Here is a 57,671-nt window from a genome sequence, read left to right as displayed (position 1 = left end):
GGGCCGGGGACGACCGCCAGCGGTGTGGTGGCCGGGCCGCTGTCGGCCGGGCCGGCGGTCCTGGCCGGCTTGACCAGCGGGCTTGCGCCGCTGGAGGAACGTTCCGGCAGCGCCGGGGGGAGCGCCTTGGGCAGATTGTCGGGTCGCTGCGAAGAATCGCGGGTGACGTCCATGCACGGATCCTCGGGGTCGGTGTGTCGCGCAACGGGCGGCCCGGATCTGACGGGCAGTGCCAGAGTCAGGCTAAGTTCATACGTCATCAAATGCGACATTTGAGGTAGTGCGTGTCGACATTTCCTGACGAATCGTCCGAGGCTGACCTGACGCGCAGGCACATGGTCGGATGGTCGGATTGGTTCAACCTCGTTGCGCGCCGGGCCTCCGCGCGACGAACCGTCGCGTGATCAGGCCGGCCGCGGTGAGCAGTAAGAGGACACCGGCGAGCCCGCCGCGCCAGCCGCCCGATCCCGTCCGGCCGGACGCGTGCGACGCCTCGACGGGCGGCTCGTCCACGGGCTCCTCCACCACGGGCGCCACTGGCGACACGGGCGGCGATACGGCGGGCGGTGCAGCCGGCGGTGCAGCCGGCTGCCGGGAGGCCTCGGTGGGCGCGTTCCCGGCGCCGGACTCCAGGGTGACGGCGGCGGCCGGGGCGGCGCCCGCGGCCGGACCCGCGCTCGGGCTCGGGTCCGGTGCCGCGCTCCGGCCCACCGCCGCACTCGGCGAGACGGACACCGCGAGCGCGGGCGCCGCCGGGGCGGGGACGGACGCCGGGGGCAGCGCCGGACGGGGGTCCGGCACGGCCGCCGGTGGCACGGCGATCGGCAGCAGCCCCGGCAGGCCGGGCCCGCGGACAGGACCGGACGGAACCGGCCGGCCGGACGGGGCGGCCTGTTCCGGCGGTACGGCCGCGGCCGACGACGCCACGGGCGCCGGTACCGGACTCGCCGGCCCCGTGGGCCTGGCGACCGGTACGGACGGGGCCGGTCGGCCGGGAACCGGCGGCCGGGACGGGGAGAGGGACGGCGAGGGCCACGCCGTCCAGGACGGCACCGCTGTCGGTACCGACGTGGGTGCCCACGTGGGCGACGACGTGGGCACCGACGGCGACGGCGACGTCGGCTGGGACGGCGTCGGCACCGCCGCACCCGTACTCGCGGTCGCAGTCGCAGTCGCCGTCGCAGTCGCAGTCGCAGTCGCAGTCGCAGTCGCGACCAGGATCGGGACCGCGTCGGCCGCCGTTCCGTTCCCCGCCAGGTCGGTCGCCGTGACGACCAGCCGCTGCTCGCCGTCCGCCAGATCGCGGTCGGCCGTGCAGGTCCAGCTGCCGTCGACGGCGGCGGTCGCCCCGCAGGCCACGACCGGCTCGCCGGAGCCCGGGGCCGAGCCGCCCGCCCGGGCGGTGACGACGACCCTGGCCCCCGCCTCCGCCCGCCCGGCGAGCTTCGGCCGGGCTACCCGTACGGTCTCGCCGGCGGCCGGCGCGGTGAGCACCGGGCGGTCCGGCGCAACAGTGTCGACGACCAGCTCGGCGACGCGCCCCGCCGTCCGGTTCCCGGCCTGGTCCGCGGCGGACGGGGTGAGCCGGTGCCGCCCGTCCGGCAGGTTCTCCACCGGGAGGCAGGACCAGCCACCGTCGGCCTGCACCGCCGTCGTGCACAGCTCGGTGTCCGCGTCGCCGGGCGCCCCGGCGGGCCGGTCGGCGACCGAGACGACGCTGCCCGGCTCCCCGGTGCGGGTCAGCTGGAGGCCCGGGTCGTTGGTGTACTCGGGGAGGGTGAGGACGGGCGCGCCGGGCGGCGCCGTCTTCACAGTGATCCGGACCGGCTCGCCGCGCAGCACCACGCCGCCGCGGGTGGTCTCGACCGGGGTGAGGCTGTGTGCGCCCGCGCTCAGCGCGCTGCCGGGCCTGCAGGACCAGTCGCCGCCCGGCCCCACCCGGGTGCCGCAGAGCACGGTGTCCCCGTCGCGGACCTCCACCGCCGCCCCGGCGACGGCACCCTCGCCGCGCATCCGCGGGCGCGCGTCGGAGACCACCGCGCCGTCGACCGGGTCGGCGATCTCAAGGCGGGCGGCGCCGACCGTCAGTCTGACCCGCTGGTCGGAGACCTGGCCGGAGTCGGCGTAGCCGTCGGCGCCCACCAGCTGGGTGGCGTCCCGGCCGAGCCGCAGCCGGGCCCAGGTCTCCCCCGAGGAGGCGTTGCCGGGGACGGTCCACTCCAGGACGGCGGTGCGCGCCCCGGCCGGGAGGTCGGTCTGCACCCGCTCGGTGGGGTCGAACCTCCCGTTGTGGTCGAAGTCGATCCAGCCGGCCAGGGTGGCGAGCGCGTCGCCGACCGCCACCGGGACGGTGAGCCGGTAGTAGCGGCCGATCGCGGCCTCGGCGGGAAAAGCGACGGCCGGATCGGCGCCCGGGTACTCGCCGCGCCCGGGCCGGCGCCGGGACGACGCCGGGTCGGACCAGACGCCGCGCAGGCCCGCGCCGTGGTCGAGCTGGACGAGCGGTTCCCCGGCCGCCCCCGGGGCGGTCGCGGCGGCCCGCCGGGCGGGCCGGCCCGGCGTGGTGGTGGCGTCCGTCCCCAGGAAGAGGTCGGAGACCAGGTGGGAGGCGTTGCCGTAGCCCTGCGGCGCGGTGCCGACGCCTTCGTCCAGGGTGACGGTGTACACCTGGGCCAGTGCCGCGGGGGCGGTGGTGCTGCCGGCCCGGGCGGTGGAGCGCTGCTCGACCCGGAAGACGGCGGTGCGGAAGGTGCCGGCCAGTTCCAGGCTGCCCTCGGCGGCGGATCCGGCCACGGCGTCGGTGCCGCCGTCGGCCCCGGCGGGCGCCAGGGTGCTGCCCCGCACCGTCCAGCCGGGCCAGCCGGTGCGGTCGACCAGGGTGGGCGAGCCCGGCGAGCCGTCGGTGAGGGTCAGCCGGGTCGCGGTGCTGGTGGTCCCGCCTTTCCCGGTGGCGATTCCGGCGAGTCCGCTGAGGTGCAGCCGGGGATTGCGGACCGGGCGCGAGAATGCGAGCCGGAGCGTTCCGACGGTGCGCCAGGAACCGTCCGTCCGCGGACGGTCCTCGGCGATTCGGAACGTCTGCGCGGGATCTCCGGGCCGCAGTCCGTCGGCATAGGGCGCGCCGGTTTTTCCCGCTCCGGAACGGTCGGCCAATTCGCCCGGCCCGGCGGTGACGGCCACTCCCGGGGCGGCGGAGAAGTCGAACTGTACGGAGAGCCCGGAGGGAAGGACCGCGCGCTGTTCTCCCGACCAGGCGTCCGGGGACTGCTGGGCTGCGGAGGGCGCCGGGTTCCCGGCGACGAGCAGTCCGGCGGCCAGTGCGGAGGAGGCCCCGGCCGACGCCAGTCGTAGGCGTCGCGCCCGGCGGGTGCGCCGGTCCGGGGCCGGGGCGGGCGGGGCTGCGATGCGGGGAAGCTGTCGGCCCATCCGGCTCTCCCTTCGGTGTCGGCTGCCAGGGTGGCCGGGCAGTCTGGGCACAAGATCTGACAAAACGGAATCATGATCCTGGGCCGGTAATACTGCGACACCTGCACTCTTGGCCGTGTCCTACCCGTTTGGCAGTCATCCGACCGGCAGGACAGGATGTACCCGAAAGGAATGCATTTCATCCATTAAGCGGGGTATCGGGCCGGAGCCCCAGAAGCCCAACCGGGCGCCGCCGTCCGGCAGCCGGCCCCGGTCCCCGGGCCGGGCGCACAGGACCCGGGCACCCGCGGGCCGGGCGCACACGACGAAGAAGCCCCCGGCCGGTGGCCGGGGGCTTCTCGATGGTGCGCTCAGCAGGATTCGAACCTGCAACCTCTTGATCCGTAGTCAAGTGCTCTATCCGTTGAGCTATGAGCGCAAGAACCGGGCGAACCCGATCTTGCGGGGATTGGTGCGCTCAGCAGGATTCGAACCTGCAACCTCTTGATCCGTAGTCAAGTGCTCTATCCGTTGAGCTATGAGCGCTCGCCCTGGTGAACGTGCCATCGGGGCGTTGCGGGGACAACATTACATGACCTGCGACGCGGGGCGAAATCGATTGATCCGGACGCCCCGCGGAGCCATGCGAAGAGCCCCGCCGACATGATCGTCGACGGGGCTCCCATGGGGCGGAGGCTGAGGGATTTGAACCCTCGATGGGCTTTAAGACCCAAACCGCATTAGCAGTGCGGCGCCATAGACCGGACTAGGCGAAGCCTCCCCACATGGACCGCGCCCGCATGGCGGACTCGTTCCGTGTGCCTGTGATGATGCCACAACCCGAGGGTCCGGCACCAACCGCCGCCAACGTTACTAGGCGGGTCGTCCCCGCCGCAAAGAAGAATGAGATACTGCCGTCTCCGGAGGAGCTGCCCTGAGCCGAGGAGACCTGTCGACGTGAGCAGCAGGCCGATCCGAGGCGCTGCTCGCCTCGCCGCCATACTCGACGCCCTGCCAGACGCGTTGCTGCTGGTGAACAGCAACGGCACCGTTGTCGACGCCAACAACGCGGCGGTCCACGCACTCCAGACCCCCGGCACCTCGCTGGTCGGCATGGGCGTGCTGGACCTCCTGCCCGAGTTCGACCCCAGCCGGATCCCCGGCTCGATGCGGCCGGCGCCCCGCGAGGACGACGCCCTCGACCGGCCGGTCCGGATGACCGCCCGCCGCACCGACGGCACGACCTTCCCGGTCGAGGTCTCCGGCAACGACTTCGCCGACGACGGCGCCGGGGACAGCCGCGGCTACGCGCTCACCCCGCTCGTCCCGTACGACCCGTACCGCGAGCGCTCCTCCGCGAGCGACCTGCTCCTGCTGCTGGTCCGCGACCTCTCCAGCCGCCTCGGCGTCGAGGCGGAGCTGCGCCGCCAGCACAAGCAGACCGAGATGATCCTGCGGGCCGCCGCCGAGGGCGTGCTCGGCGTGGACCTCGAAGGCCGCTGCGTCCTGGTCAACCCGGCCGCCGCGCACATCCTGGAGTACCGGGCGAGCGAGCTGGGCGGGCGCGAGCTGCACCCGCTGATCCAGCACTCCCGGGCCGACGGCACGCCGCTGACGCTGGAGGAGTCCGCACTGCTGGACACCCTGACCTCCGGGCGCAAGCACCGGGTGCGCGGCACCGTGCTGTGGCGCAAGGACGGCCGGCCGGTCACCGTCGACCTCACCACCGCCCCCGTCCGGGACGGCGACCAGCTGGTCGGCGCGGTGATGACCTTCACCGACCGCAGCCGTGAGCTGGCCCTGGTCGCCCGCAACGAGCACCTCACCGCCGTCCTGGAGGGCGAGCTGGGCGGCGCCCTGACCGCGCTGCACCGGCGGATCGACGCGCTGGCCACCGACCCGGCCGGCCAGCTCTGGCCCGAGGCCAACTGGACACTGCGCCGGCTCGCCGACGAGTGCCGCCGGTTCGGCAAGCTGATCGACGGCGTGCTCGCCCACCAGCGTTCCGAGGCCGGCGGCGACGGCGGGTCCGGCGCACCCGGCTCCGCCGAGGACGGCCGGGCCGGCGACGACAAGGGCGGGAAGAAGACCGCCGAGCGGGTGCCGGTCGCCCTGGACAAGGTCGTCCGGCGGGCCGTCGAGCAGGCGGGCGAGCTGGTCGGCGCGGGCCGGGTCCGGTTCTCCGTGCACGCGGCCGCCGTCGAGGTGATCGCCGACGAGCAGCGGCTCGCCCAGGCGCTGGCCCACCTGGTCGCCGACGTCAGCGGGGTCGGACTCTCGCTGGACGCCACCCCCGAGACCTCCTCCCCCGGCCTGGCCGCCCCCGGCGCGCCCGCGCTGCCCCCCGGCGGCGGAGACGCGCCCATGGTGGTGCTCGCGGCCGCCCAGCGCGGCGAGGTCGCCCGGGTGGAGATCCGCGGCCCCGGACGCGGCGGCAGCCCCGTCCACCTGCCGATAGCCCGGGCCGTGGTCGAGCGCCACGGCGGTGTGCTCCAGCCGCACGAGCTGCCCGGCAAGGCCGGCACCACCTATGTGGTCGAGCTGCCGCTGGACCCGGCCGCGGCCAAGGCCGCCGCCGAGCGCGCGGGCGCCGAGGGGCGCTCGGACCGCCCCAAGGAGAGCGACAGCGCCGTGCTGCCCGACCTGCCGGGCATCCCGCAGCTGCCCACCGCGCAGGGGGCCGAGGACGACGCCGAGGCGGCGCCCGGCGAGAAGGCGCCCCGCCCGGACCAGGGCCAGGGGAAGGGGAAGGACCGGGAGCAGAGCCCCGACGAGAAGTCCGCCGAGAAGTCCGCCGAGGAGCCCGCGGCCGAACGGCGCGGACGCCGTGGCCGGGCCGCGGCCGAGGAGGCCGCGCCCCCGGCCGTACCGGCCGACCCCGACCAGTGGCCGAACGCCCCGGCGCGGGTCGAGCGGGCCGTTCCCGAGCAGTGGAACGGCACCGGCAACGACCCCGCGTACGGCCGGCAGGGCCTGGGCGGCCCGGACACCGCGCAGCGCGACCCATGGGGCAAGGACGACGGCCGGGCCGGTACGGCGTACGCGGTGCCGGTCGGCGGCGAGCACCCGGGCGTCCGGGGCGGCCAGGCCGCGCCGACGGGCCCGCGCGGCCCGTTCGCGCTCGGGCCGGGCACCGGGTCCGCTCCGGAGCCCGCCACGAGCACGCCGGCGGGTGGGACCGAGACCCCCGCCGAGGCCTTCGGCGACCGCGGCGCGGCCGCCGGCCGGGAGGCCGGCCCGAGCACGGGCCGGCCGTCCGGTCAGGCCCCGGCCGAGCCGGAGTCCAAGCCCTCCGGGCGGCGCCGGGCGCTGCCCGCCAACGAGGAGTCCGCCGACGGATTCGCCCTGCCGGGCGTCCCCGACACCGGCTTCCCGGTCTACCCCGGTCTGGAGCACGCCCTCCCGGCCGGGCCCGCGCCCACGCCCGCACCGAGCGAACCGACCGGCGCCGCGCCGACCGGCCGTCGGCGCCGGCTGGCCGTCCCGCCCGGCCCGGGCCCGGACGCCCGGGTCACCTCCGGCACCTCCGGCACGTCCGCCGAGCTGGAGCCCGCCCGGCCCGCGCTGCCCGCCCCCGGCGGGAACGGCTCCGGTGGCGACGGCCCCGGCACGCCGGACCGGACCGACGGCCCGCGGCCGGTCGGCACCGGCCTCGCCGAGCTCGCGCCGCCGCGCCCGCTCGGCGCTCCGGGCGAGGCCGGCACGCCCGGCGGCCCGGGCGAGGCGTTCCCGCCGGCCGCGCTGCCCCCGGCCGCCCCGTCGTCCGCCGTCACACCGTCCGCCGGGCCGGTCCCGACCGGCGGCGCGCCGCAGCCGCCCGCCGCGCCGGAGGCCCGGACGACACCGCGTCCGATGGCCGAGCTGCCGGCCGCCGGCCAGGACTCGGTCGAGCACCCGTCGATGGCGACCCCCGCCGGGGACGGCGGCCCGCGCCGGCTGCTGGTCTGGCCCGAGCCCGACCCGGCCACCAAGCAGGCCCTCCAGGAACGCGGCTACCGCCCGGTGATCGTCCGCTCCCGCGAGGAGGTGGACGCCCAGGTCTCCGGCTTCCCCGCCGCGCTCTTCGTCGACCCGCTGACCGGCCCGATCACCCGGACCGCGCTGCAGTCGCTGCGCACCGCCGCGCTGAACAGCCGGGTCCCGGTGCTGGTCACCGCCGGCCTCGGCCAGGCCACCCGGGATGCCGCGTACGGCGCCGACCCGGCCGTCCTGCTGCGCGCCCTCGCCCCCCGCGACGGGGAGAACCACGCCCCGCGGGTCCTGCTGGTCGAGGGCGATCCGGACATCGCCGCCGCCATGATCAGCAGCCTGGAGCGGCGCGGCATGCACGTCGAGCACGCGGTGGACGAGAACGACGCCATCGCCCGGGCGAGCAGCGTCCAGCCGAACCTGGTGGTGATGGACCTGTTCCAGATCCGCCGCCGCCGAATCGGTCTGCTGGACTGGCTGCGCACCAACGACCGGCTGCACCGCACCCCGCTGGTGGTCTACACCTCGGTCGACCTCGACCCGCGTGAGCTGCCCCGGCTGCGCACCGGCGAGACGGTGCTGTTCCTCGCCGAGCGCTCGACCAGCGCGGACGTGCAGTCGCGGATCGTCGACCTGCTCGGACGGATCGGTGCCATGGGCGAGACGGGCGTCGCGGCCGCCGGCTGACCCGGACGACGCGAGAGGGCCGGCCACCCGCCGTGGGTGGCCGGCCCTCGTCGCGCCCCGGTCTACTCCTTGCCGAGGAGCGTGACGTCCAGTTCGTCGGCCGCGTAGCTGGCGCGGATCACCTTCTTGTCGAACTTGCCGACCGAGGTCTTCGGCACCGCGTCGACGATCACCCAGCGCTCCGGCAGCTGCCAGGAGGCGATCCGCCCGGCCAGGAAGGCGCGCAGTTCCTTCAGCCCGACCGTGGCGCCCGGGCGCAGCACGACGGTGGCCAGCGGGCGCTCGCCCCACTTCTCGTCCGGGACGGCGACCACCGCGGCCTCGGCGACCTGCGGGTGGGCCATCAGCTGGTTCTCCAGGTCCTGCGAGGAGATCCACTCGCCACCGGACTTGATCACGTCCTTGGCGCGGTCGGTGAGGGTGAGGTAGCCGTCGGCGGTGATGGTGCCGACGTCACCGGTGCGCAGCCAGCCGTCCTCGGAGAACTTGTCGTCCGGACGCTGCGGGTCGTGGCCCGCGCCGCCGTAGTACGCCCCGGCGATCCACGGTCCGCGCACCTCCAGCTCGCCGGCCGAGACGCCGTCGTGCGGCATCCGCTCGCCGCCCGGGCCGATCAGCCGGGCCTCGACGGAGGCCGGGAAGATGCCCTGGGTGACGCGGTACGGCCACTCCTCCTCCGGGGTGAGGCCCCCCGGAGGCTGGGCGAAGGAGCCGAGCGGCGAGGTCTCGGTCATGCCCCAGGCGTGCAGGACCCGGATGCCGTGGCGCTCCTCGAAGCCCCGCATCAGCGACGGCGGGCAGGCGCTGCCGCCGATGACCACCATGCGCAGGCTGGAGGTGTCGTGGTCGCCCGCGTCGAGCTCGTCCAGCAGACCGCTCCAGATGGTGGGCACGGCCGCGCTGACGGTGGGCCGCACCCGGGCGATCATCTCCGCCATCGGCTTCGGCTGGAGGAAACGGTCCGGCATGAGCAGGCCGGCGCCGGACATGAACGCGGCGTGCGGGATGCCCCAGGCGTTGACGTGGAACATCGGGACGACCGGCAGCGCGATGTCGCGCGGGGTGAAGGCGAAGTTGTCCCCGGTGTTGACCTGGAGACAGTGCAGGTAGACCGACCGGTGGCTGTAGAGCACGCCCTTCGGGTCCCCGGTGGTGCCGGAGGTGTAGCAGAGCACGGCGGCCTGGCGCTCGTCGATGTCGCTCTGCCAGGGGTACTCGGCGGGCCGGTCGGCGATCAGCTCCTCGTAGTCGTGCACGGTGCCCGCGAAGCCGTCCAGGACGGACCGGTCGCCGGGGCCGCTGACCACGATGTGCCGGAGCGTCGGGTCGAGGTCCGGGAGGACGGCGGCGAGCAGCGGGAGCACGCTGCCGTTGACGATGATCACGCGGTCGGCGGCGTGGTTGACGATGAACGACAACTGGTGTGCCGGCAGCCGCAGGTTGAGCGTGTGCAGCACCGCGCCCATCGCCGGCACCGCGAGGTAGGCCTCCAGGTGCTCGGCGTTGTTCCACATCAGCGTCGCGACCCGGTCGTCCCCGGTCACCCCGAGCTCGTCCCGCAGCGCGTGCGCGAGCCGGGCGGCCCGCGCCCCGACCTCGGCGTACGTCCGGACCACCGGCCCCGTGCCGTCCCAGGTGGTGACGGTCGACCGCCCGTGGATGGTGGCCCCGTGCTCGAGGATCCTGGCGACGGTGAGCGGTACGTCCTGCATCGTGCTGAACACGGGTCCTCCTTGACCGGGCGGCACTGCGGCTGCGACTGCGCGGCTACCGGGGGCTACTGGGCGGTAAGGCGCGCGGACGAGCCCGATTGTGCCTCTCGGCAGGGCGGATGTCAGTAGCCCGGGCCCGTTGCACGGATCACGGATTCGTCCCTGTTCCCGGCCCCGGGGATCAGCCCCGGGAGCGGGCGAGGGCCGCGAGGTCGTCGAAGGTGCGGAGGAGGACGGCGCGGCGTTCCTCCTTGTAGCCGGGTGACGGGTCCAGGTCGTCTATGGAGCGCTCCCAGACGGACAGGAAGGTCTCCTTCCAGGCCTCGACGACGTCGGCCGGGGGAAGTTCGGCACCGACGTAGTGCTGGGAGGCGATCAGGTGGAGCAGTTCGAGGTTGCAGGGGACGGCCACGCCCCAGTACTCGTCGGGCTCCAGCTCGACCTGGTCACCGGCCATGGCCTGCTCGATCTCGCCGATGAGGCGCGCGGTGACCCCGGAGAGGTGGTCGGCCGCCGTGTCGTTGTCGAAGTTGCCGCTGTCCCAGGTACCCATGTGGTCCTCCTCGGTTTCCGCTTCCCTGGACAGAGGTTGTAGCACTCACGGCTGACAATGGCGGTCGGCGCCGGTCCCGGACGGGCCCGCGCGCGATACTGCATGGCATGAGCGACAGCCACGACGACCGCCAGGTGAAGCGGGAGCCGGCCAGGTTCCGGGTGCCGTGTCCCAACTGTTCGAACGGGGTGCAGACCCGGGCCCGGATGGGGATCCGGGGAGACCGGACGGGGACCGGCCACATCCCGGAGACCTGCCGGGACTGTGCCGGACGGGGCTGGTCGCCGCTCGGGAGCGGCGAGTGGCGGCGGCGCCCGGCCGCAGGCTGAGCCCGGGTGGGCGCCGCCGGGCGGCTCGGCGGGGGGGCCGGGGAACCGCCCCGTCAGCCCGCGAGGGGGGTGTCGACGTGGTTGCGGTCGACGGTGAGCGTCGCGCCGCCGTAGGTCTCCTCGATGTTGCCGTGGTACTGGTGCACGCGCTGGTGGTCGGTCCAGAGTTCGGCGCCGAGGGGACCGCCCCCGACGGTGTCGGCGCGGTCGTCCCAGCGGGCGTACCAGAGCGAGTCGGGCAGCGGGGAGCTGCCGGCCCGCGCGGCGGCGGCGAGGTCGGCGATGCCTGAGTCGAGGCTGGAGTAGAAGCCGGAGCGGTAGCCGGCCGCGTGCAGGGTCTGGGTCCAGCCGAGGGTGAAGTCGACGACGGCCTGACCGCAGCCCGGGTCCCGCGCCGGGTACGCCTCGATGTCGAGGAAGACCGGGCTGCCCTCGCCCAGCCCGACGGTGCTCAGGCCGCGGACCGCCTCGGCCGCCTCGTCCCGGCCCTGCTGCACGGCCCGGTTCGGGTCGATCCGCCGGGGCTTGCGGCTGAGTCCGCTGCACGGCGCCTGCAGCCCCACGTGGACGGGGATGAACCGCCAGCCCATCGCCCGTACCTGGCGGACCCAGTCGGCGGTGAGCCTCGGCTGGTCGCAGCCGCGCTGGCCGCCGCTGGTGTAGATGCCGACCGCGCCGTACGGGGAGGTGCCCCGCCAGGCCCGGAGGGTGTCGAGCGGGGGTGCGGTGCAGGCGTCGAAGGCGGCGCCGGTGTAGAGGTCGCGGGCCCGGAGGGCGGGCGGGCCGGCCCAATCGGGCAGCACGGTGGCCCGGATCCGGGGGACGGCGGCGGCGGCCAGGACGGTCGTGTCGGCGTTCACGCCCGCTCCGTCGGTGGCGAGCAGCAGGGCGAGGGACACGACGACAAGGGCCGCGGAACGGAGATAGCGCACCCCGCCTTGATACTGACGGACCGTCGAACGGTTGCCACTGCCGCGCCGCCCGTGCCGCCGAAGCTCACCCTTTCGGGCGCACCCGTCCGTATCCGTCCGGATTCAGGTAACGAGCTTGCCCCTTCATCACTCCTTACGGCAAACTCGCCAGCATGCCCACGCCCAACCCCAGCGAAACCGTCGCCCCGACGCCGGCCGCCGCCGTCGCCGAGGCCCTTGCCATGCCGCCCGCCCCCAAGGGCGAGCCCGCCGGCGAGCGCGGTAGCTGGCGACGAGGCGGGGCGCCCGGCGCCGAACCGCCCCCAGGCACCCGACCCGGCCGGACCGACCGGCGGTTCTCGAAGCTGATGCGGCGCCCGGAGCGAATCCCGGCGCCGCTCTTCTGTCTGGCCGCGATGTTCCTGGTGCAGCTCGGCATCGCGCTGTCCAAGCCGCTGTTCGGCCCGCTCGGGGTCAGCGGTACGACCTTCCTGCGGCTGAGCTTCGCTGCGGTCATCCTGCTGATCGCCACCCGGCCCCGGCTGCGCGGGCGCCGTCCGCGCGACCTCGCGGCGGCCGGCCTGCTCGGGATGGCGTCCGCCGGGATGACGCTGCTCTTCGCCGGGGCGATCGACCGGCTGCCGATGGGCACCGCCGCGACCATCGAGTTCCTCGGCCCGCTCGCGGTCGCGCTGGTCTTCGCCCGCCGCGCCAGCCACCTGCTCTGGGCGCTGCTGGCAGCCGGCGGGGTGGTGCTGCTGACGCTGCTCGGCGAGGGCGACGGCGGCTCGTCGCTCGACCCGGTCGGCCTGCTGTACGCCTTCGGCGCGGCCGCCTGCTACGCCGCGTACATCCTGTTCACGGACAAGGTCGGCGCCGCGTTCCAGGGTTTCCAGGGCCTGGCGGTGTCGATGACGGTCGGCGCGCTGACGCTGGCACCGTTCGGACTCGGCCAGGCCTGGGACGGGCTGACCGCCCCCGGCGCCTCACCGCTGATGCTGCTGCTCGCGGTGGCCGGGGTGTCGCTGCTGCTGCCGGTGATCCCGTACGCGCTGGAGATGACGGCGCTGCGGCGGATGCCGCAACGGGTGTTCAGCGTGCTGGTGAGCCTGGAGCCGGCGGTCAGCGCCCTGGTCGGCCTCGTGGTGCTGGGCCAGTTGCTCGGCGCACCGCAGCTGGCCGGGATCGGGTGCGTGGTGGCCGCGAGTGTGGGCGCCACGCTGACTGGGCGGCGGTAGCGAACCAGTACCGGCCGGTGGTGAGCCCGGTCGGCCGGCGGGTTCGCGACTCGCCGCCGACCGGGTGTGTCCGGCCCCGGGGATCGGCGGAGAAGCCCTGGGGCCTGTCGTCGGACTCCGTCGTCCGCCCGGAGGGCGGGCGTGGCGGCGTTGGGGTGCGTGCATCGCAAGGCGGAGGAGGAAGCCACTGCGGTGGGGGTACCTCCCGGCCGAAGGCTGGGGGAGTGCGTGCCCTGGGGGCACCTCCCGGCCGAAGGCTGGGGGAGCGTCGACGCGCAGACGGGAGTCTGACGACAGGCCCTAAGGCCAGAGCAGGGTCCGCGACCACTCCGGGGTGCGGACCGGGCCGGTCCGCGTGTAGCGCAGCCGGACGTGACGGCGGTCGTTGTCGCCCTGCCAGAACTCCACTTCGTGCGCCCAGAGCGTGTAGACGGCGTGGCCGGCCGCGACGGTGTCCGGGGTGGCCTCCAGCCGGCGGCGGGCGACCGCGACCGCCTCGTCGTACTCGGCCGGGGAGGCCAGCGGCTCGCTCTGCCGGCCGACCAGCGCCCCGACCCGGGCGGCGGGCGAGCGGGTGGCGAACTCGGCCGCGGCGACCTGGTCGGCGGCCCGCTCGACGGTGCCGCGGACCCGGATCTGACGGCCCAGCGGCGGCCAGTACAGGGTGAGCGCGGCGGCCGGGTGGTCGGCGAGCTGGCGGCCCTTCGGACTGTCGGCGGCGGCCGAGAAGACCCAGCCGGTGCCGGAGGCGTCGACGTCCCGCAGGACCAGCACCCGGGCGTCCGGCAGGCCGTCGGCGTCGACCGTGGAGAGCGTGACCACCTGCGGGTCGAGCACACCGGCCGCGAGAGCGGTGGCGAGCCAGTCGACGAACAGCGGGCCGGGCTCCGCCGGGGCCGCCTCCGCGTCGAAGGACGGCAACGGGCGGGCCATCGGCGGACGGCCGAGCAGCAGCTCGGGTACGGACCTGGGCTCGGGCCTGGTCTCGGACCGGGGCGCGGACCCCGGGTCGGTTCCCGGGTTCGCCCCGGCTGCGGGCCTGGTCTCGCCCGGGCCGGTCAGGCCCTCCTCCTCCGCTGCCATCGTGCCTTCCCTCCGGTCGCCTCGGTCGCAGCCCCGGCCGGCCGGGCCGTCGGGGCCCGGGCGCGGGGTGCGCTGTCGGAGCGCAACCGTACCGCCGTGGGCTGACCGCTCGGGCGCGGGCCCTCGCTGTGCGCCCTGTGCGCCCCGTTGCCCGTGCGCCCGTGCGCCCGGGTTCTTGGCGACAGGCGGCCCCGGACGTGCTGGTGGGCGGTGCCGATGATCGGCACCGCCCGCCAGGCCGGTCGCGGTGACCCTTTCCGCTACCCGGTTCCGCGCGGTGACAGCCGCGCGTCGAGTTCCCTGGTCTTCCCTGGTCCGAGTTGTCTTCTCCGACTTCTGTGCGGCGGGCTCTCCGTCGAGTCCTCTGGTCGAGTTACTCCGCGTCGGGCCCTGGTTGGAATCCTGCTCCGGTCTTCTTCGCTTCTTCGCTTCTCCGCTTCTCCGCTGCGAGCCCGGCCACGGGTGCTCAGCTCACCTGTGGCCGCCCACGTCCGGCGCCCCCGCCGGACGTGACCTCGCTCGGATCAGTGGATTCGGTTGGAGACCGGAGCGAAGACGACGGTGGTGTTCTGGCCACCGTTGGAACCGTCATCGCGGATGCGAGCCATTGAGAGCCTCCCAAAAGCTGTACTTCGTGCGTTGTGTCGGAGTTCGTCGCCCAGACGAACTCCTGCGGGCTGCGACGTCGAGGAACAGACTTCCGCAACAAATCGACAAAGCACCACCTCAAGCCGGAATTTTCGCCCGTTTGCGTGATATCCCAACCTCTGATGAATAACGGGCGCACCCTCTGGACAACGCATCGATACAGCGCCGCTCACCTGGGGCTTTGCCCGGACGGTAGCCTCCTTCCGGGTGAACCGGCGCAGCGCCTGGACGCCGGGCGTCGATTCACCCGCCGCACACGGGTGCGGTCGACCTTCCATGTCGACATGTCAAGCCATTCTGCGACCATCCCAAAGTATTACTGGAGGCATCACAGGCAGAAGAGAGAAGGAAATGGGGAGAGGTGAAAATCAGACCGCCTTACCCGGGTTGAGAATCCCCAGCGGATCGAAGACCGCCTTCAACTGCCGCTGCAGTTCCAGCGCCACCGGCCCCAGCTCACGCGCCAGCCAGTCCCGCTTGAGCAGCCCCACCCCGTGCTCCCCGGTGATCGTGCCGCCCAGCTCCAGCCCCAGCGCCATGATCTCGTCGAAGGACCGCTGCGCCCGCGCCGACTCCTCGGGATCGGCGCCGTCGAAGATGACGATCGGATGTGTGTTGCCGTCCCCGGCGTGACTCACCACGCCGATCGTCAGCGCGTGCCGCTCGGCGATCGCGGCGACGCCGTTCAGCATCTCGGCCAGCCGGGAACGGGGCACCGCCACGTCGTCGATCATCGTGGTGCCCAGCCGGTCCAGCGCGGGCAGCGCCAGCCGCCGGGCCTCCAGCAGCAGCTCGGACTCCGCCTGGTCGTCGGCCGGCACCACCTCGGTCGCGCCTGCCGCCCGGCAGATCTCCCCCACCGCCGCCAGCTCGGCCACCTGGTCCGGCCCGTCGAAGGCCACCAGCAGCAGCGCCTGGGTCGACTCCGGCAGCCCCATCTGCCCCAGCTCGTTGACGGCCCGCACGGTGACCGCGTCCATCAGCTCCATCAGCGACGGGGTGAGGCCGCGCGCCATCACCTCGCAGACCGCCGCACCCGCCGTGTCCGCGCTCGGGAACTCCGCCGCCAGCGCCAACTGCGGTGCCGGCGCGGGCCGCAGGGCGACCACCGCCCTAACCACCACACCCAGCGTGCCCTCCGAGCCGACCAGCAACCGGGTCAGGTCGTAGCCCGCGACCCCCTTGGCGGTACGGCGGCCGGTGGACAGCAGCCGCCCGTCCGCCAGCACAACGTCCAGCCCGAGCACATACTCGCCGGTGACGCCGTACTTGACGCAGCAGAGCCCGCCCGCGCCGGTCCCGATGTTGCCGCCGATGGTGCAGGTCTCCCAGCTGGACGGGTCCGGCGGGTAGGACAGCCCCGACTCGGATGCCGCCCGGGAGAGTTCGGCGTTCACCACGCCCGGTTCGACCACCGCGATCCGGTTGACCGGGTCGATCTCCAGGATCCGGTTCATCTTCACCATCGACAGCACGATGCAGCCGTCCACGGCGTTGGCCGCGCCGGAGAGCCCGGTGCGGGCACCCTGCGGCACCACGGGGACACGCAGTTCGGTGGCGGTCCGCAGGATGTGCCGCACCTGCTCGACCGTCTCCGGGAAGGCCACCACGGCGGGGGTGCCGGCCACACAGAAGCCCGCCATGTCATGGCTGTAGGCGGCCATCACATCCGGGTCCACCGCCAGGGCGCCGGGCGGGAGCCCCTGCGCCAGCCGGTCCGTCAGATCACTCATCGCCGTCTCCGATCGCCGCCCGGTCGCGCCACCGCCGCACGCGCGGCACGCGCTCTTCCCGCGTGCTTCCCGCTCTGTCCGCACTCTGCCCGCCGACCGGTGGTCGGGCAAGTGCGCCGCTCGGACGTTTCAGAGCCGGACCGGCGGTGCGGCCCCCGGGGCCCCGAGCAGGGCCGGCCTGGACCCCGGCCGGCCGGAGCGGGTACGCGCCCCGGGGCACTGTCCTACGGGCGGCTTACCGGCTCCTGGAACTCCGTCACCCACGCCGCCGGGTCGTCCGGGCACTCCAGGTACAGCTCCCGGGCGTATCCGGCGGAGCGGTAGCCGTTCTCGTCGACGAAGCGGGCCAGCGCCTGGACGGAGCCCATGCTGTCGTCCATCGAACCGCGGTGCACGATGGTCGCCGCCTCCTCGATCACCGGCAGGTCGACCACCTCGAAGCCGCACTCCCCGGCGGGTGCCGGGGCCGCGCCGACCGGGACCGCCGCCCGGACCAGCACCGCGCCGTCCCCGTCCGGGGCGTCCTCGTAGCGGGCCACCGCCGGGCCGGCCCCCTCCACCCCGGCCTCCGCCATCCGCCGGCAGAGCTCCGTGAACAGCGGGCCGATCACCGGTCCGACGTCCTCCGGCTCATAGCTCGCGGCGACCGCCGTCAGTTCGGCCACCCGCACCGACGGCACCCGCTTCACCACGACATCGTGCGCGGACATGGTTCCCTCGCTCTCGATCGTCCGGAGCCTCGCCTCGACCCGGGTCAGCCGCTGGGCGTCCGCCGCCATCGCCGCGGCGAGTTCGGCCCGCCGCAGCCGCAGCATCCCGCGCAGCTCGGCCGCGTCCACCCGCTCGTCCAGGACGTCCCGCACCTGCTGCAGCGTGAAGCCGAGGTCCTTGAGCGCGATCACCCGGTTGAGCCGGGCGAGTTGGGCGGCCTCGTAGAAGCGGTAGCCGCTGGCCCGGTCGACCCGGGCCGGACGCAGCAGGCCGATCGCGTCGTAGTGGCGCAGCATGCGGACCGACACCCGGCCGTGCTTGGCGAAGTCTCCGATGTTGAACATGATGGCTCCCAGTGCAGACCCTCACACCGTGTCATGGTCAAGCACCGGCACCCATGGCCGGGCCGCCGTCCTCACCACCTCGGTCCATGCCGCCTCAGTCCGTGACGTCGAACCCGCGCCGCCGGCCGAGCACTTGGAGGCTGCGTTGACCGGGGATCCCGTTCGCGTCCGCGCCCGAGTAGCCGAGACTGCGCTGGAAGGCCGCGTACGCCTGCACCGTCCTGGTGCCGAGCGAGCCGTCCACCCAGCGCTGCTCCAGGTACCCCTCGTCGGCCAGCGCCTGTTCGACGATCCGCACCTCGGGTCCGTACGTCCGGTGGCCCTGTTCGGCGCCGGGGTCGGTCCGGGCGGCCGCGACGATGTGCGCCACCGAGACGCGCCGGGGCGAGGGCAGCGTGCCGAGCAGCCGGCGCAGCGAATCCTCGCCCGGCACGCCGTCCGCGGCGGCCCCCGTGTAGCCCAGACTGAGCTGGTAGTCCTGGTAGTTGAGGGTGTCGGCGTCCCGCCAGTCCTCGTCCGGACCGGCCGTGTAGTGCGAGCCGTGCCCGGACGCCACCAGCGCGTCGCCCACCTGCCGGACCTGCGGGCCGTGCGCGCCGTACCCGTACTCCAGGCCGTTGATGGTCACCCGGTAGCGGGCCGGCCCCGGCGTCGACCGGGACGGGGGCGGCGGAGCACCGCCCGCGCCGGCCACGATGCCCGGCAGGACGAGACCGTGGAACTGCTGCACCCGGGCATCGCCGGGGCAGGCGGTGCCGCCGTCCGACCACTCCGGGAAGAGCCGGTGAAAGCCGTAACCGGGGTCGTCGGCGGTGCGGCAGACCCGCAGCGGGATGCCGTGCCGCTGGTGCAGCCAGACCCCGACCGCGATGAACGTCCCGATCTGCGCGGCCGTCCACGGATCGGTGTGCTGGTCGTTGCTGGCCGACTCGATGCTCACCGCGCCGGTGCCGTCCGGCCGGTGGTTCGCGGCCATGTTGGCGTCGGCCCGGGTCTGGGTGCCGATGTACTGGGCGATGCCGCCGTCGTAGCCGACCCCGAAGTGCGACTCCAGGTTGGTCGAGTCCCGCCAGTACTCGTAGATGCGGCGCGGCGTCCAGGGCGCCGCCATGCTGTGAAAGATCACCTGCGTCGGCACGATCGCCGGCTGCGCGTCCGACTCGGGCTGAAGCTCCATCTTCTCAGCGCCGGGGTACCAGGCCATCCGTGTCTCCTCGCCGGGCCCACTCCCAGGGCAGTCCGCCCCTTACCCCCGGCACACGCCCCCTCGCCGCACCCACAAGGACGCCCCCACCCCAAACCCCCCGTTCAGGTGAACCCACCACCCCCGGCCCACGGTCGGCCCACCGCCTCCACCCCGGTGGAAAACGCGAAGGGCGGGTGTCGGCCTGGGGCCAACACCCGCCCTGAGCAGGCGGTTTCTCCTACCAGCGGAGAGCGTGGGATTCGAACCCACGGTGACGGGTCACGCCACGACAGTTTTCAAGACTGTTCCCTTAGGCCGCTCGGGCAGCTCTCCAGGCGGAGGTCAGCCTAACGGGTCCGGCGGGGTTCGGTGCACAGGGTTTCGGGGACGGGGTCAGTCGCCGACGCGCTCGGTGAGGGTGACCTTGGTGTTGAAGGTCTGGCCGTTGCGGGTGTACTCGACGTCGACGGTCTCGCCGGGCTTGTGCGTCCAGATCTTGCTGACCAGGGCGGGGCCGTTCTCGATCGGGCTGCCGCCGAGCTTGGTGATGACGTCGCCGGGCTTGAGGCCCGCCTTGTCGGCCGCGCCGCCGGGGGTGACGGCCGGGGTGCCCTGGATGTCGCGGGTCTGGATCTGTGCGCCGTCGCCCTTGTAGTCGTCGTTGCGGAGGACGTCGAGCTTGGCGTAGACGGGCTTGCCGGTCTTGATCAGGGTCTCGGCGACCCACTTGGCCTGGTTGATCGGGATGGCGAAGCCGAGGCCGATGCTGCCGGCCCGGCCGGTGCTGGAGGCGTTGGACTGGATCGCCGAGTTGATGCCGACCACCGCGCCGCTGGAGTCGAGCAGCGGGCCGCCGGAGTTGCCGGGGTTGATCGAGGCGTCGGTCTGCAGGGCGTTCATGTACGAGGACTGGGCGCCGGTCTCGTCGCCGGAGGCGACCGGGCGGTCCTTCGCGCTGATGATGCCGGTGGTGACGGTGGACTCCAGGCCGTACGGGGCACCGATGGCGATGGTGGAGTCGCCGACGTTGACCTTGTCGGAGTCGGCCAGCGGAAGCGGGGTCAGCTTGTCCCCCTTCGGGGGGTTGTCCAGCTTGACCACGGCCACGTCGTAGCCCTCGGCGCGGCCGAGCACGGAGGCGTTGTAGGAGCTGCCGTCGGCGAACTTGACGGTCAGTTTGCCGCCGTTGGAGGCGGGCGCCACCACGTGGTTGTTGGTGAGGATGTGGCCCTCGGTGTCGAAGACGAAGCCGGTGCCGGTGCCGGACTCGCCGTTGCCCTGCGCCTTGATGGTGACGACGCTGGGCAGCGCCTTCTGCGCGATGCCGGCGACGGAGCCGGGGGCGGGCTCGTTCTTCTCCGGGCTGTTGGCCTGCACGGTGGTGCTGCGGCGGTCGTTCGCGGAGCTGGCGCTGTTGTCGTTGCGGTCGGCGATGGTCACGCCGAGCGCGCCGCCGGCCACACCGGCGACCAGGGCGACGGCGGCGATCAGGGCGACCAGGCCGCCGCGCTTCTTGCGCGGACCGCCGGGGCCGGACGTACCGGGGTACTCGGGCGGGTAGCCGAGCGGGCCGCCGGGGTGGCCGGGACCGCCGGCGCCGCCGGCCGAGGAGTCGTGCGGGCCCCAGCCGCCGAGCGGCTGGCCCGCGCCGAAGGGGTGCTGCTGCGCGGGCGGGCCCGCCGGGGCGCCGTACGGGTCGTGGGCCGCGGCGGGCGGGGCACCGTACGGGTCGTGCGCCGCGGCGGCCGGGGCGCCCGTGGTGGCGTACGGGTTGACGGCGGGCGCGACGGGCGCCGTCGGCAGGGCCGGTGCCTCGGCGAGCGCCAGGGCGGGCGCGGCCGGCGGCCCCGCCGGGGCGGGCGGCACGACCGGCGGCGGGGCGTCGATGTACCCCGGGCCGGGGTGGCCGGCCTCGACCGGGGCGGGCGCGGACACGGGAGCGTCGGCAGCCGCGGCCGCGGCGGGTGCCTCGGCCGGCGCCGGGGCGCTGATCTTGCTGAACGCCAGCGTCGGCGTGGATCCGCCGGCCGCCGGAGCGGCGGGCGCGGCGGGCACCGCCGGTGCCACGTCGGTGGTGGTCCGGTCGGCGGGCGCCTGTGCGGGGGTGGCAGCGGCGGACGCGGACTGCTGCGCCGGACCGTCATGAGCGGGACCCACCACCCCCTGGCCGCCGGAGGGCTGTTCCCCCTGCGGCCCGGTGGACCCAACCTCGCGCTCGGTGCTCACGGACGACCTCCATAGCTGACAGGACCAAGAAGCATAGTTTTTCGCACACTCGATTCGATTGCCGTAAGGACCCTTCTGAAGAAGTCATAAGAATCCTTAGCCAGGCCCGACGGCCCCGTCCGGAAACCCGGCCGAACGCCCCCGAACCACCACCCCCACCGGCCGCTCGCCCACCGCCGCCGGATGTCCCTCGCGGCCGGGGCGCCCAGCGCCTGGCCTTGGCGTTCACCCCCGTGCCGGTTAGCCTGTCGCTCACAACTGACACGCGGGAGCTTGGACCTTCCCAGGCTGAGAGTGCGCTGGTCGACCGTACGCCACGACGTCCGTGGGCGGACCGTCGAGGGGGCGCTGACCGCCGGAACCTGTCCGGGTAATGCCGGCGTAGGGAGTATCGGCCATGCCGCCTGCTTCGCCATCCTCTTCTTCGGGCGCGCCCGCGTCCAAGGGTTTCTCCGAACCGTCCACGACCGTTCACTCCGACGCCGGTCCCCCCGCGCCCGGTTCCGCCGTGCCCGGCTCCCCCACCGCGACCGGCGCCGCCGCGGCCACCGCCGTCCTGGACCGGCCGGACCGGTCCGAGCGGGTCGAGGCGCCGCTCGTCCTGGACACCGAGCCGCCGCGCACGCTCCGCTTCCGCGACCACTTCGCGCTCTGGATGAACCTCGGCGTCAGCCTGATCGGCTTCACCACCGCCGCCACCGTGCTGGGCGCGCGGGGCAGCGAGCTCTCCCTGGCCGCCGCCGTGACCGCGATCGCGGCCGGGACCGTGGTCGGCACCGCGATGCTCGGTGTGGCCGCCCTGATCGGGGCCCGTACCGGCGCACCGGCGATGGCGAACCTGCGCGGGCTGTTCGGGACGAAGCTCTCGTACGTGCCGACGGTGCTGAACATCGTCCAGTGCGTCGGCTGGGGCGTGTACGAGCTGCTGGTGATCGCGATGGGCGCGCAGACCGTCGTCCACACCGAGGGCTACCGCTGGGCCTTCGTCCTGCTGGCGGGCGCGCTGACCACCGCGCTGACCATCTGGCCGCTGGGCTCGATCGCGGTGCTGCGGCGGTTCGTCGCCGGGGCGGTCGCGGTCGCGATGGTGTACTTCACCGTCCAGCTGGGCCGGCACGGCGTGCCGGACCCGGGCGCGGGCAACTGGCACGGCTTCCTGAAGGCCACCGACGCGATGATCGCGGTGTCGATCTCCTTCGTGCCGCTGGCCGCCGACTACACCCGGCACTCGCGCACCCCGCGCGCCGCGTTCTGGGGCAGCTTCTCCGGCTACACCGTCGCCCAGGTCTGGTGCTACGTGCTGGGCCTGATCGCGCTGCTGCAGTCCGGCGGCGACCCGGACCGGATCTTCGACTCCTTCCTGGGCGTCTGGGCCGGCTGGGCGTTCCTGCTGGTGCTGGTCCTGCGCGAGACGGACCAGTCCTTCGCCAACGTGTACTCGACCGCGATGTCCGTCCACAACCTGCTGCCCAGGGTGGACCGCCGGGTGCTGACCGGCGGGACCGGGCTGCTGATCACGGTGCTGGCTCTGCAGATCACCGAGTTCACCGACTCCTACTACGCCTTCCTGGGCCTGATCGGCTCGGTGTTCGTGCCGATGTTCGCGGTGCTGGCGGTCGACTACTTCCTCGGCGCCGGCCGGCGCGGCTGGAACCTCTCCGCCGACGCGCCGTCCCGCCGGCTGATGCTGCTGCCGTGGGCGCTGGGCTTCGTCGTCTACCAGCTGATCGCGCCGACCGCGATCGCCGGCTGGTGGACGGACTTCTGGACCTCCGTCCAGGAGGCGCTGCACTTCACCCCGCAGGAGTGGACCTCGGCCTCGCTGTTCGGCTTCCTGGTGCCGGCCCTGGCCACCTGGGCGCTCACCCCGCTGACCCGCCGGGACGCGCGGGACTGATCCGCCCCCCCACGCGAAGACGGCCCCTCAGGTTGGGGCCGTCTTCGTTTTCGCGTCACTTCCGCCGCCTATCGTGGGACGTGTGACCAGCCCCGACCTCCCCCCGGCGGCGGCGCGCACCGCGCCGTCCGTCCAGGTGATCGCCCACCGCGGATCCTCGTACGCACTGCCCGAGCACACGCTCGCCGCCTACCGGCGGGCGCTCACCGAGGGCGCCGACGCGGTCGAGTGCGATGTCCGGGTCACGGCCGACGGGCATCTGGTCTGTGTGCACGACCGCAGGATCGGCCGGGTCTCGGACGGCCGCGGCACGGTGTCCGCGATGACGCTGGCCGAGCTGGAGGCGCACGACTTCGGCGCCTGGAAGACGGGCGCACCGAGCGCGGACCCGGAGCTGCGGGGCGTTCTGCGGCTGGAGAGCCTGCTGGAGCTGGTCGCGGACTGCGGACGCCCGGTGGACCTGGCGATCGAGACCAAGCACCCGGTCCGTTTCCGGGGCCGGGTGGAGGCCGAGCTCCTGCGGATGCTGGACCGGTTCAAGATCACCGGAGACCCCGCGGACGGCCGCCCGCAGGCCCGGATCATGAGCTTCTCCGCGCTGGCGCTCGCCCGGGTGGCCGCCACCGCGCCGCAGTACCCGAGGGTGTTCCTGTTCGAGCGCGGCCTGCCGCTGCGGGGCCGGCTGCGCCCGGGCGCGACGCTGCCGGGCGGGGCCGGGATCGCCGGGCCCGGCATCGAGCTGGTGCGGGCCAGGCCGCGGCTGGTGACGCGACTGCGCGAGCTGGGCCACCAGGTGCACGTCTGGACCGTGGACGAGCCGGCCGACGTGGAGCTGTGCCTGGAGCTCGGGGTGTCGGCGATCATCACCAACCGCCCGGCCGAGGTCCTCGCCCAGCTCGGCCGGTGAACCAAACCTGCTGCCGACAATTTTTGCCGGAAATTATGCGTTTTCACGACGGAGGGTGAGCACGGAATCACCTGCCGCCCACCCTGGGTCGCGCGGTTTGAAATGTCCGCGCGGGATCGCCCCGCAGTCGTTTCCGACGCATTACCAAGGGGCATCCATCCCTCGGCATACGCTGAAGGAGGTCCGGGGGTGGCGTTGATGGTGGCGCGTGAAGTGCCGACTTCATCGACCATGGCAGTGCCGCACGGCCCAGCGAGTGTCGGGGTCGCACGGCGCCGACTGCGTCGAGATCTGGGCGACCGGGAGATACCCGAACCGGTCATTGATGATGCTGTTCTGATCCTTTCCGAACTGCTGAGTAATGCCTGTCGCTATGCGCGGCCGCTCGGGCCATTGCCCGCGCTCGGCCGCAGCGCCCGGGCGGAGGTCGTGGACCAGGTGCTCGTCGGGGTCCCCACCGCGGGCCAGGGCGCCAGGACGGCCGCGCACCCACAGCCGGACGGCGGCGACGGCGGGGTCCTGGTGCGCTGGCAGATGCACGCGGACGGGATCCTCACGCTGGAGGTCACCGACGGCGGGGCGCAGACCCGCCCGACGCCCGCCGGCCCGTCCCTGACCTCGCGCGGCGGCCGCGGCCTGAGCATCGTCGGCCAGCTGGCCAGCGACTGGGGTGTGCGCGACGCTCCCGGCGAAGTGACGGTGTGGGCGGCACTGCCCGCCCGGGCCCGCCACGCCCGACGGACCGGCGGTGATGCCCGCAGCGCCTGAGCGGGCCGGACCCGCCCGTCCGCGCGCCCCCGCGCCCCGTCCGCGCCCCGTCCGCGCGCGCCGCCACCCACGCCCCGCCCCGACGTGTGTCCACGCGCCGGGGGAACGTCAGTAGGCTGCCCGGAGCACAACACAACCGTCCCCGGGAGAGCCGCACCATGGGCAAGAAGGCCGCCAAGAAGGCGCCGCAGCGCAGCCAGTCCACCACCGCCGCCACGGGCGAGATCCCCGTGGTCGGGGCCCGCGAGAACTGCCCCTGCGGTTCCGGCCGCCGGTACAAGGCGTGTCACGGCCGGGATGCCTCGCACGCCGTGCAGGAGCTGGTGCACCGCCCGTTCGAGGGGCTGCCGGGCGAGGCCGACTGGGTCGCGCTGCGCGAGCTGGTGCCGGCCGCGACGGTGCCGCTGACGCTGGCCGCCGGGGTGGCCGAGGCCGCCAACGGCGAGGTCCCGTCGGTGACGCTGGCGACCGTCCTGCCGCTGGCCTGGCCCGCGCTGCGCCGCCCGGACGGCTCGATCCTGCTCGGCCTGCAGACCCAGTCCGCCTCCGGCGACCTGAGCCGCGACCTCGCGGACGCCCTGGAGCTGGCCCTGGCCACCGAGCCGGGCACCCCGGTACCCGCCCGCCGGACCGTCCCGGGCGGCCGCCGTCTGCAGGATCTGCTGGACCTCGACGCCGGGTTCACGCCGGCCGTGCACACCGGCTTCGAGTTCTGGCTGGAGGACGCCGAGGCCGCCACCGGCGAGGTGGCCGCCTCGCTGGAGCGCGCCAACGCCTCGGCGATCCCCACCGAGAAGCTCGGCAGCGTCGACTCCGCCTACTGGTGCGGCACTCCGGACAAGAACCACCTGCGCTGGGTGATGACGGTGCCGGAGGAGCAGTTGCTGGACGCGCTGGCCCGGCTGACCGCCGCCGACCAGTCCTCGGTCGGCCCGGACACCCGCCTGGTCGGCTCGTTCCGCGCGCACGGGCTGACCGTCCCGGTCTGGGACCTGCCGGTGGCCATGACGGCGGCCGACTGCGAGAAGCCGGCCGCCGAGTTCGCCGAGCGGCTCGCCGCCACGCTGGCCAACAACACCCCGCTGACGGCCGAGGAGCGGCGCGCCCGGGCAAACCTGGTGAACCGTCAGGTCACCTTGAACTAAAGGCGACCAGGATCGGGTGATACGCGTCACATCACCCCTCGCCGACCGCAATTTCCGGGCGGGGAAGGGTCCTTGGAAATTGGCGCGGGCGCGGATCCTTGTTACTGTCTAAAGAGTCCGGTCGCTGGTGCATCCCCCGTCGCCAGCGACCGGATCTTTTGTTTTCCCGAACGGCCGCCCGCGTGCGGCCGGCGCACGGGACGGCGCACGAGCGGCTGGTCCGCCCGCACGATCCCGCCGTACACGATCACTCGCGCACGACCCCGCCGCACCCGGTCAGTACGCCGAGCGGCCGGTGTCCAGCCGGACCGTCGCCTCGACCAACTCCCCCAGCAGCGGACCGACCTGGGGCAGCCAGACCCCGCCGCCGGCCGCCGGCCGCGGCGGCAGCACCCAGCGCACCCGCCCGCCGGACCCGCCACCGGGCGGCAGCGGCAGGAACCCACCCGACCCGTGATAGCGCAACGAGCCCGGCACCCATGGCAGTTGGGCGAGCATCTCGCCGAGCACGTCGAGCGAGTACGGGGCGACCAGCATCGCGTACCGGCCGGGCATCGCCAGCACCGGGCCGAGCGGCAGCCGCAGCGCGCCGAGGTAGGCGAGCGCCCTGGCACCGGCCGCCGCGGGCAGGCTGACCGCCGAGACCACCCCGCCGGTGGCGGCCAGCACCGGCGCGTCCGGGCTCTGCCGCTCCCACCACCAGCGCACCATCCGGGCGTCGGTGGTGGCCGCGAGCAGCGGCGGGTCGTGCGGGTGGGCACCGGGGACGGCGCAGCCCGGATCCCCGCAGGAGCACTGCCCGGCAGTCAGCAGCGCGCCCGGCACCACGGGCCAGCGATGGTCCACGGCGGCGGCCAGCGCGGCGGCCAGCCGGGCGGAACGGGCCGATGACCGGCCCCTCGGATTCTCACGCATGGCGCTCGTTCCTTTCCGTGACCGCTCGGTTCGCTCAAAGCCCGCCGGCGTACGTCGGGAAGCGCCGTGCGGGCCCCGCGAAGGCGCGATGCTGGCGGGGCCGGGCGGCAGGACGGACGAACGGCGTGACGGGCGTGAAGCACGGTGTGGAGCACGACCTGAAGGACCGCGGAATAGAACAGCCCTTGGAACGAGAATCCCGTACGCGACCGGATGGACGCCGCCCGGGGGCGGTTGGTTCCACCGTACGAGTGAGTGTCTTCCGGCCAGCCCGGCCGACGGACGGCGAAAGCATACGATCCGGACGGCCGCCGGAGCCGTCAGGACGGTTCTGCCCGCTCTCCCGGAGCTCCATGCCGTCCGAGGCCGACCGGCGCGCGTACGAACCGGACGCGCCCGCCGTACGGGCTCCGAAGCATGTGGAACCGGCCACCGCGTCGTCCTGGATCTGGACATGCCCCGAATGGCCTGTGTAGAAGTGGTGGCATTGCTGTCGATCAATGACGAGTAGTAGCGAATCGAGGCGAAACGCGCCCTTTGGCCGTCCTCGCTCCAATCGGCCGTACCTGGGGGTTCCGCATGACACGTACCACCGCGTCAGGAGTGGCGGCATGAACGAGTCCCACCCATCGTCGACTCCCTCCGAGCCGGGCGAGCCCGGCTGCGTCAGCGGGCTCTCGGTGCTCGACCCGCCGGGCCGCCACCGCCCGGTGCTCGGCCCCGCCGAGCAGCAGTGCCCCACACCCGAGAGCCGAACCGCACCCCCGACGGCGGTGCAGGACCGTTTGGCCGGACGGCTGTCCGATTTCACCAGCCTGCACGAGCACACCGAGCGGCTCGCCCGTGCCCGGGGCCTCGACGCCACCCTGACCGCCGTCCTGGAGTCCGTCGGCGCGCTGCTCGGCGCCCGGCGCGCGCTGCTGGTCACCGCCATGCCCGGCGGCGGGCCCAGCCAGCCGGTCGGCCTCGGCCTGGACCGCGCCAGCCTCGGCGCGCTGGAGACCGTGCCGCCCGAGCAGAGCCTGCTCGGGCGGCTGCTGCGCGAGCACGACCGGCCCGCCCGGGTGCGGTCCCACGACCTCGCCGGCGACCCCGCCATCGGCACCCGGCTGCGCGAGGTCGCCGTCCACCTCGGCCTCGGCGGTTGTTACGGCCTGCCGCTGGCCACCGAGGAGGACGGCCCGCTGGCCTCCGCCCTCTGGTTCTACGACGAGCCCGCCGGCCCGACCGAGCGCCAGTGCGAGCTGGCCCGCCGGTACTGCGAGGTCGCCGCGCCGCTGCTAGCCAAGCAACTGGACGCGGACCGGGCCCGGCGCACCACCGAGGCGCTGCGCCGGGGTCTGCTGCCGGACCACCTCCCCCGGCCCGCCGGACTGCGGCTGGCCGCCCGGCTCGTCCCGGCCGGGCTGGACCGCTCGGCCGGCAGCGACTGGTACGACGCCATCCCGCTGCCGGACGGAACCGTCGGCCTCACCGTCGGCAGCGTCTCCGGCGACGGCCTGGGCGCCGGCCCCGGCTCCGCCCCGGGCGCGGCCGCCGCGATGGGCCGGATCCGGGCCGCGCTGCGGGCGTACGCCGTGCTGGAGGGCGAGGACCCGGTCTCCGTCCTCGGCGACCTGGAGCTGCTGCTCAAGACCACCGAGCCGGCCCGGACCGCCACCGCCGTCTACGCCTGGGTGGAGCCGGAGGAGCGCCGGATCACCCTGGCCGGCGCCGGGCACTGCCCGCCGGTGCTGGTCGGCCGGCACGGCGCCGAGTTCGTGGAGACCTCGCTCTCCGCCCCGCTCGGCATGCTGGCCTGCTGGGAGGCGCCCGGGGTCGAGCTGACCGCCGAGCCCGGCGACACCCTGGTGCTCTACACCGACGGCCTGGCCCGCCGCTGCGGCCCCACCCTGCACGCCGGACAGGCCAACCTGCGCCGGGCCGCCGCCGACGCCCCGCGCGACGTGCGGATCGACCCGGACCGGCTCTGCGCCCACCTGCTGGCCGTCTGCGCGGGCCGGGACACCGGGCCCGCCACCGACGACCTGATGCTGCTCGCCGCGCGCTTCGAGTAAGCCCGAGCGAGTGAGCCCGGGCGCGCGGGGTACGCCCGCGCGCGCCCGGTGAACCCGCGCCCCCGCCACCCCGACCCCGAACAGGTGAGCGGCCGGGCGTCCGTACCATGGACGCACGGCCGCCCCCGCGTGTCGCGATCCGACGCTCCCGGGGCGGCACACCACCCCGCAAGGAGGCGACGTACGTGACCGAGGACCGCACCCCGGCGGTGGCCGAGAACCCTGAGGCCACCGGCGGCGACGAGGAACCGCAGCAGTTCAAGGGCCGCAAGAACGGCCTCTACTCCGAGGTCTCCGACGAACTCGCCGCCTCGATGAAGTCCGGCTGGGCCGACACCGAGCTGCACGGCCTCACCCCGGTCGCGCAGGCCCCGTACGCGGCCGAGCGCCGCGCCCGGCTGTCCGCCGCCTACCCCGGCGAACGCCTGGTGGTCCCGGCCGGCACCCTGCGGGTCCGCTCCAACGACACCGACTACGCCTTCCGCGCCTCCAGCGAGTACGTGCACCTCACCGGCGACCAGACCGAGGACGCGGTGCTGGTCGCCGAGCCCACCGGCGACGCCGGCCACGAGTTCGGCCTCTACCTGCTGCCCCGCTCCAACCGCGAGAACGGCGAGTTCTGGCTGGACGGCTACGGCGAGCTGTGGGTCGGCCGCCGGCACAGCCTCACCGAGCAGGAGCAGCTGCTCGGGCTTCCGGTCCGCGACGTCCGCGAGGCCGGCGCGGAGCTGGCCGCCCGCGCCGCCGCCTCCCCCGTGCCGACCCGGATCGTGCGCGACTACGACGCCGGTCTGGAGGAGGCCCTGGCCGGTGTGCTCGACCCGGAGCGGGACGCGGCGTTCAAGGAGTTCCTGAGCGGCCTGCGGCTGGTCAAGGACGAGTGGGAGATCGGCGAGCTGCGCGCCGCCTGCACCGCCACCGTCAACGGCTTCACCGACGTGGTGCGCGAGCTGGGCCAGGCCGTCGCCACCTCCGAGCGCTGGATCGAGGGCACCTTCTGGCGCCGCGCCCGGGTCGAGGGCAACGACGTCGGCTACGGCTCGATCTGCGCCGCCGGCCCGCACGCGACCACCCTGCACTGGGTGCGCAACGACGGCGCCGTCCGCCCCGGCGAGCTGCTGCTGCTGGACGCCGGCGTGGAGACCAACACCCTCTACACCGCCGATGTCACCCGCACCCTGCCGATCAACGGCCGGTTCAACGACCTCCAGCGCAAGATCTACCAGGCGGTCTACGACGCCCAGGAGGCCGGCATCGCCGCAGTGAAGCCCGGCGCGGGCTTCCGCGACTTCCACACCGCCTCGCAGCGCGTCCTCGCCGAGCGCCTGCTCGCCTGGGGCCTGCTGGACGCCTCGGCGTACGACGTGGAGAAGGTCCTGGAGCTGGGCCTCCAGCGCCGCTGGACCCTGCACGGCACCGGCCACATGCTCGGCCTGGACGTCCACGACTGCGCCCACTCCCGCCGTGAGGAGCACGTGGACGCGCTGCTGGTGCCCGGCATGGTGCTCACCGTCGAGCCCGGTCTGTACTTCCAGCAGGACGACCTGACCGTGCCCGAGGAGTACCGCGGCATCGGCGTCCGCATCGAGGACGACATCCTGGTCACCGCCGACGGCAACGAGAACCTCTCCGCGGGCCTGCCCCGCCGCGCCGACGAGGTCGAGGCCTGGATGGCCTCGCTCGTCTGAGCCGACGTACGCAACGGGCCCGGCTCCCCCTCGGGCAGGGGGAGCCGGGCCCGCGTACGTCCTACTTGGCGACCACCCGGACCGGGACGGTGCGACTGCCGACGACGATGGCCGGCCCCTCCAACGGCACCACCGCCACCCTCGCCGTCACCGGCATCACCCCGGCCCCGTCCTGTCCGGTCAGCTTCAGCCGGTACTTCACCGTCCTGCTCTGCCCGGGAGCGAGCGTGAACGCACCGTTCCCGTCCCTTGCCGGCTTGTCGGTGGAGCGGAGGTCCATGGCCGTCCAGGTATCGCCGTCCTGCCGTTCCAGAGTGCCGGAGACAACCGGCGAGGCCCCGGCGTACGACTCGGCCGCCACGACGGGCACCAGCGCGGAATAGCCGGTCCGGCTGGTGTTCCGGTAGGTGACCGAGAACGTCACCGCGCTGCCGTCGTTCGGCACCTGCTGACCCACGCCGAGTCCCTCGAAGCCGATGCTCACGTCATTCTGGTTCGGCCGCAGCGCCGGTACCGGGTGGCCGCCGACGTCCAGGGTGTCGAGGATCGACACCAGGGCGGTCTGGTACTCCGGCTTGAGCCCGATGGCCGAAAGGAACACCTGGTCGTCCGGCAGGGCCCACATCTGGGCCGTGAAGGACTCCTTGGCATTGCAGGTGACCTGCCACTGCGACTTGCGGGCGGCTCGCCCGGCCACGATGTCCCTGGTCTGCACCGGGTTCCCGCTGGTCATCGGTTCGCCCTCGGTGGGCACGTGCGGATTGCCCCAGACCGGGCAGTAGGGCTGGGAGGTCCAGCCGTCCGGCGAGTAAAGGAACGACATGGCCGGCCAGGTCTGCGGTTCCTCGTCGAACACCGCCAGCTGTACCCCGTACGGGGCGCAGTCCCTGGCCGTCGCCGACTTCGGCGCCCCGGGGCTCAGCACGCAGAGCCGTCGGTCGGCGGGGTCCGGCGGAACGACCCGCCAGCCCGCCGGGACCTTGAACTTCACGCCGTGGAACGTGTAGTTGGACGGTGCCGGCGGGGCAGTACTCGCGGTGCCGGACGGAGCAGGGGCACCGAGCGGGGCCTCGGTCCCGACGTCGCCGGTGACCGTCTCCGTGGCCGAGGGGGTCTCGACCGGGGTGGCCGTCGGGCTCGGCTCGGTGGTCGGCTCGGCACTCGGGCTGGGGCTCGGGCCAGCCGTCAGGGTGGCGGCCGGCGGCGGCACCTCGTCCTGCCGGGCCACGGTGTCGCCCCGGAAACCGAGCACGCCGAACGCCAGGGCGGCGGCCAGTCCGAACAGCGGCACGGCGGTGACGTACACCGGCCGCAGCCGGCGCGTCCGGCGGTTCGGCGGGGTGGCCGGGCGCAGGTCGTGCGCGGTGATCCGGGCCGTACGGGCGTTCATCGCCTCGCGGAGCAGCCGTTCCGTCGGGGTCTCGTCCGGCCCGGTGCCGTCGCCGCCGCGCGGGCGGGGAAGTTTGTCGGTCATCGAACCTTCTCCAGGTGCTTTTCCAAGGCGTCCAGGGCCCGGCTTGCGGTGGACTTCACGGCACCCCGGGACAGCCCCAGGGTCTCGGCGATCTGTGCCTCCGACAGATCGGACCAGTAGCGCAGCACCAGCACCTCGCGCTGGCGGGACGTCAGCTCCCGCAGGGCCACCAGCACCCGCCGGTGCTCGTCGTTGAGGACGGCGTGGTCCTCGGCGGACGGCGCGTCGGCCTCGTGCGGCGGCACGTACTCGCGGGCCGTCTTGCGACGGCGCAGCATCGACCGGGCGCCGTTGACCACCGAGGTCCGCAGGTAGCCGAGCGCGTTGTCCAGGTCGTCCAGCTGCTCGCCGTGCCGCTGGTAGAGCTGGGTGAAGGCCTCCTGCACGACGTCCTCGGCCAGGTCCTGGTGGTCGACCAGGAGGACCGCCATCCGGACCAGGCTCAGCCGGTGAGCGTGGTAGAGGTCGGTCAGGGTGGGCCGGTCCTCGGCCGGCCGGCGCCCGCCGCGCAGCAGCCGGAAGCCCGAACGGCGCTGTGCCGCCTCCGGCTGGACGCTCGGGGCGGCGGTCACCTCCTCGGCCTCCTGCGCACCGAACAGCAGCCCGACCACTCCGGTGAGGGAGAATCCCCGCCCCTTCTCGGGTCCGACGATCGGCCCGATAGCCATGGACATCTACGTTCTGCTTTCCCCCGGGACGGCGCCCGGTGCGGACCGGGCCGTCAGGACACGTGATCAAGGTTGTGATCAGCGGGGACCGTGTCATCGCCGCCGAACCGGCTCCGTCCGCCCCCATACCAATGGACGCGCGGCCCGGCTCGGGGTTGCACGTGGGTTCGAGGAAAGTTCGGCCTGGCCGTGACGGCTACACTCGGCCACATCCCGCCACCTACCTGCAGGGGGTATTCCGTGGCCGAGCAGTACGCCTCGGGGCCGTCGGCCGACTCGGCCGCGCCGCCGGTCGGCACCCCCGGGCCGGTGGACGTCGTGATCGGGCGGCGGCCGGAACCGGTGCACGATGTCGCGGTGTACGCCTTCGACGGCATGACGCCGTTCGAACTCGGCGTGGTGGTCGAGGTGTTCGGGCTGGCCCGGCCCGAGCTGAGCGGACTGCTGGCCGCGCCCTGGTACGGGCTCAAGGTCTGCGCCGACCGCCCGGGCAGCGCGCTCGCCTCGGTCGGCGGCTTCTCGCTGACCGCCCGGCACGGTCTGGACGAACTCGCCGCCGCCGACACCGTGGTGGTCCCCGGGGTGCCGAACGCCTTCGGCGGCGAGGTCTCCCCCGGCCTGGTCACCGCCCTGCGCACGGCGCACGAGCGCGGCGCCCGGATCGTCTCGATCTGCTCCGGCGCCTTCGCGCTGGCCGCCGCCGGCCTGCTGGACGGCCGCGAGGCCACCACCCACTGGCGCTACGCCGAACTCCTCCAGCAGCGCCACCCGTTGGTGAAGGTCAACCCGGACGTGCTGTACGTGGACGGCGGCTCCGTCCTGACCAGCGCGGGCAGCGCCGCCGGGATCGACCTCTGTCTCCATCTGGTCCGCCGCGACCACGGCGCCAGGGTGGCCAACAGCGTGGCCCGCCGCTTCGTGGTGCCGCCGCACCGGGACGGCGGGCAGGCCCAGTTCATCGAGGCCGCCGTCCAGCCCGTCGAGGCGGACGACGACGGCGTCGCCCGCAGCATGCGGTGGGCACTGGACCACCTCGCCGCCCCGCTGACCATCACGCTGCTGGCCCGGGCCGCCCGGATGTCCGACCGCTCCTACCTGCGCCACTTCACCGCCCGCAACGGCACCAGCCCGATGCGCTGGGTGATCACCCAGCGCATCGCGGCCAGTCTGCCGTTGCTCGAATCCCCGGACGGCACCGTGGAGGAGATCGCCGCCGCCGTCGGCTTCGAGAGTGCCGCGACCTTCCGCCACCACTTCGGCCGGGTGATGCGCACCTCCCCGACCGCCTACCGCCGCGGCTTCGGCAGCGGGGCGGCTTAGCGCTTGGCGGCCGGTCCGGCGGGCTACTCGCCGGTGCGCAGGGCCGCGTTGGCGAGCACGGCGTCGTGCAGCCACTGGGCGAGGCCCGGGGCGAGCTGCTCGTAGGTGGCGGTGAAGCGGGGGTCGGCGAGGTACATCGCGGCGAGGCCGCGGTGGATCTCGAAGGTGCAGTCGTAGAAGTTGTCGCGGATGTGCTGCCGGTGCACCTCCGCGAGGTCCATGGCGGCGCCGCCGTCGGCGGGCTCGCCCGCGGTGAAGGCCTCGACGAGACGGGCGTTGAGCGCGTCCGCCTCCGCCTTGATCCGCTGCCAGTCGGCCTTGACGTAGCCGCCGGTGCGGCGCTGGGACTGTGCCCAGGCGGCGGTGCCGCCCCACCGCTGCTCGGCCTCGGTCTCCCAGTCCTCCTGGTAGGCCTCGCCGAAGACCTCGAACTTCTCCTCCGGGGTCAGCTGAATACCCATCTTCTGTGCCTCCATGGCGTGTTCGACGGCCGCGGCCAGCTCCTGGAGGTGGCTGATGCGGTCGGTCAGCAGCTGGTGCTGGCGCCGCAGATACTCGCTCGGGCTCACCGAGTCGTCGTCCAGGATGGCCGCGATCTCTTCCAGGGGGAACCCGAGTTCGCGGTAGAACAGGATCCGCTGCAACCGGTCGAGGTCGGTGTCGTGGTACCGGCGGTAGCCGGCCCGGGTGCGGCCCCGGGGGGCGAGCAGTCCGATCTCGTCATAGTGGTGCAGGGTCCGTACGGTCACCTTGGCGATCTTCGCCACCTCGCCGACCGAGTAGCCACCGCCGTCCATGCGGGTCGCTCCCTTCTTGCTGACCACAACCCTCCGTCCTCACGTCGCGTGAGGGTCAACCCCGTATTCGACGGAGGCGGCCGTGGCGGAGGGCTGCTGGCGGAGGCGGCCGTGGCGGAGGCGGCCGTGGCGGAGGGCCGGCGCCCTAGGACGCCGCTCCGGCCAGGGCGCGCTCACGGCGGCGGGCCGACCGGCCGTGGCCGCCGCCGGCCCCCGTCCGCGGGCGGCGGCTCTGCCGGGTGGGCCAGAGCAGCACATACGCGGCCGAGACCACCACGAACGCGAGCCGGACGAACCCGCGCGCCGAGTCGGACGGGACCAGCAGCGTCCCGCCGTACAGCGCGGCCAGCGCGATCCAGCTCCACCACGGGACGAGGCGCTTCTGGCCGACGGCGTCCCAGAGCAGCGTGCCGAGCAGGATCGAGGCGGTGTAGTACGTGTAGACGCTGGGATCGAGCAGGATCCGGGCGTCGGCCCCCAGCAGGACGACGGCCGGCCAGCGGCCGCGCCAGACCGCGATCGTGCCCAGGCCCAGCCCCAGGGCGAACTGCGCGGGCCGGTCCCACCACGGGGTGGCCGGGTCGGTCACCCCGAACCAGCGCAGCGCGGAGGCCGGCTGGTTGGGAATGGTGAACCTGGCGGCCGCCACCGTGTCCAGGTTGCCCAGGTAGAACGGCAGCCAGGCGATCGCGACCAGCCCGGCGAACCAGAGCGCGGTCCGTAGCCACGCCGGCCGGGGCAGCGCGAGGATCAGCGGGGCGAAGGCCAGCGCCCACGGCTTGGAGTCCACCGCCAGCGCCAGGTAGACGCCGACCATGGTGGCCCGGCCGCGGCTGAGCGCGTGCGCGGCGAGAGTGGTGAAGAAGAGGGCCAGCACGTCGTCCAGGTGTGCGAAGCGGACCGAGACCTCGACCCACATCGGGATGAACGCCAGCCCGGCGATCAGCAGCCGCTGCTGGAGCCGGCGATGGTTGGTGCCGGTGCCCCGGTAGTAGCAGGCGGCGGTCCGGCCGACCAGGACCAGCATCACCAGGCCGAGCCCGGACATGGTCGCCTCGGCCAGCAGCTCGCCGGTGTGCGCGGGGAAGGGGTCGAAGAGCCGGGCGACGGCCAGGCTGACCGGGCCGATCTGGAGCTCGGGGTGGTGCGCGTAGAGCGAGAGCCCGCCGTCGGCCTGTCCGCTGAAGAGCAGTTCCTCGCCCTGGCGCAGGTAGTGCCAGGAGAAGCCGCCGCTGGGCTCGACCAGGAGGAACCAGAGCACCGTCCAGGCGACCAGGAGGACGTGGTGTCTACGGATCGGCAGACCTGCGATCCGCCCGGTGGCGGCCTCGTAGTCGGTGGTGCCACGTGCCGTGCGAACTCCCCGCACTTGTCCCTCTTCCCCGCCGTGCCGCCCCCTCCGGCCGGACATCCTATGTGACCGCAGCGGACCCCCGGCGCCATGGCCGGTCACCGTCGGCGGTATGCGGACCGGTGGGACCGGGCTCACCCGGACGCTCCCCGGCTGCTCCCCGGGCACTCGGGGCGCGCCCCGGTCGCTCTGCGGGCACTCTGCGGGCACTCAGGACGCTCCCCGGGCGCGCCCCGAAAAGCCGCGTGCCCCCCGGAGCTCCGGACACCGGATCTCCGAGGGACACGCGGGTGGCTACGGCTCCCGGGCTCAGCCGTGCTGGGCGGTCCTGCGACGGCGGAGCACCACGAGGGTGCCGACACCGGCCGCGAGGACGGCACCACCGGCGATCGCGATCGCGGTGGTGTTGTCACCGCCACCGGTCTGGGCCAGGTCCTTGTCCGCGTTGTCGGCCCCGTCCTTCGCCTTGGTGACGGCGGCCGGGGTGAGCTTCGGCGGGGTGATGTTCGGGACGGTCACCGGGAAGTCGATCGGCTGCTGGCCGCCGGTGCTGCTCGCCGACGGGACCGGGGCCGAGCTGGACGCCGAGCTGGTGGCGGAGGCGCTCGGCGCGGTGGTGGTCGGAGCCGACGTGGTCGGGGCCGGGGTGGTCGGGGCCGGGGTGGTCGGCTCGGCAGTGGCCGACGGCGAGGTGCTGGCCGACGGCGAGGTGGTGGCGGTCGCGGACGGCGAGGCGGTCGTGGTGGCGCTCGGCGAGGTGCCGGCACTCGGCGAGGTGCTGGCCGACGGGCTGCCGGTCGGCTTCCCCGTGGGGCTCGGCTTGCCGGTGCTGGGCTTGGCGGTCGGGCTCGGCTTGCCGGGCCCACCTCCCTTGATGGTGAAGCCCGCGCCCTTGATGCCGTCGCAGCTGAAGCGGCCTTCGTTGACCGGCTTGTGGCTGGTGTCGTCGAGCTGCGCGGAGAAGACCACGGGCACCACGCCGGCCTTGCCGAGCGGGGCGTCCTTGGTGAAGGAGACCCGGACCTTGATGGCGATGTTCTTGCCGCGGTTCACGCCGAGCAGGGCGTCCTCCGCGACGTTCCCCTCCTGGCCGATACCACCGAGCAGGGTCAGCACCGCGTCGTCGTCGGAGTCCCCGCCGCCGGGCGCGACCGAGCCGGGCAGCCACTGGCCGCCGGGCAGCTGGTACTCGACCTTGAGGTCGTCCGCGCCGAGGGAGCCCTCGCGGTTCTTGAACTTGAGCAGCGGGATGAAGACGAAGTCGTGCTTGGTGGAGTTCTCGATCCTGAAGGTGAACTCCCGGGCGTCACCGCCCGCGACGAAGGTGTCCGGCACACCGTGCACGGAGAGGTCGAGGCTCTGACGCCCGGCCTTGTCGGCCTGCGGCGCGGCCGCGGCGGACGGGGAACCGGTGGTGCCGACGGCCACGGCGCCCTGGGCGCCGGCCAGCACCAGAGAGGACGCGAGCGCGGCGGCGCCGGCAAGGGCAAAACTGCGACGTATGGACAAGGAGACCTCACGAGAGTGTCCGGGCGCGGCCCGGGAGCGCGGCAGGGCACGGCTGTTCGGACAGCGGACCCCCCGCGAAGATGAAAGTCCGACGGAGACTACCGAACGATCCAGCCACTTCGGAAGGTGGGTGCCACGCTGCGCGCACCACTCGCGCCACCCATGTCCGATTGGCCCAACTCCGTCACCTCGTAAGGCTTTTGCACTCGACGGCCAGTTGGCCGCAGCATGACCGATACACGTCCGGAGGACGGTGCCGGGCGGCCCTCCGATGGCCTGAAACCGACGGTGCGCGAAGGTCCCTGGTACGAAGGTTCCGGGTGTGGCCGGTCAGCCCGCGACTGCCGGTCAGCCCGCGCCGCGCCGCCCGCTACGGTCGACCGGCGGGCGGCAGCGGACGGTCCGCGTACAGGTGCAGCAGGGCGCCGAGGGTCGGGTCGCGGCGCAGACCGTGATCGAGGAGGCCGAGCCGCTCGGCGACCTGGCGGGACCCGGTGTTGTGGCCGTGGATCCAGGCGACCAGCGGTGCCTCGGGCGAGTGGCGGTGCGCGGCGGCGATGGCCGCACGGGAGATCTCGGTGGCGTAGCCGTGGCCCCAGTGGGCGGGGGCGAGCCGGTAGTAGAGGTTCCAGTAACCGGTGGCGGTCTGGAGCTGTGCGCCGCCGACCCCGACCACCGTACCGTCGGTGCGCAGCCGGGCCGTCCAGTAGCTCAGCCCGTCCGACTCCCAGCGCCGGGCGGCCCGTTCGATCCAGGCCAGGGTGGTCCCCTCCTCCCGGTGCCGGCCCTCGGGCAGATGGCTCCAGGTACGGGGGTCGGTGTTGATCTCGAACAGCGCCGCAAGGTCGTCGGCGCAGACCGCGCGCAGCTCCAGCCGGTCGGTACCGACCAGCCTCGGCTCGCCGGGGAGGGGATCCTTCGTGAACGTCACGGCGCGATCGTAGGCACGCGGGAACGCGCCGGGCACGCGGTTTTCCCCGCGCCGGTCCTCGGGACGGCCGGCGCGGGGAACGGCCGCCGTCAGGCCGGCAGACCGGCCCGGCGGCGGGCGACGGCCGCGACGGCGGCCCAGTCCTTGTCGCCGTCCCCGTGCGCGAGCGCGTCGAGGAAGGCGTCCCGCAACACGCTGCCGAAGGGCAGCGGGACGTTCTCCGCGGCACCGGCGGTGAGGGCGAGGTTGACGTCCTTGAGGCCCAGCGGCAGCTTGAACCCGGCGGGCTCGTAGCGGCGTTCGGCGACCATCGAGCCGTAGCCGGCATAGACCGGCCCGGGGAAGAGGGTGCCGGTGAGCATCTCGATCAGGTCGGTGGGGCGGACGCCGTTGGCCTCCGCCAGGCTGCACGCCTCGGCCATCGACTCGATCGCGCAGGCCAGCAGGAAGTTGGTGCTGATCTTGGCGGCGTTGGCCTGGTGCGGGCTCTCGCCGAAGTGCCAGGTGCGCTGCCCCATCGCGGCGAGCAGCGGCTCGACCCCGGCCAGCACCTCCGGCTCCCCGGCGGCGAGGATGTTGAGTTCGCCCGCGGCCGCCACCGGGGGCCGGCCGAGAACGGGCGCGGCGGCGTAGGCGATGCCGTGCTCGGCGTGCAGGGCCTCGGCGCGCTCGGCGAGCGCCACCGAGACCGTCGCCATGTTGAGGTGCGCGGTGGCCTTGGCGCCGGCCAGCAACACCGGGTCGAGCAACAGCCGTTCGACGGCCTCGTCGTTGGCGAGCATCGAGACCACCGTGTCAGCGGCGAACGCGCCGGCGAGCCCGTCGGCCGCCTCGGCGCCCTGGGCCACCAGCGCGGCCACCGGCTCGGGCGAGCGGTTCCAGACCCGGACCCGGTGGCCGGCCCGCAGCAGGCTGGCCGCCATGCCCTGCCCCATCGCACCAAGACCCACGAACCCGACCGTCGCACCGGCCATCGCACACTCTCCCGTTGTCGCCTGGCGGGCCGACCGTACGGCCACGATGCGTCGACTGTACGTCAGGCCTTCTGGCCGGTCGGGGATCTGGGCTCAGGCACGACCGTTCAGGCACGATCGTTCAGGCACGACCGTTCAGGCGGGCGCGTTCAGGAGCGCGTGTTCAGGCGCACGCGCGCTCCGGGAGCCGGACCGATCCGGCCTGCAGCTCGGCGACGACCCGGCCGCGCAGCAGCTCGTACTGGGCCTGGAGCCGGCCCGGGCGCTGCGGACGGGCCACCGGGCGCCCGGGGCCGACCCGTTCGTCCGGGCCGAACTGCTCACGGGTGAGGTCGATCTCGACGCCCGTGGCGAACCGGTTCCACCAGTGCAGGTCCGTCCGGACCCCGCCGACGTGCACCTCGCCCATCATCAGCTCACCGCCGAGGAGGTCGTGCACCACCAGCGCCGTCACCCCGCACTGGCCGCGGGCGGGATTGTCGGGACGCCAGTGGGCCAGGTCCTCGGGCGCACAGGTGTCCACACCCCAGGAGGAGCGGATCGCACGTTCGATGTCGTTGAGGGTCCACGCCGTCATACCGGGAAGCCTGCCACGCGCCACTGACAGCGGCACCGGCTTTTCACCGGGCCACCCCGTGTTCTGCGCCGACCTTCTCGATCTTCACCCGTACGAGCAGCTCACCGGGTACGCCGTTGCGGGCGCCGTACTGCTCGGCGAGGTCCTCGCCCATGTACCGGGCGGCGATCCTGGTGGCCCAGTGGCGCACCTCGGCCAGGTCGTCGCCGAGCGTGGCGGTGCCCTGGACCAGGACGTAGGAGAACGGCGGCCGCTCGTCGTCCACGCAGAGCATCACCCGACCGTCGCGGGCCAGGGTGCGGCCCTTGACGGTGTCGGCGCCGGTATTGAAGAGGATCTCGTCGCCGTCCAGCAGGAACCAGACCGGCGCGACATGCGGTCGGCCGTCGGCGCGGGTGGTGGCGATCTTGGCGGTACGGGTGCCTTCGGCGAGGAACGCTCGCCACTCGGCCTCGGTCATGTGTGCCATGGCCTCATCCTGACCCGGCCGGTGCCGCGGCGCACGGGATACGGCGCGCGAAGTACGGCCCGCGCGGCGCACGGGGCGCCGCCGGGCGGCCTGGACGGTCGGGGGCCCGTCCCGGCCCCGGCACCGGGCGGCCTACCTGGCGAGCGCGGCGACGCCCGCCTGCGCGAACTGCTCGTCCAGGTCGCCGCTGGGCGCGCCCGCGACGCCGATCGCCGCGACCGGCGCGCCCTTGGACTGCACCGGCGCCCCGCCCGCCAGGAACAGCGTGCCCGGGACGTCCTTGAGATTCGGGGCCTGCGCGAGCCGCTTGGCCAGCTCGGAGGTCGGCGCGTTCCACGAGACCGCCGTGAAGGCCTTGCGCTCGGCGGACTCCGGCGACTGCGGACCGGCGCCGTCGCCCTTGAGCAGCACCCGGGTGACGCCGTCCCGGTCGACGACCGCGACCGAGACGTGCTGGCCGGCCCTGGCGGCCGCGTCCAGGGTGGCCTGGGCGGCCCTAGTGGCGGCCTCGATGGTCAGACCGGTGGTCTGGGCGAGGTTCCGGTTCTGGGTGTCGGCCTTCACCGCGGAGGCGGCGGCCGGGGTCTCGGACGGCTGGGCGCTGGCCGAGACCGCACCGGCGGTGGCGGCGGCCAGCGCGGCGGCGGCGACGGTGCCGGTGCCGGTCAGCACCCGGGTACGCGCGGAGGTCTTCTTCATGGTCCAGCTCCTCGTCGGATCGGTCGGATCGGTCGGAGCCACGGCCGGGACCGGGTCGGACCCGGCGGCTCCGGTGCCGATCCTCCGACGGCCGGCCGGCCCGGCACATCGACGGTCCGGTGCGTGTCCGCGCGCATGATGGAGGACAGGGCCGTCAACCGATCGGCCGATGCGCGACCGGGCCGGACGGGTCACCATCGAGGGATCGCCGCAGGTCGGCACCCAGGTCGCCCGGGCGGCGGGCCACCCGGCCCGAGCCGTCCGAGCCGCCCGGGCCAGGTGGGCCGGGTGAGCAGCCCGAGTCGTAGCGGCCCGTCCGAGCGGTGCCAGTGAGGAGCGAACCCGTGGAGCAGCCCCGCCCCGTCGCCGGCCAGGACACCGGGGATCCGGACGCGGGCCGGCTGGCCGTGCTGCTCGACTCCGCCTTCCTGCTGCTGCTCGCCACCTCGCTCAGCCGCTACCTCGCCCACCACCCCGGCAGCGCCCGCATCCCCTGGGTGATCGGCCTGAGCCTCACGCTGGCCGTCGCCCAGCCGGTCGGCTCCTGGCTCGCACACCACCGCCCGCCCGCGGAACCGGGGCGACGGCGCGGGCTCTGGTCGCTCGCCCTGGTGGTCGTGCTCTGGGTGGTGCTCGTCCTGCTCGCGCCGAGCTTCGCCTGGTGCGCCGTCCCGCTGGTCTACACGGCCCTGCGCACCCTGCCCGCAGCCGCGGCGATCCCGCTGGTCGCGGCGCTCACCCTGCTGGTGGTGGTCGGCGAGGTCCGGCTGGGCGGGGTGGACACCAACCTGATCCTGCTGCCGCCCGCCGTCGCGGCGCTGGCCACCGCCGTCTTCCTGCACATGGAACGGCAGGCCGCCCGGCAACGCGCGCTGATCGCCGACCTGGTCCGCACCCGGCGCGAACTCGCCGCCACCGAACGGCGGGAGGGCACCCTCGCCGAGCGCGAGCGGCTGGCGATGGAGATCCACGACACCCTCGCCCAGGGGCTCTCCAGCCAGCAGATGCTGCTCCAGGCCGCCGACCGCATCTGGGACACCGACCCGGCGACGACACGCACCCACGTCCGCACCGCCGCCGAGGTGGCGGCCCGCAACCTGGCCGAGGCCCGCCGCTTCGTCCATGACCTCGCACCCGCCGAACTCGCCGACGGCCGCCCGCTCGACCAGGCGCTGCGGTCGCTCGCCGAGCGGGAGTCCGCCGAGAGCGGGCTGCCGGTCCGCTTCCACCTGGACGGCACCCCGGTACCGCTGCCCGCCGCCGCCCAGGCCGCGCTGCTGCGGATCGCCCAGGGCGCGCTGGCCAATGTGCGGGAGCACGCCGGGGCGTCGGCCGCCGCGCTGACCCTGTCCTTCCTGGGCGACCAGGCCGTTCTGGACATCGCCGACGACGGACGGGGCTTCGACGTCGGCGCCGCTCGTGCCGACGGCACCGGCGCCGGGGGCGCGCTCGACGGCACCACCCCTGCCCGAGGTACGAAGGCCGGGCGCGGTCACGGCCTGCCCGCGATGCGGGCCCGGCTCCGTCGGTTCGGTGGCGGCCTGACCGTCGAGAGCACCCCCGGCGAAGGCACCGTCGTCTCGGCCGCGATCCCCCTGGAGTCCCGATGAACACCGCACCCGCGGCGCCCCCTGTCCGTCTGCTGGTCTGCGACGACCACGCCGTGGTCCGGGCCGGTCTGCTGGCGCTGCTGGCCAGCGCCGGCGACATCGAGGTGGTCGGCGAGGCGAGCGACGGGGAGGAGGCGGTCCTGCTGGCCGCCCGGCTGGCACCGCAGGTCGTGCTGATGGACCTGCAACTCGGCGAGGGCATCGACGGGGTGGAGGCCACCCGCCGGATCACCGCCACGCCGGGCGCGCCACACGTCCTGGTGCTCACCACGTACGACACCGATGCCGACATCACCCGGGCGATCGACGCGGGCGCCACCGGCTACCTGCTGAAGGCCGAACGGCCGGAGGAACTGTTCGCCGCGGTCCATGCGGCCGCGCGGGGCCGTACGGTGCTCTCGCCCCCGGTCGCCTCCCGGGTGATGGCCCAGATGCGGACGCCCGTACGCCGGCTCACCGAGCGCGAGCAGGAGATCCTCGCCCGGCTGGCCCAGGGGCTGGGCAACCGGGAGATCGCCCGCGCGCTGTTCATCAGCGAGGCGACGGTGAAGACGCATCTGGGCCGGATCTACGACAAGTTGGGCGTGGACACCCGGGCCGGTGCGGTGGCCGTCGCCAAGGAGCGCAGACTGCTGCGCTGAGCGTCCGCGCGCTTCCGCTCGGTATCGGGCGGTCCGTGGAATGCCGGGTTCCGAGGCGGCGCGCCCCTGGCGCCGCCCGGCCGGACGGGTGCCACCGGCCGGGCGACCGCACCCCCTGACCGCACCCCACTCTTCGATTCAACTTGGCTGTGAGGAAAGGGTGTTGATGCATCGACCCCAGACCGGGCCGATCGATGACGGCCGGCCACCCACTCACACCCCGCCCGCGAATCCACTCCAGGGATGTGGATATTTCGTGGATCCCCGTATTGACAAACCAACCACGCGGTTTGTTAGCGTGGAGATCAACGACACCCCGGGGGAGGGGATCGCCGGGGTCTGTGCGGACCGCCCTCGCCGGAGGGTGCTGCCAGGGGGGCGGCGAGACCTTGGGAGTCGGGGGGAGCGGTGCGCCAAGGCCGTGCGACGAGGCGGTGCGGAGCGAGTCCGGGGGGACTCGCTCCGCACCTCCCCCGCCCCGCGCCGTCTCCCGTTGCCCCTCGCTATCCCGCTCCCATGGCACTCCAGAACGGGCAGCACACGTCGGGCAATGGCGCCCCGCCCGGGGCCACGGGCACGCCGTGCGGGTACGGCACCCACTCCGAACGGGCCACCCCCGGCGAACCGGCCGTCAGCCCGGCCTGGCCCAGATCGCCGAAGACCAGCGCGAGTTGGTAGCCGTCCGGGGTGACCGCGGCGACCCCGGGCAGCTCCCGGCCGACGTTCACCGAGGTGACGGTCCAGCCGCAGCGCCGCCAGTGCCGCTCCACCATGCCGACCAGCGCGCCCCGCCGGGCCGCCGAGACGATCGTGACGATGTCCCGGCTGCGGGTGACGTACCAGTGGACGTCCGCGTCGTCCGGGCCGGCCCCGGGCATCGGCAGCCGCGCACCCGCCCGGGCCACCCCGTGCCGCCAGGCCGGCTCCGGCCGGACGCCGTCCAGCGTGTCCCGCAGCAGCGCCTCGCACCGCTCGGCGGCGGCCGCCTGGTCGGCGGTCACGCCGGGCGCGGAGCGGGCGCCGGGCACCGCCGGAACCCGGTCGGGGCGGCCACCCGAGAGCCAGACGTTCAGTTCGGCACCACCTGGCTGCACAGAGCCCTCCGTAGTCCTCCCGGCGTTCGACCCGGGCAGGGATTCCGTCACCTCTTGGACGACGCGCCGGGCACCGCAGTTCCACGCCCCTCCGGCCCGCCCGCCCCAGGTGACCTGCGCCACATTCACCTCCTGTGCCGTCACATTCCCGCCGCCCGATCCGCTCAAGGGACGTCCGACCCACCGCCGCCGACCCGCACTGACCTATCGCCACCCCGACACCACCGCCCGGCAGGCGGAGCCCCACAACGGAAGGCGACGCGCCCCGATGAACGAACACGACTCCCTGGCCCGGCGGTTCGAGCAGCACCGCCCCCATCCGCGGTCCGCGGCCTACCGGATGCTCGGCCCGCCTCGTCACCGCCCCCAACGGCCAGGTCTTCTCCGTCATGGCCCTCGCCATCGCCAACGACCGCATCACCGAGATCAACCTCCTCGCCGCCCCGACCGCCTCCGCACTCTCCCTCTCCCACCCCTCTGGCCACACCGAGCGCGGCACCAAGCAGCGCCGCCGATGCCGTCCCAAGGGGTACGAAAGAATGGGCCCATGGCTACGGAGCTCGGGGATGCATACGCAAGCTGGCACGGGGCGCTCAAGATCCTGACTCGCGGCGCGCCGGAGCTCGAGGAGTGGCAGGACCAGCGCTACAGGTTCGCCCATCGCATCGGCGAGTTGCTCGTCACCGAAACGTCAGGACAGCCGGCCATAACCGGACCTGTCCTCTACGGCGTGTACCTGGCGGGAACGGGGCCGACCTACGTGGGCCAGACCGAGCAGGGCGACCGCCGCCTGCGCGATCTCCCCGTGGGTGAGAGCCACCATCTTGCGAACACCGTCCCTCCCGAGATCTGGGAACGTGTGATCGTCGTGCAGTGGCCGAACCTGCTCGGCCAACTGCCACCCAGAGAACAGGAACAGGCGGAAGAGCTCGGTCCCAGGGTCTGCGGTCTGGTACTCGAACACCAGACACAGCTTCTGATGCGTCCACCTCTCAACAGCCGGCGGCGGCAACGGGACGGCCAGTGGAGACACAGAGAACTGGCAGCAAGCCGCTCCCTCGGCGCGATACACGCCGACCGCCTGCCGACTCTCCACGAACGCACCCGAGCTGCATGGGACGAGCTGGCCGCCATCAACCACTCGGACAGCGCCTCAGGCCTCGCCGTGTCGCCGTTCGGCCGCGTGGTCTTTCCGGCGGCCATGGTGACCCCCGCCGGTGAGCGGTAGAGGCCTGGCAGCGTTCGGCTCCGTCTCCGACAAGAAGGCGGGACAACCGCAACCGCATCCGGTCAAGGGAAGCTCCCGGGGTGCCGCCCCGATCACCCTCCGCCATCCTGCCGCGCTGCGGGCCGGGAACCTTTCCCGAAAGAAATGCCATTCGATTTCACAGGAACCATCACGCGAAGTCATGGGCCGAAGCAAACCTCACTCCCACGACAGTGGGCGCACTTACACGCATCCGCTCGCCGAAACGGTCGGCTCACGCAGGTGGCACGGCAGCCCTGATTGGTCCAGACAACATGAAAGCCCTAGGTCGTTGACCTGGGGCTTTCGGTATGGAGCGGGCGACGAGAATCGAACTCGCGCTATAAGCTTGGGAATCTCTTCCGCGAAAATCGGCATAACTGCAGGTCAGGGGCCAGATGGAGCGCCGGGACTGACGCTCGGAAGCGCGAAATCCTTGACCTCCGCTTACCGTGGTTTACCGCCGCTACCCGCGCGCTAGTCGCGCAAGACGCGAATTCTCCGTTTCGATTCACGGACCAGGCGCCCAGCCGACGGGCGGGCCAACCCGCGCGACGTGGCCACACGCGTCCTGGAGAACCTGGCAGCCGATGACGTGATCGCCGGCCTGGAGGTCTCAGGGCCGGGCTTCATCAACGTCACCGTCACGGACGCCGCGATCCTCGACCGGCTGGCCGCCCGCGCAGCGGACACACGCCTGGGAGTGGGCAGCAGCGCCGAACCCGGGGTCACTGTGATCGACTACAGCCAGCCGAACATCGCCAAGGAGATGCACGTCGGCCACCTGCGCTCGACGATCATCGGCGACGCCCTGGTGCGGACCCTGGAGTTCTCCGGCGAGAAGGTCATCAAGCGCAACCACCTCGGCGACTGGGGCACCCAGTTCGGCATGCTCATCCAGTACCTCGTCGAGCACCCCGACAAGCTGGACGAAGACACCGAGCCGACCGAGTCCGGTCCGTCGATGTCCCGCCTGAACCGCCTGTACAAGGCCTCGCGCGTCCTGTTCGACAGCGACACCGACTTCGCCGACCGCTCCCGCCAGCGCGTCGTCGAGCTCCAGGTCGGCAACGCCGAGACCGTCGCCTCCTGGCAGCGTTCCTGGAACACGGTCTGCTGGGCTACTTCGCTGGCTGACCATCCAACGGGTGTCGCGGTTGGTGAGCCCGGTACGGACGAACCAATGTCTGGTGTCTCCACCCAGACACCAGCTGGTTCGAATTTAAATCCTGCGTCGACCCCGAGTTCGTCCAGATCGAGTGGAGGCACTGAGCACGAAGACCGCCCGGCCCATCACTGTCAGCGCCCACCGCTACCGTCTACGTGCCCAACCGAAGCGACTGAAAGGGCCAAGGGCCAGTGCACGACGGAGCCGCCTTCACCAAGGGTCAGCGTCGAGACCACCCACTCTGGGTCCAGTTGATGGTGCTGACCGCTCACCGCGGGCTCTGCGTCTACTGCGGCAGAGCCGACTCGTACTCGCTCGACCACGAGCAACCGGTGAGCGCTGAGGGCCACGACATCTGGTGGAACTTCATGCCGGCCTGCAAGGCCTGCAACCTGTGGAAGAACGGGCGAAGCTCCAGGATCTGGGTGCGCGACATGGACTTGCACCACCGCTGGCCCTCGGTCTTCCCGGGACGGGCGATGAAGCCGGAGGTTTACGCCGGCATCTCAGCGCGGGTCGAACGGACCCAGCGTGAGATCCAGGACCCCGACCGACGAGACTGGTTCCGGCATCACTACGGAACCGAATCCAAGCCGCGAAACAAGGTCGAGCTCTTGCGCCGCCTCAAGAGCTGCGCGCAGGACCTCAAGGAGTACGCGCAGATCCCGTGGAAGACCCCAGCCCTCGAGGACTACGGGCGAGACGTCTGCACCAGGCGCATGTGCTGTGGCTTCCGGCACGACGACAGCGACTTCACCCTGGTCTTCTTGAACACCGACGAGCGCGACGAACTGGAGCGGCGAGCCCGCCAGGAAGGCCTTCACGCTGGCGACCTTCTGGGCAAGATCGCGCGCCAGTACCTGGCCCGGAGCAAGACTCCTCGCAAAGCCGCCTGAAACGATCACGGTGGCGGGACCGGAGGCCAGTCCAGCTCGAAGACCTGGCACGGTCTCCGGCTCGACCCCAAGTTCGTCCAGATCGAGTGGAAGAATCGATCGAGACAACCGCCAACTGTTCACCGTCGGGCTGCTGAAGCACGTAGTGGGCGTCCTTGTCAACACATAGCTCACCATCATGCGCTCCGCAAGTAGTATCAGAGGGAACACCAGCTGTGGGGAGGGACCAATGGGCGCGAGGGAAATTGCGGGTCGCGTGGCTTATGAGGCGAAGGGCTTCGCAAAGGATGTGGCCGGACAGACACTCATGGGCTTCCACGCAGATGGCTATCAGCAAGCGGCCGACATCAGCATCGGTGTACTGGACCAGCAGATCGCCGTCCTAATGGATCGGATGACCTCAGACAACCCTCTGGCTGGGCAGGAGCAGTTTCTGCTGGGCAAGCTAGCTGAGCTGAGGAAAGAATTGACACAGGCGCTGGACGGCTTCTGGGAGCAGGACGAGCCCTCCAACGTCCGCGCCATCGAGCGCCGGTAGCCACTGGGTCAAGCCGCGGTAGGCCAGACCCCGAACCGGCAACATCAGCCTGGCGTACCAGAAGCGAGCGAGCCGAGGATCTTCGGCTCGCTCGCTTCTGCGTTGCCCGTTCAACGGCTCCGGCGACGCCACTCAGGCGGCCAGGGCTTCGGCAAAGTCGCGTGATGTCCGTTTCGTGATCATGTGAGCCCGAGGAGGGCGAGTGGTCGCTGTGGGTTGCGGGCGTTGCGTCGCAGGGCGGCGGCGATGCCGTGGACGCCTGCGAGGTGGAGTGCCCCGATGGTGAGGTTGCGCCAGGTGGCCATCGCCCGGGGCGCGTTGCCGGTGCGGAGTTGGGAGGCGTCCTCGGCGAAGGTCACGTCACGGATGTAATGCAGTGCCTCGATGGACCAGTGGCGGGTCTGTCCAGCGACTGGTGTATCTCATGTTGTGTGAGTTACCGGCGGCCGACGGAGAGCCGGCCGTCGAAGGCGATGTCGAAGGCCTGGAGTGCGGGCTTCCAGCGCATGGTCCAGCGTTTGCGGCCGGTGCCGGTGGGGTCAAGGCTCATGACGGCCATGTAGGGATGGCCACAGCGGGGTGGCTTCCTGGTGGAGAACGTTCAGCTGCGGCGCCAGCGGGTGGTAATTGCACCAGCATGCCCGGCGAGCCACCCCGAGGAGATCTCTTCCGATTTGTCGCATATTGTTCATATATGCATCGGCGGTGCTGCCTTCTCAGCCTCTGGAGCAGCACGGGAGAGAAGGGGTTGTGCCGTGTCCGACAGCGCTGAGGCCATCCACGCGCGGCTCGCGGAGCTCACCGCACCGACGGCACGTAGCCAGGTAGTCGACCTCGGATGCGGCGCCGGTCCGACACTACGTGCGCTGAGCCGCATTGCCCCTGACGCAGCACTGATCGGGATCGACCGGTCGGAGGAGTTCCTGCAACAGGCCAGGCAGAACCTTCGGGGACACCACGGCCCGGTGGAGACGCTCGCTGCCGACCTGCGCGCCCCGCTGCCGTGCGACGACGCGAGCGCGGATGTCGTCCTTTCGTACAACACCGTCGAGTGCCTGCCGGAGCCGCAGTGGATGCTGACCGAGGTCGCACGGGTCCTCCGGCCGGGCGGGCGGGCGATCCTGGCACACGTCGACTTCGACTCCCTAGTGATCGCCGGAGCGGATGCGGACCTTGATCGCCGGGTCTGCCACGCTTTCGCAGACGATGCGCAGAGCTGGATGGATCACTCGGATGGCCGAATCGGTCGCAAGCTCGGTCAGCTGCTCGCGCGCAGTCCGCTGAAGCTGGTCAGCGTCGAGCCTCTGTTGACGTGGTCAACCGAGCTCTCGGGGCATGCCGAGGATCGGATCGGCCAGATCCGGAAGGCGTTGTTGTCTGCCGCCAGACATGGTCGCGACTCGGTCGGTTCGGCCGAGGTGGAGGAGTGGTACGCCGCCGTGTGCGAGGCGGATCGCCTGGGAGGGTTCTTCTTCTCGGAGCTTGCCTTCATCGCGGTTGCCGAGCGTTCATGTGATGAGCCGGAGTCCGACGGGGCCGATCCGCCGACACGGAGCGGCCCCGTGTCACGTGGGACCGGTTGGGGCACAAGACATGCCGCAGCGGCCTGACAGGCGACTACGGCATGGCGGTGCCTCGGACCGCGCTGTCGGCGAAGGCGCAGAGGGCTTTCATCGAAGCGCCGAGAGTGACTGTGGTGTCCAGTGTGAGAGCTGGCTGGTCGGGCTCGGTCCATGAGAGTTCAGGTGCGTCGGGCGCGGGGCTGCTCCTGTACGCGGGTGAGGCGCGGAGAGCGTCTCGGGCGTGTCTGAGGTCCTCCGGCGCACGTACATGGATGAGGTGGAGTCGTTCGCCGAGAAGACCAGCGGCGATTCGGCGCTCTGCGGGAGTGGAGGTCACCAGGGTGACGATGCCGATGGGGTGCTGGCCGGCGGCGTACGCGAGCGCCTGGATGGTGGCGATGCGGTCTTCCGGTGACCAGCCGAGGCCCCGGAGGACGCCGATGGTCCGCTGCTCGTCCGCGTCGTACAGCCCGCAGCCGTCGCTATGCTCGGCCTGGAGGTAGGCGAGGAGGCTGCGGGCGAGCGTGGACTTGCCGGAGGCCGGCAGGCCCATGAGCCAGAACACCGGCCGTGAGGCGGATCGACTCATTCGGTGTAGCCCCACCACTCGCACCAGGTCCTGAGCAGCGGCGGGATCTCCGTGTCCGTGGGCGGCGGGGTGGCGGCTTGGATCGTGCCGGAGGCGATCTGGGGTGACCAGTCGCCGATGCCGTAGACGAAGGGGCCGTGGTCGTGGCGGCCGTAGTCGAGCATGGCCGGTTCCCAGGGGATGCCGATGTACTCGCACAAAGCCTTGCAGGTGGCTTCCGGCTCGGTGGTCAGCTGCTCGTAGTTGACGTTGATGGAGGTGGGCACGTTGGCGGCGGCTTCGTCGAGGCATCTGGCGAACTTGTCGACGGTGATGGCGGCTTCGGCGAGGTCGGCGGCGTCGCCGGCGCGGCGGATGGAGTCGGCGATGGCCACCGGGTGGCGGTGCAGGATGATGTAGCGGGCTTCTGGCCAGCATTCGGTGATCCGGCGCCAGATGAAGACGTTGCCAGGGGACTTCTCGACGAGCACCCTCTTGTCGGCCTGGGTGAGTTGGCGGTGCAGCAGCCGGTCCCACAGCAGGTGCTCGAGGTCTCGGTGGCTGAGTCCAAGGGTGCGCATGGACAGGTCGGTGAACTCGTCGTCGACCGTGACGGTGAGGCCGCCGAGGTGGAGCTCGTGCGGGGCGTGTACGTCGGGGTGGGAGCCGAGCAGGCACCGCAGCAGGGTTGATCCAGAGCGGATCGTGGACAGGACGAAGACGGGTGAGGGGACGAGGCGGTCGTCAGACACCGAACTCCTCCTTGGCCGCGTGCTCGCGTTCGGTGAAGACGCGAAGGCGGGTGGCAAGGTCGCGGCGGTAGTGGGCGGAGCCGGGTTCGGTCTTCTCGTCGCAGTGGAAGACCCGCAGCGGCAGTTGGTGGAGGTAGCCGATGCCGGGCCCTCGCGGGTGGGCGAAGGTGTGGGAGAGCCAGTCCTCGTAGTTCATCCAGCTGTGGCCGTCGTCGTGGAACCGGTCGCCGGGGATCCCGCCGGCCTCTGCCATGACAGGCCGCGCCCGCTCGGTGTCATAGATCAGGAAGTGCGAGGAGACCCGGTTGACCGAGCGGGCTCTCTCGCTGAGGGCGGGGCCGGTGTCCTCGAGCTTCCACTGCCAGCAGTCGTGGTCGTCGATGCGCTGGGCGAGCGCGAGCTGCGGGCAGGTGTCGAAGGTGTCGGCGATCTCGGCGAGAACATCGGTGGCGTTGGGGCCACGGAAGGCGACGACATCACCCTCGATGGTGATCAGGAATCGGCTCTTGTCGGTGACGAAGTGGGTGTGGATGTTGTTGGCCTGATCACCGGAGGCCCGGTGGCGGGTGCGCCAGCGCAGCCGGACCTCGTCGAATCCCCAGGTGGTGTGAGCGAGTTCGGTGATCTCGTCGATGGGGGCGCTTTCGGCGCCGTCCACGACGAGCACCAGGTCGTAGGGGTGCCGGGTGCCACGGCACAGGGCGTCCAGGGTGGTGGGGATGGTGCGGCGCAGGAGCTCGACGTCCTTGTGGACGAGGTAGGCGATGGTGAACGCGGGCGGGTAGGTCATGGGTTCACCAGCCCGCCGGTCCGGTCACGTCCACTGCCGCTTCCCTGCTAGGCGCGTTGGTGGCGGTGAGCAGGGAGTGGATGTCCGTCAGCATGGCGGAGGTGAGATCGCGGGAGGCGTCGAGCAGGGTCTGCTCGATGGCGTGCGCGATCTCCTCGGCGATGTGGGGGTGGCCCACGCACATGCCCATGACCTGGTATTTGGCGGCGGCGCCGAGTCCGATGCGGTCGGCGAGGTCCTGGAGCGCGAACAGGTCGAACACCACGGTGCCGCTGCGGTAGAGGTGCTCTGCGAAAGCCGCGGTGTAGCGGGAGACGAGGGCGCGCACCGACGTGTGAAGCTCCGGGCGAACGGTCGCCTCCTCCATGGCGCGGGCGACCTGGTCGGGCAGGAAGACGAACGCGCACCGGTAGAAGTCGGAGGTGCCGAGCATCCGGAAGCATCCGGTGCGCTCCAGCAGGTCGACCATCCGCTGGTAGGTGGCCTGACGGGCGTCGACGAGCCGGCCGATGCCCTCGGTGCCCTGGTGCTTCATCAGGGCCCATAGCTTGAGGGATTCGAAGCCGCGGGAGCCGTAGAACGGGGTGATCAGCCCGAGGTCGAGGCAGTCAGGATTGTCGGCCTGGTCCGGGTAGCGGGCGAAGCGGCCGAGAGCGTTCGGGTCACGGAAGAGCGCGTAGCTGGAGGGGTAGCTGACGAACAGGCCCTTGTGCGGGTCGAGGGCCACCGAGTCGGCGCGTTCGATGCCGGCCAGCTGGACCTTGAGCTTCTCGGAGAACAGCAGGCTCCCGCCGTGGCAGGCGTCGACGTGGAACCAGACGCCGTGCTTCTGGCAGAGGTCGGCGAGTTGCTGGAGGTCGTCGATGCCGGTGGTGCGGCAGTTTCCGGCGACACCGACGACCATGAAGATCCGCTTGCCGGGCGGTGGCGAGGCCAGCAGCAGCGCTACCGAGGCGGGGTCGCTGGTGAAGTTGGGGGTGGCGTCGGCCCACAGCAGCCCGTTCGCGCCAAGCCCGAGGGCCTGGGCGGCAGCGAGGTAGGAGAAGTGCTCGACCCCGCCGGCGAGGAGGATCACCGGCTGCTCGGGCACGGCACGCAGGCCGCCCTCGCGGACCTCGGGATAGATGTGGGCGAGAGCGGCGGCGATGGCGATGTGGTTGCTCATGTTCCCGCCGGAGGTCCACATCCCGCCGAGACTGGCGAGCCCTTGGTAGTCGGCCAGCGGGGTGACGGGGTAGCCGACGAGTTCGCGCAGCCAGGTGATCAGTTGGGCTTCGATCACGCTGGCGGCCGGCGCGCTGCGGTCGAAGGCGATCAGGTTCTGGTTGAGGAAGGTGGCGACGATGTCGGCCGCGAGGGCGGCGACACTGTCGCCGGTGTCCGGAAACGCGAGGTAGCGGGGATCGGCTTGGGAGATCGACCAGCTCGCGATCTCGGCCAGGGACTCCAGCAGCTGCTCGTCGCTCGTCCCTGCTACGGGGACGGGTTGGGCGAAGCGGTCGATGAGTTCACGAGCCGTCGCGTGCCGCAGGACGAGGCCGTCCCGCAGCTCTCCCGAGGTGAAGTCGAGTCCGAGGTCGACTGCCCGGTGCAGCAGCGCGCGGCTGTTGTCCAGGGGCCGTTGGCTCAGCAGGGCGGGCGGTTGGGGGTCAGACACGTCCGAACTCCATTCGATACACGCAGCCTTCGCACGAGGACCAGGCGGGTCCTTGGAGGAAGGAGTCCCGTAGCGATCCGTACGGCTTCGAGGTCCAGATCTCGGCCATCGGCGCTTGGTGGATGTTGCCGAGCACGTTGCCCGGGGAGGACTCCATGTGGACACAGCACGGCGTGACGTCGCCGTCCTTGGTGATGTAGCTGGCGTCCCAGGGCCACGGGCACACGGCGTCCGCAGCAGCGGGCGAGGCCAGGCGGGAGTAGTCGAAGATCGACAGCTCCACGGCGCGCTCGTCGGCCCGGGCGAGGCCCGCCTCCAGACGCGGGACGACGTCCCGCACGGGGAGGGCGAACAGGGACTCGGTGTTGAGGGTCTTGTCCTCTCCCCAGTGGTGCAGGCTTTCCACGCTGATGCGCGTGAGCCCGTGGTCCGCGACGAAGTCGACGATGGCGGGGAACTGCGCCAGGTTCGCCGAGGAGAGCGTCACCGCGGCGGACAGGCCCGCCTCCCGGCCCTCGGTCAGGGCAGCCGCTTCACGCAAAGCCGCGCTCAGTTGGCTGAGGCGAAGCCCGGACCGCATCCGCCCGAGGGTGGCGTCGTCCGCCCCGTCGACGCTGATCGCGATCAACCCCAGCCCGGCGTCGAGGATGGGCTCGAGGCGTCGGCGCACGAGCAGGCCGTTGGTGTTGGTCGAGGTGAACACGGAGCGGTCGGTGCACGCCTGGACGTAGGCGGCGAAGTCGCGGACGATCAGCGCCTCACCCCCGCCGACGAACGAGACGTGGCCAAGACCCGGCAACTGGTCGAGGAGCGCGACGAACGCCTCCAGCGACAGGTGACGGCCGCTGCTCTCGTGCACCGCCCGCAGGCAGCCGGCGCAGGCCAGGTTGCACAGGTCGGTGAGTTCCACCTGGAGGTACTGCGGAGCGGGGGTAGGTTGGCCGGGGACGAGCCCGTAGCGGTCGAAGTCGTCCGTGACGAGGAACTTCCGAAAGCGCTCAGGAACCACGACCGGAGACACACGCTCGGGCATCACGCCGACACCACCTTGCGGTAGACAGAGACGATCTCGTCTACGAAGAGCTCGAAATCCTGCACCCGCCGCCCGAAGGACGGCACCCGAGGCGCCCGGTGCCGGGACGCGGCGTCGAGCGCCCGCGTCCAGGCAGCCGGAGCCCGGTAGTCCTCGACCAGGTGGAAACCCGGCTCGTCCGCGAGGTGGCGCATGGACGGCACGGCCGAGGACCACACCGGCACCCCCAACGCCCGTGCCTCGTGCGCGACCAGCGGATGGTTCTCCCACCACTGAGAGGGCACCAGCAGCACTCGGGCCCCAGCCAGCACCGGCCCCACCTCCGTGCGCGACACCTACGGGAGCCAGCGCACCCGAGGATCGGCAGCGGCCAGGGCTCGCATCCGCTCCTCGTACACCTTGTCGTCCGGCACGGTCGCGATCAGCAGCGGGAGCTCGGTATCGCTGGCACGGAAGGCATCGAGCAGCACGTGCAGCCCCTTCTCCGGAGAGCACCTGCCCAGGAACAGGAGGTACTGTCCGGCCGGTCCTGTCGTGGCGAGCGGCGCCCAGGCGGAGGGCAGCCCGTAGCAGGCCCGGTCACGGATGACGTTGCCCAGGTCGACGCCGGCGTTCCCCAACTCAACGGCCTGGTGCGGCGTCTGTGTCCACAAGGCCCGCACTCGCCCGTTCAGCCAGGCCACGTTCCGCGCCCGCCAGTCCGTCACATCCCCGACGGCCTCCCGGGGAGCTTCGAGGCAGCCGAGGCAGTCCCGGGACGCCGCGGTGACTGTGCACTGCGTGCCGCTGGATCGGACGACGAGCTGATGGTCGGGGCACACCGCGGTGTAGTCGGTCAGCGTGGCGACCACCGGCACCCCGCACAGGGACGGCACGTTAAGGAACTCCAGACCGGTGCGGCTGAAGTGCAGCACGTGGACGAGATCCACGGGGGGCCGCGTCGCGAGCAGCTGTTCGACGCGGCCGGCCTGCTCCGCCTCCTGAGCGCGCCACCCAGCTGGGTAGTCGTCGGTGAAGACCGCCGGGAGGCTCAGGTACTCGTCGGCGGTGCGCTGGTGCGGCGGTGGCGGATCGCCGGCCGCGAGCCAACTGACATGCAGCCCGCGGGCTTTCAGCGCCCGGGTGAGGTCGTCGGCCAGGATCTCCGTCCCGCCGGCGTTGTCGTCCGCGAACCGGTGCGTGGCAAGAAGGATGCGCACAAGCCACCCCCTCAGCAGGTGTTGCCCTGGAGACCGGCCCATCGGCCGATCGGTGTGAGGCCCTCGGGGATGCGGCCGTTCACACCGGCCGCACCGGGTTGCTCCACTGCTTCCGGCCCGGAGAGACGAAGTCCCCCGGCTCCGCTGCGGTCGAGCACGGCGAACGGCTCGTGGAGGGTGAGGGCGGTCCAGCCCCCGTCCTCGAAGTCCACGAACACGTTCACCCCGAGACCGGCCTCGGCGTCACCGTGCGCGGGCAGCGGCACCAGGAGCCGGACCTGCGCACCCGCCCAGGACAGGTCCACGTCGGCGGCGTCCTCCCATACCGGGTCGGGGTGTGGAATCCGCCGGAAGCGGTCGGTCGGAGAGGCGAGCCAGAAGGCACCGTCACGGGCGCACCGCAGCTGCTGCTCGCCAGGCCACTGCTGGGCGGCGAGGTCGTGCAGAGTGGGGGCGCCGGGGCCCAGAGGCTGCAGACGGACGCGGACGCCGCGCACAGTGTCCGGTGTGCTGCCCAGGTCGAGGCGCACCGCCAGCCCGTCGGCGCCGATGGCGAGCGAGGCGGACAGGCCGGGCGGGTGCACCAGCCCGCCGCGCACCCGGCCGGGCCCACCGAGCGCGATGGCAGGCTGCTCCGTGCCCGGAACCGTGTGCAGGCGGGCCGCAGGCAGGTAGGCAGCCTCGGGAGCGGCGGCGAGCGCCTCGTCCGTGAGCCCGTACGGGGACGGCAGCGCGTCCAGCACCTCGGGGTGCTTCTCACGAAGTGTGACGACGAGGCGGACCGCCAGGTCGGTGATGAACCGGATCAGGTCGCACTTCACCTGGTCGGGCTTGGTGATGTCCCCGTTGGCCAGGACCGCCTGGTAGTAGCAGCCCCCGCCGCAGACGTACCGCGAAGGGCAGGACGAGCACACGTCACGGTCGTCGACCACCAGGTCGAGGTACTTGCGCCGTTCGCTGTCCTCGACGCCGGTGGAGGCGTGCCCGATGTGCCAGCCGGACTTCCCGATGAAGTGCGCGCAGGGGTAGAGGTTGCCGTTGGTGTCCAGGTAGGTGCCGCTCTTGCCGGCCCCGCACCGGTAGACCTGCGCCGCCCGGTCCTTCACGCGGTAGAAGAACCGCATGAAGAAGTCCTCGGAGTTCAGGGCGATCAGCCGCGCGAGGATGCCCTCCGGCGGCTGGGCGAGGATGTGGTCCACGAGCTCGGCGTAGCCCTGCCGGAAGCGCGGCAGCGTCTCGGCGTTGAGCGCGTATTCCTTGTCGTAGGTGGCGTTCACCGGCTTCATGTAGATGTTGCGGGCGCCGACGTCCTCGAAGAGATGCCGGAAGATCGCGGTGAAGTCGGTGCAGTACGCGGTGAGGACCGCGGAGACGCCCATGTCGGGGTGGCGGGCCAGCACCCGGTCCAGGACAGAGCGCACGTGGTTATAGGTGCCTCCGCGACCGTTGGTGTAGAAGCGGACCTTGTCGTGGACGTCCCTGGGGCCGTCGAGGCTGATGTCCTGGGGCGGGCCGAGCTTGTCGGCGAGCTCCGGGGTCATCGACAGGGTCGCGTTGGTGACCATGGGTCCGGCCCACACGACGCTGACCGGCGAGTCGGCGAGGCCCTCCTCGACCATGGTGTGGACCGCGTCGTGCATGTGGCGCACCAGCATGGTCTCGCCGGCCAGGCCGAAGTCGACGCGGCTGTAGCGCGCGTCCTCCTCGACCAGCCGTTTGCGGTGGGTCGCGAGGCCCTGCATCACCGTCTCGAGCGGGATGGTGACGGGCTTGGCGTCCGCGTGGACGCGGTCGCGGAACGAGCAGTAGGTGCAGCCCATGTTGCAGGAGTCCGTCAGGGAGAGCTGGGCCTGCGGGTACGCCTCCCGGTAAGAGGTGATCTGGTGGACCGGCTCCAGGTCGCCGCAGGGGCACGGCTGGTTCGGAGCGGTGATCTGACCGCCGCGAACGTGGAAGACGTAGCCGTCAGCGAACGAGATGTGCAGGGCATCGCTGGTGGAGCGCGTTAAGGCGTCGCTGATCACGGTTGACCTCTC

47 protein-coding genes, 4 tRNA genes, 1 pseudogene and 1 riboswitch (1 of these 53 only partly in view) are annotated in these 57,671 nt (G+C 72.8%); of the genes and pseudogenes, 17 read left to right on the top strand and 35 right to left on the bottom strand.

The window, feature by feature from the left end:
* The 5 genes from AB0P06_RS00460 to AB0P06_RS00440 all read right to left on the bottom strand — a co-directional run.
* Positions 1–173: the 5' portion of an SPFH domain-containing protein gene (locus AB0P06_RS00460; RefSeq protein WP_363603908.1), read on the bottom strand. Its footprint begins 1,087 nt before the window's first position; 173 of the gene's 1,260 nt are visible here — the first part of the coding sequence; the start codon lies at positions 171–173; its stop codon lies off the left edge, out of view.
* 184 nt (positions 174–357) lie between these two features.
* Positions 358–3,426 carry an Ig-like domain-containing protein gene (locus tag AB0P06_RS00455; protein ID WP_363603907.1) on the bottom strand — a complete coding sequence of 1,023 codons (3,069 nt, stop codon included), beginning with the start codon at positions 3,424–3,426 and terminating at the stop codon, positions 358–360.
* A 342-nt stretch (positions 3,427–3,768) separates the two neighbouring features.
* Positions 3,769–3,844: transfer RNA gene (locus AB0P06_RS00450), tRNA-Arg, on the bottom strand.
* A 31-nt stretch (positions 3,845–3,875) separates the two neighbouring features.
* A tRNA-Arg gene (locus tag AB0P06_RS00445) sits at positions 3,876–3,951 on the bottom strand.
* Between the two features lie 144 nt (positions 3,952–4,095).
* A tRNA-Ser gene (locus AB0P06_RS00440) sits at positions 4,096–4,186 on the bottom strand.
* Between the two features lie 176 nt (positions 4,187–4,362).
* Between AB0P06_RS00440 and AB0P06_RS00435 the strand changes: the two genes are divergently transcribed.
* Positions 4,363–8,061: a PAS domain-containing protein gene (locus tag AB0P06_RS00435; protein WP_363603905.1), complete on the top strand. Its 3,699-nt coding sequence runs from the start codon at positions 4,363–4,365 to the stop codon at positions 8,059–8,061.
* A gap of 62 nt (positions 8,062–8,123) precedes the next feature.
* Here AB0P06_RS00435 and AB0P06_RS00430 read toward each other — a convergent pair whose 3' ends face one another.
* Both AB0P06_RS00430 and AB0P06_RS00425 read right to left on the bottom strand, forming a co-directional pair.
* On the bottom strand, positions 8,124–9,785 hold the full coding sequence (locus tag AB0P06_RS00430) for a long-chain fatty acid--CoA ligase (RefSeq protein ID WP_363603903.1): 1,662 nt from the start codon (positions 9,783–9,785) through the stop codon (positions 8,124–8,126).
* Positions 9,786–9,954: 169 nt separating this feature from the next.
* Positions 9,955–10,326 carry a DUF4259 domain-containing protein gene (locus AB0P06_RS00425; RefSeq protein WP_363603902.1) on the bottom strand — a complete coding sequence of 124 codons (372 nt, stop codon included), beginning with the start codon at positions 10,324–10,326 and terminating at the stop codon, positions 9,955–9,957.
* A gap of 107 nt (positions 10,327–10,433) precedes the next feature.
* Here AB0P06_RS00425 and AB0P06_RS00420 point away from each other — a divergent pair, with 107 nt between their 5' ends.
* Positions 10,434–10,655 (top strand): hypothetical protein, encoded by a 222-nt coding sequence (locus AB0P06_RS00420; protein WP_363603900.1) that lies wholly within the window; start codon positions 10,434–10,436, stop codon positions 10,653–10,655.
* Positions 10,656–10,708: 53 nt separating this feature from the next.
* On the opposite strand, the gene AB0P06_RS00415 is transcribed toward AB0P06_RS00420, so the two are convergent.
* Positions 10,709–11,587 carry a DUF1906 domain-containing protein gene (locus AB0P06_RS00415; protein ID WP_363603898.1) on the bottom strand — a complete coding sequence of 293 codons (879 nt, stop codon included), beginning with the start codon at positions 11,585–11,587 and terminating at the stop codon, positions 10,709–10,711.
* A 152-nt stretch (positions 11,588–11,739) separates the two neighbouring features.
* Here AB0P06_RS00415 and AB0P06_RS00410 point away from each other — a divergent pair, with 152 nt between their 5' ends.
* Entirely contained in the window at positions 11,740–12,804 is a 1,065-nt protein-coding gene (locus tag AB0P06_RS00410; protein ID WP_363603896.1) for an EamA family transporter, read from the top strand.
* 300 nt (positions 12,805–13,104) lie between these two features.
* On the opposite strand, the gene AB0P06_RS00405 is transcribed toward AB0P06_RS00410, so the two are convergent.
* The 6 genes from AB0P06_RS00405 to AB0P06_RS00380 all read right to left on the bottom strand — a co-directional run bounded on the left by AB0P06_RS00405 (position 13,105) and on the right by AB0P06_RS00380 (position 20,735).
* Entirely contained in the window at positions 13,105–13,887 is a 783-nt protein-coding gene (locus AB0P06_RS00405; protein ID WP_363603895.1) for a pyridoxal 5'-phosphate synthase, read from the bottom strand.
* A gap of 1,016 nt (positions 13,888–14,903) precedes the next feature.
* Positions 14,904–16,268, bottom strand: a complete 1,365-nt coding sequence (locus AB0P06_RS00400) for an FAD-linked oxidase C-terminal domain-containing protein (RefSeq protein WP_363603894.1) — start codon at positions 16,266–16,268, stop codon at positions 14,904–14,906.
* 224 nt (positions 16,269–16,492) lie between these two features.
* On the bottom strand, positions 16,493–17,323 hold the full coding sequence (locus AB0P06_RS00395; RefSeq protein ID WP_363603892.1) for a MerR family transcriptional regulator: 831 nt from the start codon (positions 17,321–17,323) through the stop codon (positions 16,493–16,495).
* Positions 17,324–17,417: 94 nt separating this feature from the next.
* A complete protein-coding gene (locus tag AB0P06_RS00390; protein WP_363603891.1) occupies positions 17,418–18,527 on the bottom strand; it encodes a peptidoglycan-binding protein in 1,110 nt (369 codons plus the stop codon).
* A gap of 227 nt (positions 18,528–18,754) precedes the next feature.
* Positions 18,755–18,842: transfer RNA gene (locus tag AB0P06_RS00385), tRNA-Ser, on the bottom strand.
* A 60-nt stretch (positions 18,843–18,902) separates the two neighbouring features.
* Positions 18,903–20,735: a trypsin-like peptidase domain-containing protein gene (locus AB0P06_RS00380; RefSeq protein ID WP_363603889.1), complete on the bottom strand. Its 1,833-nt coding sequence runs from the start codon at positions 20,733–20,735 to the stop codon at positions 18,903–18,905.
* Positions 20,736–20,990: 255 nt separating this feature from the next.
* Positions 20,991–21,140: riboswitch (TPP riboswitch) on the top strand.
* A 103-nt stretch (positions 21,141–21,243) separates the two neighbouring features.
* On the opposite strand from AB0P06_RS00380, the gene AB0P06_RS00375 reads away from it, so the two are divergent.
* The 4 genes from AB0P06_RS00375 to AB0P06_RS00360 all read left to right on the top strand — a co-directional run bounded on the left by AB0P06_RS00375 (position 21,244) and on the right by AB0P06_RS00360 (position 25,452).
* Entirely contained in the window at positions 21,244–22,632 is a 1,389-nt protein-coding gene (locus tag AB0P06_RS00375) for a cytosine permease (RefSeq protein ID WP_363603888.1), read from the top strand.
* An 82-nt stretch (positions 22,633–22,714) separates the two neighbouring features.
* Complete coding sequence (locus tag AB0P06_RS00370) at positions 22,715–23,539, top strand: glycerophosphodiester phosphodiesterase family protein (protein WP_363603887.1); 825 nt, start codon at positions 22,715–22,717, stop codon at positions 23,537–23,539.
* 198 nt (positions 23,540–23,737) lie between these two features.
* Positions 23,738–24,307 carry an ATP-binding protein gene (locus tag AB0P06_RS00365; RefSeq protein ID WP_363604197.1) on the top strand — a complete coding sequence of 190 codons (570 nt, stop codon included), beginning with the start codon at positions 23,738–23,740 and terminating at the stop codon, positions 24,305–24,307.
* A gap of 158 nt (positions 24,308–24,465) precedes the next feature.
* Positions 24,466–25,452, top strand: a complete 987-nt coding sequence (locus AB0P06_RS00360) for a DUF5926 family protein (protein WP_363603885.1) — start codon at positions 24,466–24,468, stop codon at positions 25,450–25,452.
* Between the two features lie 276 nt (positions 25,453–25,728).
* Here AB0P06_RS00360 and AB0P06_RS00355 read toward each other — a convergent pair whose 3' ends face one another.
* Positions 25,729–26,367, bottom strand: coding sequence for a bifunctional DNA primase/polymerase (locus tag AB0P06_RS00355; protein WP_363603883.1), 639 nt, complete (start codon positions 26,365–26,367; stop codon positions 25,729–25,731).
* Positions 26,368–26,978: 611 nt separating this feature from the next.
* Between AB0P06_RS00355 and AB0P06_RS00350 the strand changes: the two genes are divergently transcribed.
* Positions 26,979–28,424 carry a PP2C family protein-serine/threonine phosphatase gene (locus AB0P06_RS00350; protein ID WP_363603882.1) on the top strand — a complete coding sequence of 482 codons (1,446 nt, stop codon included), beginning with the start codon at positions 26,979–26,981 and terminating at the stop codon, positions 28,422–28,424.
* Between the two features lie 209 nt (positions 28,425–28,633).
* Complete coding sequence (locus AB0P06_RS00345) at positions 28,634–30,112, top strand: aminopeptidase P family protein (RefSeq protein ID WP_363604196.1); 1,479 nt, start codon at positions 28,634–28,636, stop codon at positions 30,110–30,112.
* Between the two features lie 61 nt (positions 30,113–30,173).
* On the opposite strand, the gene AB0P06_RS00340 is transcribed toward AB0P06_RS00345, so the two are convergent.
* Together AB0P06_RS00340 and AB0P06_RS00335 are read right to left on the bottom strand one after the other, a co-directional pair.
* Positions 30,174–31,586 (bottom strand): hypothetical protein, encoded by a 1,413-nt coding sequence (locus AB0P06_RS00340; RefSeq protein WP_363603881.1) that lies wholly within the window; start codon positions 31,584–31,586, stop codon positions 30,174–30,176.
* Positions 31,583–32,254 (bottom strand): SigE family RNA polymerase sigma factor, encoded by a 672-nt coding sequence (locus AB0P06_RS00335; protein WP_363603880.1) that lies wholly within the window; start codon positions 32,252–32,254, stop codon positions 31,583–31,585. Before AB0P06_RS00335 ends, AB0P06_RS00340 begins: the two co-directional genes overlap by 4 nt.
* A 240-nt stretch (positions 32,255–32,494) precedes the next feature.
* Here AB0P06_RS00335 and AB0P06_RS00330 point away from each other — a divergent pair, with 240 nt between their 5' ends.
* On the top strand, positions 32,495–33,574 hold the full coding sequence (locus tag AB0P06_RS00330; RefSeq protein WP_363603879.1) for a helix-turn-helix domain-containing protein: 1,080 nt from the start codon (positions 32,495–32,497) through the stop codon (positions 33,572–33,574).
* Between the two features lie 23 nt (positions 33,575–33,597).
* Here the strand turns inward: AB0P06_RS00330 and AB0P06_RS00325 are convergent, their stop codons facing one another.
* The 8 genes from AB0P06_RS00325 to AB0P06_RS00290 all read right to left on the bottom strand — a co-directional run bounded on the left by AB0P06_RS00325 (position 33,598) and on the right by AB0P06_RS00290 (position 40,881).
* Entirely contained in the window at positions 33,598–34,371 is a 774-nt protein-coding gene (locus AB0P06_RS00325; protein ID WP_363604194.1) for a MerR family transcriptional regulator, read from the bottom strand.
* A gap of 145 nt (positions 34,372–34,516) precedes the next feature.
* Positions 34,517–35,674: a hypothetical protein gene (locus AB0P06_RS00320; protein ID WP_363604193.1), complete on the bottom strand. Its 1,158-nt coding sequence runs from the start codon at positions 35,672–35,674 to the stop codon at positions 34,517–34,519.
* Positions 35,675–36,031: 357 nt separating this feature from the next.
* The gene (locus AB0P06_RS00315; RefSeq protein ID WP_363603878.1) at positions 36,032–37,231 is read right to left on the bottom strand and encodes an LPXTG cell wall anchor domain-containing protein; all 1,200 of its coding nucleotides are present in this window, start codon (positions 37,229–37,231) and stop codon (positions 36,032–36,034) included.
* Positions 37,232–37,601: 370 nt separating this feature from the next.
* Positions 37,602–38,162: a GNAT family N-acetyltransferase gene (locus AB0P06_RS00310; protein ID WP_363603876.1), complete on the bottom strand. Its 561-nt coding sequence runs from the start codon at positions 38,160–38,162 to the stop codon at positions 37,602–37,604.
* A gap of 89 nt (positions 38,163–38,251) precedes the next feature.
* Positions 38,252–39,181, bottom strand: coding sequence for an NAD(P)-dependent oxidoreductase (locus AB0P06_RS00305; protein ID WP_363603875.1), 930 nt, complete (start codon positions 39,179–39,181; stop codon positions 38,252–38,254).
* A gap of 118 nt (positions 39,182–39,299) precedes the next feature.
* Positions 39,300–39,713: a hypothetical protein gene (locus tag AB0P06_RS00300; RefSeq protein ID WP_363603873.1), complete on the bottom strand. Its 414-nt coding sequence runs from the start codon at positions 39,711–39,713 to the stop codon at positions 39,300–39,302.
* Between the two features lie 43 nt (positions 39,714–39,756).
* Positions 39,757–40,182 (bottom strand): PPOX class F420-dependent oxidoreductase, encoded by a 426-nt coding sequence (locus tag AB0P06_RS00295; protein ID WP_363603872.1) that lies wholly within the window; start codon positions 40,180–40,182, stop codon positions 39,757–39,759.
* Positions 40,183–40,314: 132 nt separating this feature from the next.
* Positions 40,315–40,881 (bottom strand): heme-binding protein, encoded by a 567-nt coding sequence (locus AB0P06_RS00290; protein WP_363603870.1) that lies wholly within the window; start codon positions 40,879–40,881, stop codon positions 40,315–40,317.
* 344 nt (positions 40,882–41,225) lie between these two features.
* Between AB0P06_RS00290 and AB0P06_RS00285 the strand changes: the two genes are divergently transcribed.
* Both AB0P06_RS00285 and AB0P06_RS00280 read left to right on the top strand, forming a co-directional pair.
* A complete protein-coding gene (locus AB0P06_RS00285) occupies positions 41,226–42,491 on the top strand; it encodes a sensor histidine kinase (RefSeq protein ID WP_363603868.1) in 1,266 nt (421 codons plus the stop codon).
* Complete coding sequence (locus AB0P06_RS00280; protein ID WP_363603867.1) at positions 42,488–43,132, top strand: response regulator transcription factor; 645 nt, start codon at positions 42,488–42,490, stop codon at positions 43,130–43,132. The genes AB0P06_RS00285 and AB0P06_RS00280 overlap by 4 nt, the downstream gene beginning before the upstream one ends.
* A 503-nt stretch (positions 43,133–43,635) precedes the next feature.
* On the opposite strand, the gene AB0P06_RS00275 is transcribed toward AB0P06_RS00280, so the two are convergent.
* Positions 43,636–44,226 (bottom strand): hypothetical protein, encoded by a 591-nt coding sequence (locus AB0P06_RS00275; protein WP_363603866.1) that lies wholly within the window; start codon positions 44,224–44,226, stop codon positions 43,636–43,638.
* A gap of 547 nt (positions 44,227–44,773) precedes the next feature.
* Here AB0P06_RS00275 and AB0P06_RS00270 point away from each other — a divergent pair.
* From AB0P06_RS00270 to AB0P06_RS00255, 4 genes and pseudogenes are all read left to right on the top strand, one after another.
* Positions 44,774–45,454: a hypothetical protein gene (locus AB0P06_RS00270; RefSeq protein WP_363603864.1), complete on the top strand. Its 681-nt coding sequence runs from the start codon at positions 44,774–44,776 to the stop codon at positions 45,452–45,454.
* 556 nt (positions 45,455–46,010) lie between these two features.
* Positions 46,011–46,895, top strand: a pseudogene (argS, locus tag AB0P06_RS00265) (arginine--tRNA ligase); the annotation flags it as partial.
* Entirely contained in the window at positions 46,895–47,536 is a 642-nt protein-coding gene (locus AB0P06_RS00260) for an HNH endonuclease signature motif containing protein (protein WP_363603863.1), read from the top strand. The pseudogene argS and the gene AB0P06_RS00260, both read left to right, overlap by 1 nt.
* A gap of 229 nt (positions 47,537–47,765) precedes the next feature.
* Positions 47,766–48,074, top strand: coding sequence for a hypothetical protein (locus AB0P06_RS00255; protein WP_363603861.1), 309 nt, complete (start codon positions 47,766–47,768; stop codon positions 48,072–48,074).
* 179 nt (positions 48,075–48,253) lie between these two features.
* On the opposite strand, the gene AB0P06_RS00250 is transcribed toward AB0P06_RS00255, so the two are convergent.
* Positions 48,254–48,433 (bottom strand): hypothetical protein, encoded by a 180-nt coding sequence (locus tag AB0P06_RS00250; protein ID WP_363603859.1) that lies wholly within the window; start codon positions 48,431–48,433, stop codon positions 48,254–48,256.
* Positions 48,434–48,829: 396 nt separating this feature from the next.
* Between AB0P06_RS00250 and AB0P06_RS00245 the strand changes: the two genes are divergently transcribed.
* A complete protein-coding gene (locus tag AB0P06_RS00245; RefSeq protein WP_363603858.1) occupies positions 48,830–49,684 on the top strand; it encodes a methyltransferase domain-containing protein in 855 nt (284 codons plus the stop codon).
* Positions 49,685–49,691: 7 nt separating this feature from the next.
* On the opposite strand, the gene AB0P06_RS00240 is transcribed toward AB0P06_RS00245, so the two are convergent.
* From AB0P06_RS00240 to AB0P06_RS00205, 8 genes are read right to left on the bottom strand one after another with little or no spacing between them, the layout of a single operon-like run.
* The gene (locus AB0P06_RS00240) at positions 49,692–50,225 is read right to left on the bottom strand and encodes an adenylyl-sulfate kinase (RefSeq protein WP_363603856.1); all 534 of its coding nucleotides are present in this window, start codon (positions 50,223–50,225) and stop codon (positions 49,692–49,694) included.
* The gene (locus tag AB0P06_RS00235; RefSeq protein ID WP_363603854.1) at positions 50,222–50,956 is read right to left on the bottom strand and encodes a sulfotransferase; all 735 of its coding nucleotides are present in this window, start codon (positions 50,954–50,956) and stop codon (positions 50,222–50,224) included. Before AB0P06_RS00235 ends, AB0P06_RS00240 begins: the two co-directional genes overlap by 4 nt.
* The gene (locus AB0P06_RS00230; RefSeq protein WP_363603853.1) at positions 50,949–51,746 is read right to left on the bottom strand and encodes a hypothetical protein; all 798 of its coding nucleotides are present in this window, start codon (positions 51,744–51,746) and stop codon (positions 50,949–50,951) included. The genes AB0P06_RS00235 and AB0P06_RS00230 overlap by 8 nt, the downstream gene beginning before the upstream one ends.
* 4 nt (positions 51,747–51,750) lie before the next feature.
* Positions 51,751–53,403 (bottom strand): pyridoxal-dependent decarboxylase, encoded by a 1,653-nt coding sequence (locus tag AB0P06_RS00225; protein WP_363603852.1) that lies wholly within the window; start codon positions 53,401–53,403, stop codon positions 51,751–51,753.
* Entirely contained in the window at positions 53,396–54,436 is a 1,041-nt protein-coding gene (locus AB0P06_RS00220; RefSeq protein ID WP_363603851.1) for a radical SAM protein, read from the bottom strand. Before AB0P06_RS00220 ends, AB0P06_RS00225 begins: the two co-directional genes overlap by 8 nt.
* Positions 54,436–54,756, bottom strand: a complete 321-nt coding sequence (locus AB0P06_RS00215; RefSeq protein ID WP_363604192.1) for a hypothetical protein — start codon at positions 54,754–54,756, stop codon at positions 54,436–54,438. The genes AB0P06_RS00220 and AB0P06_RS00215 overlap by 1 nt, the downstream gene beginning before the upstream one ends.
* Before the next feature lie 15 nt (positions 54,757–54,771).
* Positions 54,772–55,635: a glycosyltransferase gene (locus tag AB0P06_RS00210; protein WP_363603849.1), complete on the bottom strand. Its 864-nt coding sequence runs from the start codon at positions 55,633–55,635 to the stop codon at positions 54,772–54,774.
* Positions 55,636–55,646: 11 nt separating this feature from the next.
* On the bottom strand, positions 55,647–57,659 hold the full coding sequence (locus AB0P06_RS00205) for an SPASM domain-containing protein (protein ID WP_363603847.1): 2,013 nt from the start codon (positions 57,657–57,659) through the stop codon (positions 55,647–55,649).
* Between the last annotated feature and the right edge of the window lie 12 nt (positions 57,660–57,671).

This window comes from Kitasatospora sp. NPDC088351 (genome assembly GCF_040685575.1).
In the GTDB taxonomy this organism is placed as follows: Bacteria; Actinomycetota; Actinomycetes; order Streptomycetales; family Streptomycetaceae; genus Kitasatospora.
Note: the sequence above shows the minus strand (reverse complement) of the source record. Positions and strands in the feature narration are given on the sequence as shown.

Coding starts and splice junctions, on each gene's coding strand:
- AB0P06_RS00455 (WP_363603907.1), bottom strand. CDS start 3,426: ATGGGCCGACAGCTTCCCCGCATCGCAGCCCCGCCCGCCCCGGCCCCG.
- AB0P06_RS00425 (WP_363603902.1), bottom strand. CDS start 10,326: ATGGGTACCTGGGACAGCGGCAACTTCGACAACGACACGGCGGCCGAC.
- AB0P06_RS00420 (WP_363603900.1), top strand. CDS start 10,434: ATGAGCGACAGCCACGACGACCGCCAGGTGAAGCGGGAGCCGGCCAGG.
- AB0P06_RS00410 (WP_363603896.1), top strand. CDS start 11,740: ATGCCCACGCCCAACCCCAGCGAAACCGTCGCCCCGACGCCGGCCGCC.
- AB0P06_RS00405 (WP_363603895.1), bottom strand. CDS start 13,887: ATGGCAGCGGAGGAGGAGGGCCTGACCGGCCCGGGCGAGACCAGGCCC.
- AB0P06_RS00400 (WP_363603894.1), bottom strand. CDS start 16,268: ATGAGTGATCTGACGGACCGGCTGGCGCAGGGGCTCCCGCCCGGCGCC.
- AB0P06_RS00395 (WP_363603892.1), bottom strand. CDS start 17,323: ATGTTCAACATCGGAGACTTCGCCAAGCACGGCCGGGTGTCGGTCCGC.
- AB0P06_RS00390 (WP_363603891.1), bottom strand. CDS start 18,527: ATGGCCTGGTACCCCGGCGCTGAGAAGATGGAGCTTCAGCCCGAGTCG.
- AB0P06_RS00365 (WP_363604197.1), top strand. CDS start 23,738: ATGGTGGCGCGTGAAGTGCCGACTTCATCGACCATGGCAGTGCCGCAC.
- AB0P06_RS00360 (WP_363603885.1), top strand. CDS start 24,466: ATGGGCAAGAAGGCCGCCAAGAAGGCGCCGCAGCGCAGCCAGTCCACC.
- AB0P06_RS00355 (WP_363603883.1), bottom strand. CDS start 26,367: ATGCGTGAGAATCCGAGGGGCCGGTCATCGGCCCGTTCCGCCCGGCTG.
- AB0P06_RS00350 (WP_363603882.1), top strand. CDS start 26,979: ATGAACGAGTCCCACCCATCGTCGACTCCCTCCGAGCCGGGCGAGCCC.
- AB0P06_RS00340 (WP_363603881.1), bottom strand. CDS start 31,586: ATGACCGACAAACTTCCCCGCCCGCGCGGCGGCGACGGCACCGGGCCG.
- AB0P06_RS00335 (WP_363603880.1), bottom strand. CDS start 32,254: ATGGCTATCGGGCCGATCGTCGGACCCGAGAAGGGGCGGGGATTCTCC.
- AB0P06_RS00325 (WP_363604194.1), bottom strand. CDS start 34,371: ATGGACGGCGGTGGCTACTCGGTCGGCGAGGTGGCGAAGATCGCCAAG.
- AB0P06_RS00300 (WP_363603873.1), bottom strand. CDS start 39,713: ATGACGGCGTGGACCCTCAACGACATCGAACGTGCGATCCGCTCCTCC.
- AB0P06_RS00295 (WP_363603872.1), bottom strand. CDS start 40,182: ATGGCACACATGACCGAGGCCGAGTGGCGAGCGTTCCTCGCCGAAGGC.
- AB0P06_RS00290 (WP_363603870.1), bottom strand. CDS start 40,881: ATGAAGAAGACCTCCGCGCGTACCCGGGTGCTGACCGGCACCGGCACC.
- AB0P06_RS00280 (WP_363603867.1), top strand. CDS start 42,488: ATGAACACCGCACCCGCGGCGCCCCCTGTCCGTCTGCTGGTCTGCGAC.
- AB0P06_RS00270 (WP_363603864.1), top strand. CDS start 44,774: ATGGCTACGGAGCTCGGGGATGCATACGCAAGCTGGCACGGGGCGCTC.
- AB0P06_RS00260 (WP_363603863.1), top strand. CDS start 46,895: ATGGTGCTGACCGCTCACCGCGGGCTCTGCGTCTACTGCGGCAGAGCC.
- AB0P06_RS00255 (WP_363603861.1), top strand. CDS start 47,766: ATGGGCGCGAGGGAAATTGCGGGTCGCGTGGCTTATGAGGCGAAGGGC.
- AB0P06_RS00240 (WP_363603856.1), bottom strand. CDS start 50,225: ATGAGTCGATCCGCCTCACGGCCGGTGTTCTGGCTCATGGGCCTGCCG.
- AB0P06_RS00230 (WP_363603853.1), bottom strand. CDS start 51,746: ATGACCTACCCGCCCGCGTTCACCATCGCCTACCTCGTCCACAAGGAC.
- AB0P06_RS00220 (WP_363603851.1), bottom strand. CDS start 54,436: ATGCCCGAGCGTGTGTCTCCGGTCGTGGTTCCTGAGCGCTTTCGGAAG.